Origin of the sequence: Limnobaculum eriocheiris (assembly GCF_021010575.1) — a bacterium.
Classification (GTDB): domain Bacteria; phylum Pseudomonadota; class Gammaproteobacteria; order Enterobacterales; family Enterobacteriaceae; genus Limnobaculum; species Limnobaculum eriocheiris.
The window spans coordinates 57,672-115,342 of sequence record NZ_JAJNAG010000006.1 but is presented as its reverse complement, the minus strand read 5'-3'; the positions used below and the strand labels follow the sequence as shown (position 1 = coordinate 115,342).

The 57,671-nt window shown below is 46.8% G+C and carries 49 protein-coding genes and 3 pseudogenes (2 of these 52 cut by a window edge); 35 read left to right on the top strand and 17 right to left on the bottom strand.

The features are described from left to right. The 3 genes in view from LPW36_RS05185 to LPW36_RS05175 are tightly spaced (at most 3 nt apart) and all read left to right on the top strand, a layout consistent with a single transcriptional unit that may run on beyond the window. A protein-coding gene (locus tag LPW36_RS05185) for a merozoite surface protein 3b (RefSeq protein ID WP_230608364.1) crosses the window boundary here: on the top strand, positions 1-909 show its 3' portion. 243 nt of this gene lie to the left of the window's left edge; 909 of the gene's 1,152 nt are visible here — the last part of the coding sequence; its start codon lies off the left edge, out of view; it ends in the stop codon at positions 907-909. Then, positions 906-2,288, top strand: coding sequence for a DUF6384 family protein (locus tag LPW36_RS05180; protein WP_230608363.1), 1,383 nt, complete (start codon positions 906-908; stop codon positions 2,286-2,288). The genes LPW36_RS05185 and LPW36_RS05180 overlap by 4 nt, the downstream gene beginning before the upstream one ends. A 3-nt stretch (positions 2,289-2,291) precedes the next feature. Further along, positions 2,292-3,716, top strand: coding sequence for a hypothetical protein (locus tag LPW36_RS05175; protein WP_230608362.1), 1,425 nt, complete (start codon positions 2,292-2,294; stop codon positions 3,714-3,716). 352 nt (positions 3,717-4,068) lie between these two features. Here LPW36_RS05175 and queG read toward each other — a convergent pair whose 3' ends face one another. Beyond that, on the bottom strand, positions 4,069-5,208 hold the full coding sequence (gene queG, locus LPW36_RS05170) for a tRNA epoxyqueuosine(34) reductase QueG (RefSeq protein WP_230608361.1): 1,140 nt from the start codon (positions 5,206-5,208) through the stop codon (positions 4,069-4,071). Between queG and nnr the strand changes: the two genes are divergently transcribed. From nnr to hflC, 9 genes and pseudogenes are all read left to right on the top strand, one after another. Then, complete coding sequence (nnr, locus tag LPW36_RS05165) at positions 5,207-6,709, top strand: bifunctional ADP-dependent NAD(P)H-hydrate dehydratase/NAD(P)H-hydrate epimerase (RefSeq protein ID WP_230608360.1); 1,503 nt, start codon at positions 5,207-5,209, stop codon at positions 6,707-6,709. The genes queG and nnr overlap by 2 nt on opposite strands. 25 nt (positions 6,710-6,734) lie before the next feature. After that, complete coding sequence (gene tsaE / locus LPW36_RS05160) at positions 6,735-7,223, top strand: tRNA (adenosine(37)-N6)-threonylcarbamoyltransferase complex ATPase subunit type 1 TsaE (RefSeq protein ID WP_230608359.1); 489 nt, start codon at positions 6,735-6,737, stop codon at positions 7,221-7,223. A 4-nt stretch (positions 7,224-7,227) separates the two neighbouring features. Then, positions 7,228-8,963 (top strand): annotated as a pseudogene (gene amiB, locus LPW36_RS05155) (N-acetylmuramoyl-L-alanine amidase AmiB). 27 nt (positions 8,964-8,990) lie between these two features. Next, entirely contained in the window at positions 8,991-10,991 is a 2,001-nt protein-coding gene (gene mutL / locus LPW36_RS05150) for a DNA mismatch repair endonuclease MutL (protein WP_230608358.1), read from the top strand. Between the two features lie 4 nt (positions 10,992-10,995). Further along, positions 10,996-11,922 (top strand): tRNA (adenosine(37)-N6)-dimethylallyltransferase MiaA, encoded by a 927-nt coding sequence (gene miaA / locus LPW36_RS05145; RefSeq protein WP_230608357.1) that lies wholly within the window; start codon positions 10,996-10,998, stop codon positions 11,920-11,922. 154 nt (positions 11,923-12,076) lie between these two features. After that, complete coding sequence (hfq, locus tag LPW36_RS05140) at positions 12,077-12,367, top strand: RNA chaperone Hfq (protein ID WP_130590214.1); 291 nt, start codon at positions 12,077-12,079, stop codon at positions 12,365-12,367. 35 nt (positions 12,368-12,402) lie between these two features. Next, positions 12,403-13,686, top strand: a complete 1,284-nt coding sequence (hflX, locus tag LPW36_RS05135; RefSeq protein WP_230608373.1) for a ribosome rescue GTPase HflX — start codon at positions 12,403-12,405, stop codon at positions 13,684-13,686. Between the two features lie 52 nt (positions 13,687-13,738). Then, complete coding sequence (gene hflK / locus LPW36_RS05130) at positions 13,739-15,019, top strand: FtsH protease activity modulator HflK (RefSeq protein ID WP_230608356.1); 1,281 nt, start codon at positions 13,739-13,741, stop codon at positions 15,017-15,019. Between the two features lie 6 nt (positions 15,020-15,025). Further along, complete coding sequence (hflC, locus tag LPW36_RS05125; RefSeq protein ID WP_230608355.1) at positions 15,026-16,021, top strand: protease modulator HflC; 996 nt, start codon at positions 15,026-15,028, stop codon at positions 16,019-16,021. A 711-nt stretch (positions 16,022-16,732) separates the two neighbouring features. Here the strand turns inward: hflC and fruA are convergent. From fruA to fruB, 3 genes and pseudogenes are all read right to left on the bottom strand, one after another. Then, a complete protein-coding gene (gene fruA / locus LPW36_RS05120) occupies positions 16,733-18,424 on the bottom strand; it encodes a PTS fructose transporter subunit IIBC (RefSeq protein WP_230608354.1) in 1,692 nt (563 codons plus the stop codon). A gap of 14 nt (positions 18,425-18,438) precedes the next feature. Then, positions 18,439-19,377, bottom strand: a pseudogene (gene fruK, locus LPW36_RS05115) (1-phosphofructokinase). Next, on the bottom strand, positions 19,374-20,504 hold the full coding sequence (fruB, locus tag LPW36_RS05110; RefSeq protein WP_230608353.1) for a fused PTS fructose transporter subunit IIA/HPr protein: 1,131 nt from the start codon (positions 20,502-20,504) through the stop codon (positions 19,374-19,376). The pseudogene fruK and the gene fruB overlap by 4 nt, the downstream one beginning before the upstream one ends. A gap of 454 nt (positions 20,505-20,958) precedes the next feature. On the opposite strand from fruB, the gene LPW36_RS05105 reads away from it, so the two are divergent. The 4 genes from LPW36_RS05105 to rlmB all read left to right on the top strand — a co-directional run bounded on the left by LPW36_RS05105 (position 20,959) and on the right by rlmB (position 26,265). After that, positions 20,959-22,257 (top strand): adenylosuccinate synthase, encoded by a 1,299-nt coding sequence (locus LPW36_RS05105; protein ID WP_230608352.1) that lies wholly within the window; start codon positions 20,959-20,961, stop codon positions 22,255-22,257. Between the two features lie 314 nt (positions 22,258-22,571). Continuing rightward, positions 22,572-23,021: a nitric oxide-sensing transcriptional repressor NsrR gene (gene nsrR, locus LPW36_RS05100; RefSeq protein WP_230608351.1), complete on the top strand. Its 450-nt coding sequence runs from the start codon at positions 22,572-22,574 to the stop codon at positions 23,019-23,021. Between the two features lie 12 nt (positions 23,022-23,033). Next, the gene (gene rnr / locus LPW36_RS05095; RefSeq protein WP_230608350.1) at positions 23,034-25,457 is read left to right on the top strand and encodes a ribonuclease R; all 2,424 of its coding nucleotides are present in this window, start codon (positions 23,034-23,036) and stop codon (positions 25,455-25,457) included. Positions 25,458-25,530: 73 nt separating this feature from the next. Further along, positions 25,531-26,265 (top strand): 23S rRNA (guanosine(2251)-2'-O)-methyltransferase RlmB, encoded by a 735-nt coding sequence (rlmB, locus tag LPW36_RS05090; protein ID WP_230608349.1) that lies wholly within the window; start codon positions 25,531-25,533, stop codon positions 26,263-26,265. 68 nt (positions 26,266-26,333) lie between these two features. Here the strand turns inward: rlmB and LPW36_RS05085 are convergent, their stop codons facing one another. From LPW36_RS05085 to LPW36_RS05075, 3 genes and pseudogenes are all read right to left on the bottom strand, one after another. Continuing rightward, positions 26,334-27,017 carry a glutathione S-transferase family protein gene (locus LPW36_RS05085; protein WP_230608348.1) on the bottom strand — a complete coding sequence of 228 codons (684 nt, stop codon included), beginning with the start codon at positions 27,015-27,017 and terminating at the stop codon, positions 26,334-26,336. A gap of 75 nt (positions 27,018-27,092) precedes the next feature. Beyond that, a pseudogene (locus tag LPW36_RS05080) lies at positions 27,093-27,377 on the bottom strand (AEC family transporter); the annotation flags it as partial. 98 nt (positions 27,378-27,475) lie between these two features. Continuing rightward, on the bottom strand, positions 27,476-28,135 hold the full coding sequence (locus LPW36_RS05075; protein WP_230608347.1) for a helix-turn-helix transcriptional regulator: 660 nt from the start codon (positions 28,133-28,135) through the stop codon (positions 27,476-27,478). Positions 28,136-28,258: 123 nt separating this feature from the next. Here LPW36_RS05075 and LPW36_RS05070 point away from each other — a divergent pair, with 123 nt between their 5' ends. The 4 genes from LPW36_RS05070 to LPW36_RS05055 all read left to right on the top strand — a co-directional run bounded on the left by LPW36_RS05070 (position 28,259) and on the right by LPW36_RS05055 (position 31,712). After that, positions 28,259-28,747, top strand: coding sequence for a YbaK/EbsC family protein (locus tag LPW36_RS05070; protein WP_230608346.1), 489 nt, complete (start codon positions 28,259-28,261; stop codon positions 28,745-28,747). Positions 28,748-28,836: 89 nt separating this feature from the next. Beyond that, the gene (locus LPW36_RS05065) at positions 28,837-29,277 is read left to right on the top strand and encodes a hypothetical protein (RefSeq protein ID WP_230608345.1); all 441 of its coding nucleotides are present in this window, start codon (positions 28,837-28,839) and stop codon (positions 29,275-29,277) included. A gap of 9 nt (positions 29,278-29,286) precedes the next feature. Further along, positions 29,287-31,005: a PA5441 family protein gene (locus LPW36_RS05060; protein ID WP_230608344.1), complete on the top strand. Its 1,719-nt coding sequence runs from the start codon at positions 29,287-29,289 to the stop codon at positions 31,003-31,005. Continuing rightward, positions 30,975-31,712 (top strand): DUF3142 domain-containing protein, encoded by a 738-nt coding sequence (locus LPW36_RS05055; RefSeq protein ID WP_230608343.1) that lies wholly within the window; start codon positions 30,975-30,977, stop codon positions 31,710-31,712. The genes LPW36_RS05060 and LPW36_RS05055 overlap by 31 nt, the downstream gene beginning before the upstream one ends. A gap of 58 nt (positions 31,713-31,770) precedes the next feature. Here LPW36_RS05055 and LPW36_RS05050 read toward each other — a convergent pair whose 3' ends face one another. Continuing rightward, positions 31,771-35,220 carry an autotransporter outer membrane beta-barrel domain-containing protein gene (locus tag LPW36_RS05050; RefSeq protein WP_230608342.1) on the bottom strand — a complete coding sequence of 1,150 codons (3,450 nt, stop codon included), beginning with the start codon at positions 35,218-35,220 and terminating at the stop codon, positions 31,771-31,773. A gap of 254 nt (positions 35,221-35,474) precedes the next feature. On the opposite strand from LPW36_RS05050, the gene LPW36_RS05045 reads away from it, so the two are divergent. The 7 genes from LPW36_RS05045 (at position 35,475) to LPW36_RS05015 (ending at position 39,223) form a co-directional block, all read left to right on the top strand. Next, positions 35,475-36,614, top strand: a complete 1,140-nt coding sequence (locus LPW36_RS05045) for a threonine synthase (RefSeq protein WP_230608341.1) — start codon at positions 35,475-35,477, stop codon at positions 36,612-36,614. 12 nt (positions 36,615-36,626) lie between these two features. Then, complete coding sequence (locus tag LPW36_RS05040; RefSeq protein WP_230608340.1) at positions 36,627-37,028, top strand: RidA family protein; 402 nt, start codon at positions 36,627-36,629, stop codon at positions 37,026-37,028. Positions 37,029-37,210: 182 nt separating this feature from the next. Further along, positions 37,211-37,612: a 30S ribosomal protein S6 gene (gene rpsF / locus LPW36_RS05035; RefSeq protein WP_108901257.1), complete on the top strand. Its 402-nt coding sequence runs from the start codon at positions 37,211-37,213 to the stop codon at positions 37,610-37,612. 6 nt (positions 37,613-37,618) lie between these two features. Next, positions 37,619-37,939, top strand: a complete 321-nt coding sequence (gene priB / locus LPW36_RS05030; protein WP_130590232.1) for a primosomal replication protein N — start codon at positions 37,619-37,621, stop codon at positions 37,937-37,939. A 4-nt stretch (positions 37,940-37,943) separates the two neighbouring features. Further along, positions 37,944-38,171 (top strand): 30S ribosomal protein S18, encoded by a 228-nt coding sequence (rpsR, locus tag LPW36_RS05025; protein WP_000135199.1) that lies wholly within the window; start codon positions 37,944-37,946, stop codon positions 38,169-38,171. A gap of 36 nt (positions 38,172-38,207) precedes the next feature. Beyond that, a complete protein-coding gene (gene rplI / locus LPW36_RS05020) occupies positions 38,208-38,660 on the top strand; it encodes a 50S ribosomal protein L9 (protein ID WP_230608339.1) in 453 nt (150 codons plus the stop codon). Positions 38,661-38,833: 173 nt separating this feature from the next. Further along, complete coding sequence (locus tag LPW36_RS05015; protein WP_230608338.1) at positions 38,834-39,223, top strand: DUF488 domain-containing protein; 390 nt, start codon at positions 38,834-38,836, stop codon at positions 39,221-39,223. On the opposite strand, the gene LPW36_RS05010 is transcribed toward LPW36_RS05015, so the two are convergent. Continuing rightward, positions 39,183-39,842: an OapA family protein gene (locus LPW36_RS05010; RefSeq protein WP_230608337.1), complete on the bottom strand. Its 660-nt coding sequence runs from the start codon at positions 39,840-39,842 to the stop codon at positions 39,183-39,185. The genes LPW36_RS05015 and LPW36_RS05010 overlap by 41 nt on opposite strands. A 399-nt stretch (positions 39,843-40,241) precedes the next feature. Here LPW36_RS05010 and fklB point away from each other — a divergent pair, with 399 nt between their 5' ends. Continuing rightward, entirely contained in the window at positions 40,242-40,862 is a 621-nt protein-coding gene (gene fklB / locus LPW36_RS05005; protein ID WP_230608336.1) for a BamJ family beta-barrel-assembly machinery protein, read from the top strand. Between the two features lie 71 nt (positions 40,863-40,933). Here fklB and ytfE read toward each other — a convergent pair whose 3' ends face one another. Next, the gene (gene ytfE, locus LPW36_RS05000) at positions 40,934-41,599 is read right to left on the bottom strand and encodes an iron-sulfur cluster repair protein YtfE (protein WP_230608335.1); all 666 of its coding nucleotides are present in this window, start codon (positions 41,597-41,599) and stop codon (positions 40,934-40,936) included. 204 nt (positions 41,600-41,803) lie between these two features. Between ytfE and cysQ the strand changes: the two genes are divergently transcribed. Both cysQ and LPW36_RS04990 read left to right on the top strand, forming a co-directional pair. Further along, positions 41,804-42,571: a 3'(2'),5'-bisphosphate nucleotidase CysQ gene (gene cysQ / locus LPW36_RS04995; protein WP_230608334.1), complete on the top strand. Its 768-nt coding sequence runs from the start codon at positions 41,804-41,806 to the stop codon at positions 42,569-42,571. Positions 42,572-42,818: 247 nt separating this feature from the next. Beyond that, on the top strand, positions 42,819-43,025 hold the full coding sequence (locus LPW36_RS04990) for a DUF1107 domain-containing protein (protein WP_218466976.1): 207 nt from the start codon (positions 42,819-42,821) through the stop codon (positions 43,023-43,025). Positions 43,026-43,107: 82 nt separating this feature from the next. Here the strand turns inward: LPW36_RS04990 and paeA are convergent, their stop codons facing one another. Together paeA and msrA are read right to left on the bottom strand one after the other, a co-directional pair. Further along, positions 43,108-44,445, bottom strand: coding sequence for a polyamine export protein PaeA (gene paeA / locus LPW36_RS04985; protein WP_230608333.1), 1,338 nt, complete (start codon positions 44,443-44,445; stop codon positions 43,108-43,110). A 143-nt stretch (positions 44,446-44,588) separates the two neighbouring features. Next, positions 44,589-45,227, bottom strand: coding sequence for a peptide-methionine (S)-S-oxide reductase MsrA (gene msrA, locus LPW36_RS04980; RefSeq protein ID WP_230608332.1), 639 nt, complete (start codon positions 45,225-45,227; stop codon positions 44,589-44,591). 221 nt (positions 45,228-45,448) lie between these two features. On the opposite strand from msrA, the gene tamA reads away from it, so the two are divergent. The 3 genes from tamA to LPW36_RS04965 are packed head-to-tail and all read left to right on the top strand — an operon-like array spanning position 45,449 to position 51,242. Further along, a complete protein-coding gene (gene tamA, locus LPW36_RS04975; RefSeq protein WP_230608372.1) occupies positions 45,449-47,149 on the top strand; it encodes an autotransporter assembly complex protein TamA in 1,701 nt (566 codons plus the stop codon). A 2-nt stretch (positions 47,150-47,151) separates the two neighbouring features. Next, the gene (tamB, locus tag LPW36_RS04970) at positions 47,152-50,892 is read left to right on the top strand and encodes an autotransporter assembly complex protein TamB (protein WP_230608331.1); all 3,741 of its coding nucleotides are present in this window, start codon (positions 47,152-47,154) and stop codon (positions 50,890-50,892) included. A 2-nt stretch (positions 50,893-50,894) separates the two neighbouring features. Continuing rightward, the gene (locus LPW36_RS04965; protein WP_230608330.1) at positions 50,895-51,242 is read left to right on the top strand and encodes a gamma-glutamylcyclotransferase family protein; all 348 of its coding nucleotides are present in this window, start codon (positions 50,895-50,897) and stop codon (positions 51,240-51,242) included. Positions 51,243-51,313: 71 nt separating this feature from the next. Here LPW36_RS04965 and ppa read toward each other — a convergent pair whose 3' ends face one another. The 3 genes from ppa to fbp form a co-directional block, all read right to left on the bottom strand. Further along, positions 51,314-51,841 (bottom strand): inorganic diphosphatase, encoded by a 528-nt coding sequence (ppa, locus tag LPW36_RS04960; protein WP_108901268.1) that lies wholly within the window; start codon positions 51,839-51,841, stop codon positions 51,314-51,316. A 413-nt stretch (positions 51,842-52,254) separates the two neighbouring features. Beyond that, complete coding sequence (locus LPW36_RS04955; RefSeq protein ID WP_230608329.1) at positions 52,255-53,001, bottom strand: sulfite exporter TauE/SafE family protein; 747 nt, start codon at positions 52,999-53,001, stop codon at positions 52,255-52,257. A 193-nt stretch (positions 53,002-53,194) separates the two neighbouring features. Then, entirely contained in the window at positions 53,195-54,199 is a 1,005-nt protein-coding gene (gene fbp, locus LPW36_RS04950) for a class 1 fructose-bisphosphatase (protein WP_230608328.1), read from the bottom strand. 171 nt (positions 54,200-54,370) lie between these two features. On the opposite strand from fbp, the gene mpl reads away from it, so the two are divergent. Continuing rightward, positions 54,371-55,744 (top strand): UDP-N-acetylmuramate:L-alanyl-gamma-D-glutamyl-meso-diaminopimelate ligase, encoded by a 1,374-nt coding sequence (gene mpl, locus LPW36_RS04945; protein WP_230608327.1) that lies wholly within the window; start codon positions 54,371-54,373, stop codon positions 55,742-55,744. Between the two features lie 57 nt (positions 55,745-55,801). Here the strand turns inward: mpl and argR are convergent, their stop codons facing one another. Beyond that, entirely contained in the window at positions 55,802-56,272 is a 471-nt protein-coding gene (gene argR / locus LPW36_RS04940; RefSeq protein WP_108901271.1) for a transcriptional regulator ArgR, read from the bottom strand. Positions 56,273-56,560: 288 nt separating this feature from the next. Between argR and mdh the strand changes: the two genes are divergently transcribed. After that, positions 56,561-57,499, top strand: a complete 939-nt coding sequence (mdh, locus tag LPW36_RS04935; RefSeq protein WP_230608326.1) for a malate dehydrogenase — start codon at positions 56,561-56,563, stop codon at positions 57,497-57,499. Positions 57,500-57,585: 86 nt separating this feature from the next. Here mdh and LPW36_RS04930 read toward each other — a convergent pair whose 3' ends face one another. Continuing rightward, positions 57,586-57,671, bottom strand: the final stretch of a protein-coding gene (locus LPW36_RS04930) for a helix-turn-helix domain-containing protein (RefSeq protein WP_230608325.1). It continues 172 nt past the right edge of the window; the window shows 86 of its 258 coding nt (coding positions 173-258); its start codon lies off the right edge, out of view; its stop codon occupies positions 57,586-57,588.

Here is a 57,671-nt window from a genome sequence, read left to right as displayed (position 1 = left end):
TTCGATTCTATTCGTAATGATGCACAAAATATGGTGACCTGGCTGGACGACGGTAAATTAGATTTGGCTGAAAGGGTTAAGAATGGCTGGATGGTTTTGGTCAGAGGCTCAATTCCGGATCGCTTCAACAAGATCAAAGAAACCTATATGGAGGTTGCAAAAGCCTCATCTGAACAAATCAGCCGTGAACGTACTATTTTAGATGCCTATCAGGATTTCCGTTTTGGCCTGAAACAGGCGCAAATTGATGCTCAGGAACTACTGACATTAGCGGAAAAGAATCTGGACCAGTGTAAAACCCAGCTTCAGGCTGCTCACGATGCCAGAGAGAAAGCCACTACCACAGATGCGGCTGAACTGGCGCGTTTAGAACTGAGCCGTGATGAAGCGCTACGTGTGATGCAAAAAGAAGATGAGCGCTATCAGATCGTGAAAGATCTTACTGAAAACCTGTTGGTGGCTTATAACTCGGCGGAAGCAGTATTTGCTCGTTTACAGCAAACCTCATCGGTAAAAGAGCGTGTTTATCGCCAGAGTGTGGTGTTTTTCTCCACTAATGAGATCGTATTTACGGCGCTGTCAGCCTCAATGACATCATTAAGTGGCCTGTCTGAAAGTACCAAAACGCTGGAAGCAATGAAGGAAGGCATCAATAAAGGTCTGGAAACTATTGCTGAAGCGGGTAATAAACATCTGGAAGCGGGTTTGCGTGCAGGCTATGGTTCGACCATTAAAGCAGAATCTATTCGCTCACTGGTTAATGCTATCACCAGTTATCAGGAGTCCAGCCATAAGCTGATTGAAGAGCTGCGGGTAGAGTCAACCAACAATGCGAAAGAGCTGGAAAATATCGTAGAAGACGGAAAACGTCGCTTCTCTGAAATTGTGTTGAAGGCTGCCGTTGAATGAGTGAAGTAAAGCTTAGCGATCAGTTAGGTGCAATGGCGATTATTGATGACCTCTATCAGCAGCAGATCGCGTTAGAAGAACAGCTTAATCCGGTTGGATTACGCCGTAAAATCGCCGAAAAAATCAAAGAGTATTACCAGTCGAGAGGCATGAACATTCAGGACGAACTGATAGATCAGGGCGTGAATGAATGGTTCTCCGATCGACTGCGTTTTCAGATGATTAAGCCTGCATGGCATCAGCGCCTGCTGGCTAAGCTTTACCTTAAGCGTCGAATTTTTATCTACCTGTTTATTGCGGCACTAATTGCGCTGGGCGTCTATTTCAGCGCCGGCTATATGATGACCCGAGCAGTAAAAGATTCGATAGTTAAACAGCAAGAAATTGAAGTTCAGCTTGTTAAGAAGATCGCCGGTTATCAGCGTGAATTCGATGCGTTGAGTCAGAAGCCCTTGCGCTATGCCACATCGCAAGGGCAATCTTTGAAAGATGAAGGCGCAAAACTCTTCGTCCAACTGCGTGAGAAGCAGCTTGCTTTTGATCGCACGTTAAACCTGAGCAAATCTTCTCGTCCTGCTCTGTTGGACCAGAAAGATTATCTGGTTGCTATTTACCAGATGATGGAAAAAGACGATCGCTCGCTTGGCGATATACTGACTCGCTATCAATCAGTGGTGAATAATGACAAACGTATTCAGCAGGTTGCCGATGCCAGGAGCTTCGAACTGCTGTATCAAAAATATCAGCCGGTTCGCAAAGCTTTTGATACCGCAACCTATGCCGTCACCAATAACTCGCCAACGCTCAGTGCTGATATCACTTCACTGGAAACCAGCTACAGGGATGCGCTCGATATTCATAAACTCGCGTTGCAGGCCGATAATCTGGTTAGCTCATTAAACAGTCTGGTTAAGTTGCCGCAGGATAAAGCTACGGTTAAAGGCTATGCGGATGCAATTCAGAACGATCTGAGTCTGTTTCAGGTTACGCAAGCTAAAGAGACGCTGCAACAGTTAGAGTATTTGAAGCAGTTAGCCCAGACCAGCCTGACTTTAACTATTGTTGATCGCGTTGGTGAAAAGTCTGGCGTGGAAAGAACCTATGACGACAGCGGTGGTAAAACCTGGTATGTGGTGGTTGAAGCCTTGACTCCGCAAGGGAGAGTCTTCCCGCTGTGGCTGACAGACTCTGAAACCGGCAAACTCCGGCAGGTGACTACCTTTGGATTGCAGGTACCGCAAAGTGAATATTTGAAAGTCAGAAACGATAAGATGGATGACGGTCATATTCAAAATAATCTGGCGGGTAAAAAACCGGTAGGCTCTCTGGATTTCAACTATGCTCGTTCCAGTAACGGCAAAATCATTATGGAGTGGTAAGTTATGAAAGCTTCTGAAGTATCCGCTCTTATATATGACCATGAAATTAAGCTGGAAAGACGAGCTCGTGAGCTGAATACCAATATTATGCTCAGCCGCGAAAAGATTGTGGAACTGAAAAGAGAACTAATGAGTATCTACCAGCAGATGGCTAAAGTGCTGTTGCTGGAGAGTCCTGACGTTCAGGATCTTAGTCAGATCAATCAATTGATCGATCAACTGAAGAGCCAGATAGCAGATTTAAATAATCGACTGAGCGCGTTAAAGCAGAAAGCGGAAAAAGATCGGCAGAAGTATAAAGAGCTAACAGCCGAAGCCGGAGAGTTAGAAAAACGTCGTGACGACCTGCTGTCGCAAGATCCTGCCTTTGTCTCCCTGAATAATAAATATATCCAGGCTGATAATGATGCCTTATCGATTGATGAGCAGAGCTCTCAGGTTCAGGAAGAAGCCAGTAACAAGTTAGCTGAATATGATTCAAACCCTTCGTTTCATTATTTAATCCAGCGTAAGTTTAGCCAGCCTGATTATCGGGGAAAATGGATTTTCCGTAATCTTGATAACTGGCTGGCTCGCCAGGTTGATTTCCCTCGTAATTTCCGTAATTACAATATGCTACATGCGATGAAACAGGAAATCGCTAAACGTCAACTGACGATGAATCAGCGACTTGAAGCGCTATCTGCAGAACGCGATACGATGATTGCCGGTGCTGCACAAAATGTAGGTTTGTCCGAGGTTAGTCAGCAGTTGGCCCGATTAGAGCAAGTGCTTGATGAAGGCCTCGTTAATATTAAAAAGCTGCATGACGAGTTGCGCAAAAATATCACTGGCGACGGGGTATTATTTGAATCGGTCACTGCTAAGATTGCCGAGGTTATGCAAACACTGCCGCTTGATAGATTAAATGCATTGACCTTAAAAACAGAATCTTCTTTAGATGATGAATTATTGAAAAGAGTGCTGGCAACGAAAAATAGTATTGCTTCGTTTGAAAATATTATTGCTACGCTCTACCCGGAATGGGTAAGAACAGGTACGGAATACGATCGTATTCATGCTATGGCACAGAGTTTTATTAATAGCGATCTGAATCGTAGTAAATACCAATATGATATTGGTATGAATCAAATAGAAACCATTTTAGTTTCAATTTTTAGCGGTGATTTTGGTTCCCGCCATCTGCTGGAAATATTAAAAAGCGTCAAATATGTACCCAACAATAATAGTTCCAGCTCCAGTTCAAGCTCTTCGGGTGGCTTTTGGTCTACATCCAGCTCCAGCAGTTCATCTTCGTCACGAGAAAGTTCCAGCCGTTCATCTTCTGGCAGTGGAGGATATAGTTCCTCATCTTCATCAGGTGGCGGAAGTTTTAGTACTTCTTCTTCATCCGGTGGTGGTAAATTCACTACCACCGATAGTTTTTAAATTAATGCTGAAAGAGAATCATGTTATCTTTCGGCATTAAATTATTATCAGCATTTTCTGCGAATTATTAGCTGTATTTGAAATTGCTCTGTGAGTCTTTATTTATATACCCTTCAATTATTGTCAACAGAGTTATCCACAGATTTATTCTTTCAGGGGATAAGATTATTATTTAATAATCTAAAAACGCTGTAAACTTTATGACTTGAAATTAAAAGGATTTTTAATTTTAAATTTGTTATTTTGATCGCTTGACGTTTTTTGGGCAATTGATAGATAAAGCCTTTTATTTTTTTATGCACAAACTACCGCGAATTTATATTATGCTATTTTCTTCCTCTTATGAGATAGATTATGCATCCCTGGGTAATCCTTTTTCTATGGAACGAATAAGCCTGAGCTGTTTAGGTGCCAGCACCTCTGTACCCTGCTGTTCACGCTTTTCCCACTGGCGAGCAAGAGCCCACTCTATGTGTTCGTCAACGATGGGGTAGAGGCCTTTTCTTTGTTTTAAAGCTTCAATAATTTCAGCCTGATAAGGTGCGTTTCCCAGCGCCACGCTGATATTTCTTAGCCAACGGAAGTGACCAATTCTGCGTACAGGAGAACCCTCAGTTTTAGATAGAAATGTGGCCTCATTCCAGGCATATAGTTCTAAAAGAGATGAGTGATGTAACGTGGATCTTGGAAGAAAATCGTACTCTTCGGTGATTGGTGCCACCCGATTCCATGGACATCCCATCTGGCAATCATCACAGCCATATATTCGATTACCCATCAGTGGACGTAACTCTTCGGGAATTGCGCCTTCCAGTTCTATAGTCAGATAAGAGATACAGCGCCGGGCATCAACAACATAGGGTTCAACAATGGCACCCGTTGGGCATAAGGTCATACAGGCGATACAACGCCCGCATTCTTCTTTTACCGGCTGGTCAACAGGCAAAGGAATATCTACCAGTAATTCCCCAAGAAAAAACCAGGAACCCGCTTCACGATTAATAATTAGTGAGTACTTACCTGTCCAGCCAATGCCTGCTTTGGCTGCCAATGGCCGCTCCATAATTGGGGCAGAATCCACAAAGGGGCGGAAATGTAAATTTTCGCAATGTTGCTGAATTTTCTCTCCTAACTTTTTTAATCGTTGGCGTAATACTTTATGATAATCACGGCCTAACGCGTAGCGGCTGATATAGCCAATATTGGGATCGGCAAGGGACCTGGCGAATGAAGCATGAGGGGGAAGGTAGTTCATGCGTACGCTGATAACACGTAATGTTCCCGGTTCCAGTTCATGAGGTCTGGCTCGCATCATGCCATAGCGAGCCATCCATGCCATATCACCATGGTATTGCTTATCAAGCCACGCTTGCAATCGGGGTTCTTCCAGCGTCAGGTTGGTGTCGCATATACCCACCTGCTGAAAACCTAGTGCTTGCCCCCATTGCTTGATATGTTGGGCTAATAGATTGAGATCGAGAGGATGTGACATGGCAGACCATCAGCAAAAACGGAACACCCTAAGTTTACCACATTCTGTCTTCAGCGCCGACTGGGTACGTGAAAATGAAAAACTGGCAGCCCGACACATCGGTGTTTCACTCTATAAGCTTATGGAGCGAGCGGGTGAAGCGGCGTTTCTTTTATGTCGTAAACTCTATCCGGATGCCCGACGCTGGCTGATTTTATGTGGGCACGGTAATAACGGTGGCGATGGGTATGTTATTGGTCGCTATGCCAGACAATATGGTATTGAGGTGGCTTTAGTTGGCTGTGGCGATGTACATACACTGCCGCCGGAAGCTCGTCAGGCGCGGGATAACTGGAGCAATAACTATGGTTCTGTATTGCCGGAGAATGCCGCATGGCCAGAGAATTACGATTTAATTATTGATGGTTTGTTAGGAACCGGAATTCAGTCTGAACCTCGGGAGCCTTACTCCACGTTGATTCATCGGGCCAATCAATATCCCGCCCCTATTATGGCACTGGATGTTCCTTCTGGTCTGAATGCTAACACCGGAGTGGCAAGTGGGGCGGTTATTCAGGCCAGTCAAACAGTAACCTTTGTGGCGTTAAAATCAGGGCTGTTGACCGGACAAGCCAGAAATGTAACCGGCACACTGTATTATGATGCTTTAGGATTATCTGACTGGGTCAGGGAACAAAATGCCCCGATTCAACGTCTTACCGTTACCGATCTTCAGCGGTGGATTAAACCTCGTCGCCCCTGTTGTCATAAAGGCGATCATGGCAAATTGCTGGTGATTGGTGGCGAGGTTGGAACCGGTGGCGCTATTCGAATGGCGGCAGAAGCGGGATTACGTACCGGTTCAGGATTAGTACGGGTGTTAACCCGGGCGGAGCATATTGCCCCTGTTTTAGCCGCCCGTCCTGAGCTGATGGTTCAGGAACTGACGGAAGAGAGTCTGGATGCCGGTATCGCCTGGGCAGATGTGATTGCTATCGGGCCGGGATTGGGTACTTCGGAATGGGCTAAAGCGGCCATAAAACAGGTCAGTGCCAGTGAAAAGATCATGTTGTGGGATGCAGATGCGTTGAACTTGCTGGCAATCAGCTCCGATAAACGGCAAAATCGCATCATTACGCCCCATCCCGGGGAGGCCGCCCGACTGTTGCAGTGCGATATTCAACAAATTGAAAGCGACCGCTTACTTTCAGCACAGAAACTGGCTGAACGTTATGGTGGCGTGGTGGTACTGAAAGGCGCAGGAACGGTTATTGCTGATGAGCATCTTCATTTGGCAATTGCTGATGTAGGCAATGCAGGGATGGCATCCGGCGGCATGGGCGATCTGTTGTCTGGTATTATTGCCAGCCTGTCCGGACAAGGCCTTTCGCCGTTTGATGCTGCTTGTGCTGGCTGTGTTATTCACGGTGGTGCAGCAGATATTGTCGCATGGCGACAGGGGGAAAGAGGTATGATAGCCACGGATTTACTGCGGGAAATACCAAAGCTGGTGAACCCTTGATTAATTGAATGATATTCAGGAATACATGAAAGAATTGGTTTTAACATTAGCCGACGAAGCTGCTACGGTTGCTTTAGGTGCCGCACTGGCGGGTACTTGTGATAAATCAGGTGTGATTTTTTTGCAGGGCGACCTTGGTGCGGGAAAAACCACCTTTAGCCGAGGTTTCCTACAGGCTTTAGGTCATCAGGGGAACGTCAAAAGCCCCACTTATACGTTGGTAGAACCTTATAATCTGGGCCATTTCAACGTTTATCACTTTGATTTATATCGCCTGGCCGATCCGGAAGAGCTCGAATTTATGGGGATTCGTGACTATTTTCAATCAGACAGCCTGTGTCTGGTTGAGTGGCCACAGCGTGGGAGTGGTATGTTTCCTCAGCCCGATCTGGAGTTACATTTTAGCTATCATGATGAGGGGCGGCAGGTTGTGCTGTCAGCGGGAACCGCACAGGGTGAGCTGATGTTGGCACGTCTTAATGATATTTCCCCGTCCGGGCTACAGGAAAAGTAAAACGATGAAGAAAATCTGGATTGGGTTACTCTCTCTGGTGTGGTTAGCATTTGCCGGGCCTGCCGGAGCGGCATCTTTGATTGATGTACAGGTTAATAACAGTGCTTCACAGGCTAAAGTAACGCTGGCGTTTGACAGTCAGCCTATCTATGCCTATTCCAGCGAAAAGAATCCGGCCCGGGTTCTGATTGATTTTCGCCAAAGTGGGCGTGCCGTTCAGGGGTTGCCGCTGAAGTTTAGCGGTCAAAATATTGTCAATCGTATTAGCTCCGGTACTCCAAAAGATAACAACAGTATTCAACTGGTCTTTGAGTTAAAACAAAATGCCACGGTAAAAGCCAGCTCCAGTAAGCAGGGCGCGCAATATTGGGTGGTATTTACGATTCAGTCCGAAAAACAGGCTGTACCGAAAACAGCGGCGACCAATAAGGCTACAGCCAAAGCACCTGCTACTAAAGCCAGCCAGTCTCAAACTTCGGGTAGTACCACAGAGCGTAACCCTTTCTCTGGTGATACAACCGCACCGCAAGACGATGTTATTGTTAAAACCGAGAGCCGCCCGGCGCGAGTTAGAAATAGTAGCAGTGAAAAGATTGTGATTGCTATTGATGCCGGCCACGGTGGAAAAGATTCCGGAGCGGTTGGTTTGAATGGATTGCAGGAAAAAACCGTTACCCTTTCCGTTGCCCGTAAACTAAAGGCGCTGTTGGATAACGATCCTGACTATAAAGCGGTATTAACCCGTGATGGTGACTATTTTATTTCTGTTATGGGGCGTTCAGACGTTGCCCGTAATAAAAATGCCCATTTGCTGGTTTCCATTCATGCGGATGCCGCACCCAACCGTAATGCGACGGGCGCCTCCGTTTGGGTGCTGTCTAACCGCCGGGCCAATACGGAGCTTGGGCGCTGGCTGGAACAACATGAGAAGCAGTCCGAATTACTGGGTGGCGCAGGGGATGTGTTAGCAAACAGCGAAGATAACCCTTATTTAAGCCAGGCGGTGTTGGATTTGCAATTTGGTCATTCACAGCGCGTGGGCTATGACGTGGCGGTAAAAGTACTGTCTGAAATGCGGCGTATTGGGTCGTTGCATAAGCGCAGCCCTGAACACGCCAGCTTAGGGGTGCTACGTTCGCCGGACATTCCTTCTCTGCTGGTAGAAACGGGGTTTATCTCAAATACCGGTGAAGAGAGTCTGTTAGGTAGTGCTGATTTCCAGAATAAGCTGGCGCAGGCTATCTATAAAGGTATTCGCAGCTATTTTCAGGCCCATCCGTTAGATTCGGCCACGCCATCGAAAAAGGCCAGTGCGGTTCAAACCGGCAAAGCGCCAGAAAGTGCTGACAAGCAGTGGAAATAGGAATAAAACATCCGTTCATGTGGTGAAACGCGGTGAAACCTTATCACAAATAGCGGTAAGCTACGGTTCAAGCATGAAAACGCTGACAGCGCTAAATGCATTGAAAAAAGAGCATGTTTTGGTTGGTCAGCGCTTGAAAGTACCAGCAACGACCCCCATAACTAATCAGGTAACCGCTTCGACAGGTAAAAAAGAGACCAAATTGGTTAAAAAGATAGCCGATAGCCGATAGCCGCAAGCATAAGGTGGTTCAGGGTGATACTCTGTCAGGGATCAGTAGTCGGTACGGTGTTAGCATCGCAGAATTGAAGCAGAATAATAGAATGACGTCAGATGAGGTTCGCTTAGGGCAGGTTCTGACTATATCAAGTTCATAAATATCGGGTTTATTATCAGGAGTTGTCATGCCGATTCAGGTTTTGCCACCACAGTTAGCAAACCAAATTGCCGCAGGTGAAGTTGTTGAGCGGCCGGCATCCGTGGTGAAGGAGCTGGTGGAAAACAGCCTGGATGCCGGGGCAACTCGTATTGATATTGATATTGAGAAAGGTGGCGCTAAACTCATTCGCATCCGTGATAACGGTTGTGGAATCAAGAAAGACGAGCTGGGTTTAGCGCTGGCTCGCCATGCAACCAGCAAAATTGCCACTCTTGACGATCTGGAAGCGATTATCAGCCTTGGATTTCGTGGCGAAGCGCTGGCCAGTATTAGTTCGGTTTCCCGTTTAACCCTGACTTCCCGCACCGCAGAGCAAAATGAAGCCTGGCAAGCCTATGCGGAAGGTCGGGATATGGAAGTGACGCTTAAGCCCGCAGCCCATCCCGTAGGGACCACGCTGGAGGTCCTCGATCTGTTTTATAATACGCCCGCACGCCGTAAATTTTTACGTACTGAAAAAACAGAATTTGGCCATATTGACGAGGTGATCCGTCGTATTGCACTGGCGCGTTTTGATGTCAGTATTAACCTGCAACATAATGGCAAAATGGTCCGTCAGTATCGGGCAATAAAAGAGAACGAACCTCGTGAACGCCGTTTAGGCAGTATCTGTGGCACTCAGTTTTTGCAACATGCACTGGCCATCTCATGGCAGCATGGCGATCTGAAAATTGACGGCTGGGTTGTTGACCCGGTTGGCGCTCGAACCCTGACCGATATGCAGTATTGTTATGTTAATGGCCGTATGATGCGCGATCGTTTATTAAATCATGCGATACGTCAGGCATATCAGACTCAACTGGCAGAAGATCAGGCTCCGGCCTACGTCTTATATCTGGAAGTTGACCCGCATCAGGTGGATGTTAATGTGCATCCGGCTAAACATGAGGTCAGGTTCCATCAATCCCGTCTGGTGCATGATTTTATCTATCAGGCGGTAGTCACGGTTTTACAACAATCTGGTGCTCCGGTATTACCACTTGGTGATAATTCAGCCGAAGGCGGCAGTGAAAACAGCTGGCAACCAGAAAACCGTTCTTCTGCCGGAGAGAATCGTTTTAATCGTCCGGCAGGCGCCAGTACGGCATCGAATGAATCTAAACAACCATCGGTAAATAAACCTTCTGGTTCTCATGGTGGTGGCAGTAGTGCGGCCTCTTATACGCCGGGAGCGACGCGTTCGCCTACGTTGGTGGCGCGTGAAAATGATCTTTATCGTCGCCTGCTGCAAACGGATGTTACCGCAGATAATAACACGTCGGATTCAGTTTCTGGTTCGACTAAGCCGGCGTTGTTCCCTGAAAAAAGTGCGCCATTGCCGGATGTGGCAACCACGCTGAAAACACCACAGTTTTCCTCACGTACCCAATCAACGTCGCCAATTCCGGCCTCTATGCTGGATAAAGGAGCGGCTCATAGCTTTGGGCGAGTACTATCAGTATGGCAACCTTGCCATGCCATTGTAGAGCGAGGAACGGTACTGGCTTTATTATCACTGCCGGTGGCGGAACACTATTTACGACAGACTCAGCTGTTACCGTCGTCTGAGCCGCTTAAGCCACAACCTCTGTTGATTCCACTGGCGTTAACCTTGGGTGATAAAGAGAAGCAGGGAGTTACCAATCACAAAGCGCTACTGATCCACTTTGGTATTGACCTTTCCCTGGAGCGTAATCGCCTTCAGGTTCAGGGGGTACCTTTACCGTTGCGCCAACAGAATTTACAGCAGTTGTTGCCGGCAATGCTGTGTTATCTGGGCGATAACGAAACGGTAGATAAGCAAATGTTAACACACTGGCTGGCGGACAAATTGACCAGTGAAAATACCCAATGGACTCAGGCCCATGCAATACAACTATTGGCAGATTTGGAGCGATTATGCCCTGAGCTGATTGCTAACCCACCGGCCAATATGTTGCAGCCGATTAACCTGCAACCAGCCCTGGAGGCCTTACAGGGTGAGTAGCAATATGAATACATTACCTGCTGCTATCTTTCTTATGGGGCCAACAGCCTCTGGAAAAACGGCTTTAGCGGCAGAGCTTTACAAACATTTACCTGTTGAAGTAGTGAGTGTTGACTCCGCTTTGATATATCGTGGTATGGATATTGGTACTGCCAAACCAACCCGACAAGAGCTGGATGAGACGCCACACCGGCTGATTGATATTCGTGACCCGTCGGAGGCGTATTCTGCGGCAGATTTTCGTGCAGATGCGTTAAACGAGATGACCGATATCGTGAGCCGAGGGCATATTCCCCTGTTGGTAGGGGGAACCATGCTGTACTTTAGGGCACTGCTGGAGGGTTTATCACCTTTGCCTTCTGCCGATTCTAAAGTGCGGGAACAAATAGAAAATGAGGCAGCGCAGTTGGGGTGGGCGGCTTTGCATCAACGTTTGCAACAGATTGACCCAATAGCGGCAGCCAGAATTCATCAAAATGATCCACAACGATTAAGCAGAGCACTGGAAGTTTTTTACATTTCAGGTAAAACTTTAACAGAGTTAACTCAAATTGCTGGTGAAACGTTACCATATCGTGTACACCAATTTGCTATAGCGCCATCTTCCCGTGAGTTATTGCATCAGAGAATTGAAGCACGTTTTCATCAGATGATTGCGATGGGTTTTGAGGATGAAGTTCGGAAATTGATGGCTCGCGGTGACTTACACACTGACCTTCCCTCCATGCGTTGCGTGGGCTACCGGCAGATGTGGATGTACCTGAACGGAGAGATTGACCACGAAGAGATGGTTTATCGGGGAATTTGTGCGACTCGGCAGCTTTCTAAACGGCAAATGACATGGTTGCGAGGTTGGGAAGGTGTTGATTGGTTAGATAGTGAGCAATTGCAGAATGCCATGGAAAGAGTTACACGTGCTATTAGTGTATAGGCTTATGATTGTGTACAATTAATAGGTTATATACTTTAATGTACTCAATGGCTTTGTTTTGTACGAAATGTATCATTTTTACGCAGTTTATTTTAGGGCCTCTGGCTCTTGGTAACAAACAACAAATATATACAAAGAGATAAGGAAAAGAAAAATGGCTAAGGGGCAATCTTTACAAGACCCGTTTTTAAACGCACTGCGGCGTGAACGTGTTCCAGTTTCTATTTATCTGGTAAACGGTATTAAGTTACAAGGCCAAATCGAATCTTTCGATCAATTCGTTATCCTGTTGAAAAATACTGTTAGTCAAATGGTTTATAAGCACGCTATCTCTACAGTAGTGCCCTCCCGTCCTGTTTCGCATCATAGCAATGCGCCAACTGGAAGTGTGGGTAACTACCAGGGTGGTATGCAGTCACAACAGGAAGATGATGTATCTGAATAAGTTACTCAGTTATTTCTCTTTGAGGAGTTATGCACTTGTTTGACCGATATGATGCTGGAGAGCAGGCGGTACTGGTGCATGTTTATTTCTCCCAAGAAAAAGATACGGAAGATCTCAGCGAATTTGAATCTCTGGTTTCTTCCGCGGGAGTGGAGGCGTTGCAGGTAGTTACCGGCAGCCGTAAAGCCCCGTATGCCAAATACTTTGTTGGTGAAGGTAAAGCTCAGGAAATTGCTGATGCTGTACAAGCCACAGGGGCTTCGGTAGTGCTGTTTAACCACTCCCTCTCACCCGCTCAGGAACGTAACCTTGAGCGGCTTTGTGAGTGTCGGGTAATTGACCGAACCGGGTTGATTCTTGATATTTTTGCCCAGCGGGCAAGAACTCACGAAGGTAAATTGCAGGTTGAGCTGGCTCAGTTACGCCATTTGGCAACCCGCTTAGTTCGTGGCTGGACTCACCTTGAACGTCAAAAAGGTGGGATAGGTTTACGCGGCCCGGGGGAAACGCAGTTAGAAACTGACCGTCGTTTGCTTCGGGATCGTATACGCCAGATCCTTGCCCGACTTGAAAAAGTTGAAAAGCAGCGTGAGCAAGGAAGACGAGCTCGTATGCGAGCCGATATTCCAACCGTATCGCTGGTGGGCTATACCAACGCAGGGAAATCTACCCTTTTTAATCGTATTACGACTGCCGGTGTTTATGCAGCCGATCAGCTATTTGCGACACTGGATCCAACCTTACGCCGTATTGAGGTGGAGGATGTGGGTGCAACTGTCTTAGCGGATACCGTTGGTTTTATTCGCCATTTGCCCCACGATCTGGTGGCAGCGTTTAAAGCGACTTTGCAGGAAACACGTCAGGCTTCTTTATTGTTGCATGTGATTGATGCAGCAGATAGTCGGGTCGATGAGAATATTGAAGCGGTCAATGAAGTTTTAACTGAAATTGAAGCCCATGAAATACCGGTTCTGCTGGTAATGAATAAGATTGATATGCTGGAGGATTTCGCCCCGCGTATTGATAGAGATGAAAGCAATTTACCCGTCAGAGTCTGGCTTTCAGCCGAGTCTGGTGATGGTATTGAATTATTGTTCCGTGCATTGACGGAACGTCTTTCCGGTGAGATTGCGCAATACGAACTGAAATTGCCTGTAGAACAGGGTCGGTTACGCAGTCGTTTTTATCAACTTCAGGCCATTATTAAAGAGTGGATTGAAGAGGATGGAAGCATCGGTTTGGTTATTAGGATGCCAATCGTTGACTGGCGTCGCCTTTGTAAACAAGAGCAGGCTCTGGAAAACTTTATTGTTGAATGAGACCTGTTAGATTGTGCCCGATAAAACGATCGTAAATGAGTGGAGCAAAAACATGGCGTGGAATCAGCCCGGTAATAATGGCCAGGACCGCGATCCGTGGGGAAGTGGTAACAATAACAACCCCGGGGGGAACAACAGTGGTGGACCGAATAAAGGTCGTGGCCAGCAGTCGCTGAATCTGGACAATATTTTTAGTAAGTTAGGTGGGTTGCTGGGTAAGTCCGGTAGCGGTGGTGGTAACAGCGGCAATTCTGGCGCACCGGTTTTGGGTGGCCGCCTGTTAAGCATTCTTGCTGTGGTTGTGGTTGTTATCTGGGCCGCCAGTGGTTTCTATACCATTAAAGAAGGTGAACTGGGTGTAATCACCCGTTTTGGTCAGGTACAACCCGCTATGGTTGGGCCGGGTCTGAACTGGAAACCAACGTTTATCGACTCAGTAAAACCTGTCAATACTAAAGCGGTTCGTGGGTTAGCAGCATCAGGCATTATGCTGACTTCTGATGAAAACGTGGTACGTGCAGAAATGAACGTACAGTATCAGGTTTCCGATCCTATTAAATATCTGTACCGCGTGACCAATGCTGATGACAGTTTGAGTCAGGCGACCGACAGTGCATTACGCTCTGTTATTGGTAAGTACACCATGGATCGTATCCTGACTCAGGGTCGTACCATTGTTCGTGATGACACCAAACAAGAGCTGGAAAAAACCATTCAGATTTATGATATGGGTCTGAAGGTATTAGACGTCAACTTTCAGGCAGCTCGTCCGCCGGAAGAAGTAAAAGCAGCGTTCGATGATGTGATTAACGCGCGTGAAGATGAACAGCGTTATATCCGTGAAGCGGAGGCCTATGCTAACGCCGCACAGCCAATCGCTAATGGTAAAGCTCAACGTCTGATTGAAGATGCAAAAGCTTATGAGGCTCGTACCGTTCTGGAAGCAGAAGGTGAAGTTTCTCGTTTTGCCAAGTTACTACCTGAATATAAGGCCGCGCCGGATATCACCCGCGAGCGTCTGTATATTGAAACCATGGAAAAAGTGTTGGGTAAAACCAACAAAGTATTGGTGGATGATAAGAGTAATAACCTGATGGTTCTGCCACTGGACCAGTTGATGCGTGGTAAAGGCGGCGGCGCAGTCACTCAGCCTGTAGCTCCACAGGCAAGTACTGAAACGCCAACTGAAGCACCTCAGGCTGCCACGGTGACCAGCAGTAAGCCAGAAACGACTAAGCGTTCAACGGCATCACAGAGCACCAATAAAGTTACGCAAGAGCGTAACGATGCTTACAACGAGCGTCTTAATTCATTTGGCTTAGGAAGAGGATAATCACCGATGCGTAAATTACTTATTCCTATTATCGTTATTGTTGTGGTCGGTATCTTTACTTCTCTGTTTGTGGTGGAAGAAGGAAGCCGTGGTATCGTTCTGCGTTTCGGTAAAGTGTTACGTGATTCTCAGGATAATCCAAAGGTTTACCAGCCGGGGCTGCATTTTAAAATGCCTTTGATTGATTCGGTAAAACTGCTGGATGCGCGTATTCAAACCATGAACAATCAGGCAGACCGCTTTGTAACTAAAGAGACTAAAGACCTGATTGTTGACTCTTATGTTAAGTGGAAAATTATTGATTTCAGCCGCTACTATCTGGCAACTGGTGATGGTAACCGCGCCAACGCAGAGCGTATTCTGAACAGTAAACTAAGTGACCGCTTACGTTCTGAGATTGGTCAACGTGATATTAAAGATCTGGTAACTGACTCCCGTGGTCAATTAATGCAGGACGTTCGTAATGCATTGAACAATGGCTATGAAGATAAGTCAACTGAGGCACCAACTGTTGTAGATAGCACTGCTGCTCCGGCAGATACGCTGCCAGTAGATAATAAGCTGCCTTTAGTTAACGCTAACAGTATGGCTGAACTGGGTATTCAGGTTATCGACGTGCGGATTAAACAAATCAACCTGCCAACGGAAGTATCGGATGCGATTTATCAGCGTATGCGTGCAGAGCGTGAAGCGGTTGCCCGTCGTCACCGTTCACAAGGTCAGGAAGAAGCCGAAAAAATTCGCGCTCTGGCTGACTATCGTGTAACCAAGACTATTGCGGAAGCAGAACGTGAAGCGCGTATGACTCGTGGTTCTGGTGATGCCACCGCGGCAAAACTGTTTGCTGATGCCTTTAGTCAAAATCCTGACTTCTATGCTTTCATTCGTAGTTTACGTGCGTATGAAACCAGCTTTAATAGCGGAAGTGATGTGATGGTACTTCGTCCGGATAGCGAGTTCTTCCGGTATATGAAGTCGCCGTCGGTTGGACTGAAGCAGTAGTAGTTTGTGTTTTTAGTTGAGAAGGGCTCAGGGGAAACCCCGGGCCCTTTTTGGTTTTTTGTGTTTTGTGACAGTTTCGCCGCCTTAAGTGTTGTGTTTATTTCGGCAGTGGAGTTTGCGTCGAGCAGAGGGGCGTTGGGGCGAACGCCCCTCTGCACACCCCGCGCCTGCGCAGCCGACTGTTGACCGCCGCGTTGCGGCGGCAACCTCAGTCAGCAAAAAAATGACGCACCGGCGCAGCGCCGCTCCCGACGTCGCTGCGCCTCGACCCGCATCCTTGCGGGTCGTGCTATTTTTTTGCTTCCTTCGGCAACATTCGGATGCTTTAACTTAAAAGACAAAAGACAAAAGACAAAAGACAAAAGACAAAAGACAAAAGACAAAAGACAAAAGACAAAAGACAAAGGTCTTACTCAATGCTTCTCAGAAAAACAAACCAAAGCACAAGTCGCAACCTCGAATCACCGAGGCCCATATAAGCAGTGACTAATGTACAGACACAGAACCAGTCTGCGAATGCAGCGGCGATTAAAAAGGGCGGGGGTTGTCAGGGGTGTTCGCTCCTCAACACCCCTGACTCGACGCGTGCAGCGGAGCTGAGTCAGGTTCAGAACCTGAGGCGGCGAAATGTACGCTGTACTAAAAACATCTATTGGGGTTTCAGGGGCAATGCCCCTGATCCAACACCAGGCCAGCTCAAAACTAAATCCTCTACGCCGCCTGCATCACCCCTTCCGACACCACGATCTCCGGTCTTTTGATCACCGCATAAGTGACTCCTGTTACCACCGCCCCGGCGATAATTGCTATCAGATAACCTATTACGGGCTCAACCGCTCCGGGAATCAACAGTACAAACAGACCACCATGTGGTGCAGTTAGCTCTGCTCCAAACATCATCGATAATGCGCCGGTCAGGGCTCCTCCTGCCATACAGCAAGGAATTACCCGCATGGGGTCTTTGGCTGCAAAAGGAATTGCCCCTTCAGTAATAAAGCTTAATCCCAGTACCAGAGCGGCTTTACCACCATCCTGCTCGTTTTTAGTAAATTTGCGGGCTGCCAATAGGGTTGCTAACCCCATAGCGAGTGGTGGCACCATACCGGCAGCCATAATCGCCGCCATAGGTGCATAAATTTTGGTGCTTAATAAAGTAACACCAAAAGCATAAGAGGCTTTATTGATTGGACCGCCCATGTCGGTACACATCATGGCCCCCAGAATAGCGCCCAGCATAACCGCATCAGCGGTTCCTAAATCTTTCAACCATTGTGTTAGGGCCGCCAGAACTTTTGCTACCGGCGTACCAACCACATAAATCATGACCAGACCCGTCACCAGACTGGCGACCAGTGGAATAATCAGAATCGGTTTCAGCGCTGACAGGCTCTTGGGTAGATATAGCTTATTGCTGATAAATAGCGCGACATAGCCAGCCAGAAAGCCAGCGATAATGCCACCAAGAAAACCTGCGCCAGTACTGACGGCTAACATCCCCCCAATCAAACCCGGCGTTAGCCCGGGGCGATCGGCAATAGAGAAGGCGATGTAACCGGCTAATATCGGGACCATCAGGGCAAAAGCCGATTTACCACCGATATCCATCAGCGCCGCAGCCAGCGTACCTTGTTGTTCAAAGGCAGTGATGCCAAAAACGAACGAGAGAGCAATACACAACCCCCCGGCTACTACCATTGGCAGCATATAGGAAACGCCCGTCAGCAGGTGGCGATAGGGACCGGTGGACTCTTTTTTATTACCGGTTATATTATTACTTTGCTGTTGTGGCGTGAATATTTGCGCCTGTTGAACCGCTTTATCCAGCTCCTGCGCGGTTTTCTTGAGGGCTAATCCGGTTGATGTGCGATACATGGGTTTACCGGCAAACTTACTTAAGTCCACTTCAATATCAGCCGCAACGATGACCAGATCGGCCTGCGCCACCTCTTCCGGAGTAATGGCATTACCGGCACCTACGGAACCGCGAGTTTCGACTTTTACTTCCCAGCCGCGTTTTTTAGCTTCGGTTTCAATGGCCTCAGCGGCCATAAACGTATGGGCAACGCCGGTAGGGCAGGCGGTGACTGCCACTATTCGTTTAGCCTGGCTTGAGATGTTATTGTTTGTTTGGCTACTATGATAGAAATCCGCGTTGGCTATTGCCTGATAAAGAAACTCCTCAGGATGACTGATAGCGGCCTGAGCGTTTCCCTGCCAGACTTTTTTATTTTCCAGCGAACAGGGCTCAGGAATGGAATCGCCAACAACAATCACCAGTTCGGCTTGATCCAGCGCTTCTGCCTGAGTTAATCCGGCCTTTTCCATACTGGCAGTCAGAGCAAATTTAGCCAGATGGCTGACGGCCTGACCCAATGAATTATCTGAAAGAATTAAGGTTTTCATGATGCATCCTGCCTTTAATTAAAGGGTATCAAATTAACGCGCGACATCATGGCGGCTAATTCAAGGCGGTTTCCGATGCCAACGCTGGTTTGGCTAACCGCCAGAGCTGCAACCGCAGTCGCTAAACGTAAGGTATGTTCACTGGATTCACGCATCAGCAAACCATAAATTAAACCGGCAACCATTGAATCACCGGCGCCAACCGTGCTGACGACTTCGCAGATTGGTGGTTTAGCCAGCTAGGCTCCGGAGTTGTTGACCCATAGCGCACCTTCCGCACCAAGGGAGATCACCACATGAGCAATCCCCTGTGCCCGAAGTTCATGGGCGGCGTTAACGATATCGCTCATCGCGGGTAATGGACGGTTTGCCCACATTTCCAGTTCGCGGCGATTAGGTTTAACCAGCCAAGGTGAGGCTTTAAGGCCAGCAACCAGCGCCTCACGGCTGCTGTCAAAAATAATGCAGGAACAGAGGCTGCGTAATCGCAACATCCACTCGGTAAAGGCATCCGGAGATACGCCCGCAGGCAAGCTTCCGCTGACGGTTATCATGTCAAATTGCCCCAGCCAGGAGAGTGAATCAGTGACGAAGCGATCCCAGTCTTGTGGAGGAACATCGAAACCAGAGAAATTCAGGTCGGTCACTTCACTCGATTTTTCCGTCAGTTTGACGTTGATCCGGGTGCGGCCGGGGACCACCATAAAGCGGTTGGCAATTCCTGATTCACTGAATAATTGCTGGAAACCATCCTGATTGTCTCGCCCGATAAAGCCACCAACGGTGACATCGATACCCAGGTTCTTCAGCACTTTAGCAACGTTCACCCCTTTTCCTGCGGCGTGTAGCCCGGTGGTTTGAATATGATTCACTTCACCAAGTTCTAATTCAGAACAGCTTCCCACTAAGTCGTAGGCCGGGTTGAGGGTAATGGTGGCGACTTTTCTGCTCATACGCCTTCCCCTAAGCCAGCGGAGATCGCATTACCAATAGCGGATAGCGCCATTTGTGCATCTTTACCGGTGGCGGTAAAACGTAAGCGGTGGCCTTTTTGCACCCCAAGAGAAACCAATTTCATCATGCTGCGTCCATTCACTGGTTTACCGCTACCGTTAAGGTTGGTGACGGTGACTTCAGTATTAAATTGTTTGATGGTATTGAGCAGTACCGTACTCGGGCGCGCATGCAATCCATGTTCATTATGGATGACAAATTCAGTGCTGAGTGCCTGCTCATCAGGTATGGTATCGCTGGTTAGCAACGCTAATAGCGTTGCAGTGTCTGCGGTTAACAGGCGTTCTGCCTGTTGTGCAATCAGCAGGCTGCCCAGACGGTTTAGTAGCGGATTGGGTTGTCGGTCGGCAACGGAGATGGTGAGCAATAATCCAACCGGTTCTCCATTAATGTTAAAAATTCGAGCTGGGCGACTGACCGTCGCTGCACTGAGCAAATTGCCTTTAAGGCTGTCGCATAACCAGATGCCTTGTCCTAAATTGACCGGGGGATGGCTAAGAACATCGGCGATAAATTGATGGTTAACGGCATTTATTTGCTGTAACCGCCCGGCATTCAGAGCCTGTAGAGTAACGATATTATCTACATCAAGATCCAGTACGATCATTGAGGCATCAAAGTGAAATTCAGCGGGTTGCTTCTCTCCCATTAACAGGCTGCGAAGTTGTTCTGCTGAATCCGTGTTGGCCAGCTGTTGCGCCAGACTTTCATCACTCAGCACATGAGCTAACTGACGCAACAGGGACAGATGTTCATCCGAACAGGCCGCAATACCAATGACAATATAAGCTATTTGGCCTTCACCCCATTCTATTCCCTGAGGAAACTGAAAAACCTGCACGCCAGTATTTAACACCAGATGACGGGTATCCGTTGTGCCATGGGGAATAGCAATACCATTACCCAGATAGGTCGATGTTTGCTGTTCTCGCTGTAACATGCCGTCAAGATAGCCAGAAGTTACATAGCCTGATTGAATCAGTGCTGATGCAACCTGTTCAATTGCCTGATGTTTATTAGTTGCTGCAGTATTCAAATGGATGTTCTGAATAGTTAATTGATACATATTTCCCTCCTAAATAACTGAATCGTTTCAGCTTTTGACAGAAAAATAAGCACAGATTTACCTTAACTTGTTGGTTTATCTATGCTGAATCGTTTCGTGAAATATGTTCATTGTCTGCAATTTATGCAAGTTTTCTTTATAATCTGATTTCATTTTTTTGACATTACGCACGTTTTTTAACTTATTTCTAACGAAATGGAGGGGGAGAAATGAGGTTTGCTGACATAAAGCATGTCTTATTCATTTTTCTTATTAAAAGGGAGTTCGGATAAAAATCCTTCATGGAAGATGGCCTTCAGGCAATCGATTACTTGCGCCAGAACAAAGAAATGGCGATCTTTTAAGCGACTCAGGTTTTTATCTGGTCCGAGTTCAACCAAGTGTGTTAAAAAATACTGAAAGCAACGAAATGTAATGGTAGAATTCTTTTTTAACTGACTTGGTGAATAGTGAGATGGGCAAAAACGTCGTCGTACTGGGCACTCAATGGGGTGACGAAGGTAAAGGTAAGGTCGTTGACCTGCTGACTGAACGGGCTAAGTATGTTGTACGCTATCAGGGCGGACACAACGCGGGCCATACTCTGGTTATTAACGGTGAAAAAACCGTTCTTCATTTGATTCCTTCCGGTATTCTTCGCGAAAACGTTATCAGCGTAATTGGTAACGGTGTGGTGTTATCTCCAGAAGCTTTAATGAAAGAGATGCGTGAATTAGAAGATCGCGGTATTCCTGTACGTGAGCGTCTGCTCCTGTCAGGTGCCTGTCCGCTGATCCTTCCTTATCACGTGGCTCTTGATGTGGCTCGTGAGAAAGCGCGCGGTTCAAAAGCGATTGGCACCACAGGACGTGGTATTGGACCTGCTTATGAAGATAAAGCTGCTCGTCGTGCGCTGCGCGTCAGCGACTTATTTAATAAAGAGACGTTCGCCGCTAAACTGAAAGAAGTGGTGGAATACCATAACTTCCAGTTAGTGAACTACTACAAAGTTGACGCTGTTGATTATCAAACCGTTCTGAATGATGTCATGGCGATTGCTGATATCTTAACCTCAATGGTGGTTGATGTATCCGATCTGCTGGACAACGCGCGCAAGAAAGGCGAGTTGATGATGTTTGAAGGGGCGCAGGGCACACTGCTGGATATTGACCACGGTTCATTCCCGTATGTGACTTCTTCAAATACTACCGCAGGTGGTGTTGCTACCGGTTCTGGCTTAGGCCCTCGTTATGTCGACTATGTATTAGGTATTGTAAAAGCCTACTCGACTCGCGTTGGTGCTGGTCCATTCCCGACAGAACTGTTTGATGATGTGGGTGAATTCCTTTGTCAGAAAGGTAATGAATTTGGCGCAACTACGGGTCGTCGTCGTCGTACTGGCTGGTTAGACGCTATCGCCGTGCGTCGTGCGGTACTGCTTAACTCTCTTTCCGGTTTCTGTATGACCAAGCTGGACGTGCTGGACGGCCTGAAAGAAGTGAAGATCTGTGTTGGCTATCGTATGCCAGATGGTCGGGTTGTTGAAACTACGCCACTGGATGCTGATGCCTGGGGAGGTATTGAACCAGTCTATGAGAGCATGCCTGGCTGGTCTGAAACGACCTTTGGCGTTAAAGAGTTTGATAAACTGCCTCAGGCCGCGCGTAACTATATTAAGCGCGTAGAGGAGTTAACCGGTGTACCTGTAGATATCGTTTCTACTGGTCCTGACCGTACTGAAACCATGATTCTGCGCGATCCATTCGACGCATAAGTTTCATGATGGATGTACAGGTAAAAACCGGGCTTTCAGCCCGGTTTTTTTATCAGGAAAGTTATCCGCTTTGCCTGCTATCGTTTACTATATGCCTATAATGGTCAGCGACATTGGTATACATAATATGCAAACCGGATGATTTTCAAGCGCATAATCAACATGTTTGCTATTCTAAAAAGAGAAATGTGAGTTCTTTATTCGGCGCAAGGAGAAAAGCGCGCCGAAAATGCGGGTGAATCGTTAAGCTCGCGATATACAGCCGACAGGATGGTAATGGCTGTCTGGAACATAATTATAGTTATGAGGTGTTTGTGCAATTAACCAGTTTTACCGATTATGGTCTGCGGGCCTTAATTTATATGGCGTCGTTACCAGAGGGCGAGTTGACCAATATTACAGAGGTCACCGAAGTCTATGGTGTTTCACGTAACCATATGGTGAAGATTATTAATCAGTTGAGTCGGGTCGGCCTGGTGGATGCCGTGCGCGGAAAAAATGGTGGTATTCGTTTAGGTAAGGCCGCAGAAGATATCCGAATTGGTGATGTGGTTCGAGCCATGGAGCCGTTGGCTCTGGTGAACTGCAGTCCGCAGTTCTGTCATATCACCCCTTCCTGCCGTTTAAAAATAGCACTGGATAATGCGGTAAAGGCATTTTTACACGAACTCGATAACCATACTCTTGCTGATATGGTGGTTGATAACACAGGACTTCAAACATTACTGTTTATGGAGCATCCCGCCATATCGGTCAATAAATAATAAGGATAAATAATGACAAAAGATCCTTTCTTAGCCCGTGAAACTGAAAAGTACGGGGATCCCATTCCCAGCCGCGAATATATTCTCGATTTATTATCAAAGCGCCAGACGCCGGCCAGTCGTGATGAACTGGTTGAAGCACTGGGACTGGAAAGCGAAGAACAACAAGAGGCGCTGCGTCGCCGTTTAAGGGCGATGGAGCGTGATGGCCAACTGGTTTTCACCCGTCGCCAATGTTATGCACTGCCGGAACGCCTGGATATGGTGAAGGGCACGGTAATAGGCCATCGTGATGGCTATGGATTTTTGCGGGTTGAAGGCAGTAAAGATGATTTATACCTTTCACCTGAGCAGATGAAATTGACCATCCACGGGGATGTTATTTTAGCCCAACCGATGGAATTGGATCGTAAAGGCCGCCGCGAAGCGCGCGTTGTGCGAGTTTTAGTACCAAAAACCAGCCATATTGTCGGACGTTATTTCACGGATGCCGGAATTGGCTTTGTGGTACCGGATGACAGTCGTTTGAACTTTGATATTTTGATTCCGCCGGAAAGCATTATGGGTGCCCGTATGGGCTATGTGGTGGTGGTTGAGCTGACTCAGCGCCCGACCCGTCGCACCAAAGCTATCGGTAATATTATTGAAGTGTTGGGCGATAATATGGGCACCTCAATGGCGGTAGATATTGCCCTGCGTACCCATGAAATTCCTTACGTCTGGCCTGAAGCGGTGCTGAGTGAAGTTGAGGGCCTGAAAGAGCAGGTACCGGAGAAAGCCAAAAAAGGACGGGTTGATCTGCGTGATTTACCGCTGGTCACTATTGATGGTGAAGATGCCCGCGATTTTGATGACGCAGTATGCTGCGAGAAGAAAAGTGGCGGAGGCTGGCGCCTGTGGGTTGCCATTGCCGATGTTAGCTACTATGTCCGGCCGGGTACATCTCTGGATGCGGAAGCGCGTAATCGCGGTAACTCCGTCTATTTCCCGTCACAGGTTATTCCCATGCTGCCGGAAGTGTTATCTAACGGTCTCTGTTCGCTAAACCCTCAGGTCGACCGCCTGTGTATGGTGTGCGAAATGACGGTATCCAAAACCGGCAAACTGACGTCATTTGAATTTTATGAAGCGGTGATGAACTCCCATGCTCGTCTGACCTATACCAAGGTAGCGCATATTCTGGAAGGTGATGCCGAGCTTCGCCAGCACTATCAACCGCTGGTTCCTATGCTGGAAGAGCTGCATGCGCTGTATAAAGTGCTGGATAAGTCTCGCGAACAGCGCGGTGGAATTTCGTTTGAAACCGAAGAGCCGAAGTTTATCTTTAATGCTGAACGCCGTATTGAGCGTATTGAACCGCTGGTACGTAATGACGCGCATAAGATCATTGAAGAGTGCATGATTCTGGCGAATATTTCCGCCGCCCGTTTTGTTGAACGAGCAGAGGAGCCTGCGGTATTCCGTATTCACGATCGCCCTAAAGGTGACAATCTGGCTTCATTGCGCAGCGTACTGTCAGAACTGGGGTTAACCTTAGGTGGCGGTCTGGAACCGGCACCAAAAGATTATGCCAAGCTGATGGATGCAGTCGCCGATCGTCCGGACCGCGAAATGTTGCAAACCATGCTGCTGCGCTCAATGAAGCAAGCGGTTTACGATCCGGAGAATCGCGGTCACTTTGGTTTAGCATTAGATGCTTACGCCCACTTTACTTCACCGATTCGTCGTTATCCTGATCTCTCTTTACATCGGGCCATTAAGTTCGTACTGTCCGGTAAGAAAGGCGGTTCCACTTCCAGCGGTGGCTGGCACTATTCTATGGAAGAGATGTTGCAGCTAGGTGAACACTGCTCAATGACGGAACGCCGTGCTGATGAAGCAACCCGCGATGTAGCCGATTGGCTGAAGTGTGATTTTATGCAGGATCACGTGGGTGAAGTATTTAAAGGGACTATCTCCAGCGTCACCGGTTTTGGTTTCTTTGTTCGTCTGGACGATTTGTATATTGATGGTCTGGTGCATGTTTCAACACTGGAAAATGATTACTACCGGTTTGATAATGTTGGCCAGCGCTTAATTGGTGAGTCTTCCGGTCAGGCTTTCCGTCTCGGTGATAAAGTTGAGATTAAAGTTGAAGCGGTTCATCTGGATGAGCGTAAAATCGATTTTTCACTGGTTTCCAGTGAACGCCGTCCGCGCGGTGAAGGTAAAACTGAAAAAGAGCGGGGCAAAAAGGGTGCCCGTTCTAAAGCAGACAGCTTTGTTGCTGACAGTAATGTGCGGGTAAAAGCGCCAGGAAGAAGCAAACCTAAGCAGGAAGAGGCGGGAAGCAAGGCTAAATCTAAAACCAAAGCGAAGGCTAAACCCTCTGCAAAAACTAAAAAAATAACTGCAGCATTAAAGAGTAAACGGGCTAAGAAAGCCGCCGATCTTTAATCTGTCCGGTCATTATCGCAGGGCGGCCAGGGTGTCGCCCTGCTTTTATATTGTATTAAAGAAGAACTGAGACATGAGTGAAATTATTTACGGGATCCACGCTGTTCAATCACTGTTAGAGCGCGATCCTCAGCGTTTTATTGAAGTGTTTATCCTTAAAGGCCGTGAAGATCGTCGTCTACAGCCGCTGATTCAGGAAATTGAACAAAACGGCATTTCGGTTCAGGTGGCTAATCGCCAGTGGCTGGATAATAAGGCTGAAGGCGCGGTGCATCAGGGGATTATTGCCAGAGTGGAAGAAGGTCGTCAGTATCAGGAAAACGATCTGCCGGGCCTGATTGAAGGGCTGGAAAAACCCTTCCTGTTAGTGCTGGATGGTGTAACGGACCCGCATAATCTGGGGGCCTGTTTGCGTAGTGCCGATGCTGCCGGCGTTCATGCGGTCATTGTACCTCGCGATCGTTCAGCCCAGTTGAATGCAACGGCGAAGAAAGTGGCCAGCGGTGCGGCAGAAACCGTTCCTCTGATTCGTGTGACTAATCTGGCCCGAACACTGCGTTATCTGCAAGAGCAGAACGTCTGGATTGTGGGAACGGCGGGAGAAGCTGACCATACGTTATATCAAACTAAATTTACCGGTCCGGTAGCTTTAGTGATGGGGGCAGAAGGGGAAGGCATGCGCCGCCTGACGCGTGAACACTGTGATGAGCTGATTAGTATTCCCATGGTCGGGAGTGTGTCATCGCTAAACGTATCGGTAGCCACCGGTATATGCCTGTTTGAGATTGTGCGCCAGCGCGGAGAGTAAGGCTTAATCACGCGGCAATGCATTTGTGACTACGACCAGCAATTGTGCTGGTCGTACTGTTTTTGTCGCTATTCGGCTCTTAAATCGCTTAATAACATACCAACCGCCAGCGTGTCCTGCTCATGCCCCTCTTCCCTCCATACCTCTTTTAATGCCTCTTCTTCCCACTCCATCATTGACTGAAGGTTTAGCAAGCGCTCTGCATAAGCTTTAGCAACCGAAGAAACCGGTAAATCATAGCTTTGAATTCTGAACGCAACGGGAGCAAAAAAGGCATCTACGGCGGTAAATTTTTTACCCGCCAGAAATGGGCCACCAAACAGATTTAACCCTTGTTCCCACAGCTCACTCAATCGTGCCAGTTCGGTGATTAATGGCTCTGACAACTGATGTGGGCGGACCCGCACTCCAACGCTCATTGGGCAACTGTTGCGTAATACATTGAACCCGGAATGCATTTCTGCGCTGGCGCAGCGGGCCCAGGCGCGCGCTTCCCGGGAGTCCGGCCAGACTTCAGGATAGGATTCCGCCAGATATTCTGTAATGGCCAGCGAATCCCAGATCACCGTTTCATCATCAACCAGACAGGGAACTTTGCCGGATGGTGAGAAGCTGCGAAACTGCTCCCAATTGGAACCCGTGTTGAATGGAACAATATGCTCCTCAAAAGAAATACCTAACTGGCTGAGTAAAACCCAGGGGCGAAGTGACCATGATGAGTAATTTTTATTAGCAATATACAGCTGGTACATGGTGAGCTTCTCCTTATTATCAATGGGTAACTAAATGATTCAGTATGTTATTGTAGACCAAAATTTTTTAGCGGGTTAAACCCGAACGCTAATGAGTGTCAGAATCAGCGGTGTAGTTATTGCTGACAGAATCGTTGATATCACCATACTGGATGCCGCCGGACCAACGATAACGTTAAACTGCCGCGCCATCAGATAAACATTAACGCCAACCGCCATTGACCCCAGTAGAACCACAACCTGTGTCTTCATCGGAGGGAGATTGAGCGCAACGGCTAACAGCCAGACAATAAACGGCTGCACGATAAGTTTCAGAGTACAAATAACTGAGCTAATTTGCCAGCCATCGCGAATACGGTACCGGGTCGGTAGGGTTTAAGGTCAGATTTTAATTTGACTGAGTGTTATGAGAAACGGCGGCCAAAGGCCGCCGTTTGTTTATGTCTGAGCAATATCACTCACTGCCCTTTCAGCGCGTTGTAAATTGAAACTCTGGAGATGCCTAGGGTATCGGCAGCGGCTGCTGCTGCTCCGCGTAGTTGTAACATTCCCTGATCGGATAAGTGGCGGATGAGCTTTTGCCGCTGTTGAGAGGAGAGGGCGCGCGGCTGGGTGTTCAGCGTGGCGGCGTAGCGGTTAATCTCTGCTCTGATGTCGTCCAGCTTCCAGGATCTTAATGATTCATTCAGGGGGGCTTCATGGTTATTCACGGCGGTTAGCTGGTTAAGTACCTGCTGCATAGTATTAAACAGTGAAATATCCAAATTCAGGCACAGGGCGGCGACGTATTCACCCTGACTGTTTCTTAGCCCTATCGAGGTGCTTTTAGCCGGTCTGCCATCGGGAAAATGATTTTCATAGTTTTGTACCACGTCGGGGAATTGACCGTCCTGAATTCTTGCCAGCCCCATCTCTGTTGCAGGGTCGCCAATTTGTCTTCCCGAAAGCGAGTTTTCCAGAGCGATAATGGCATGTTCCGGATGTGTTAAATCGTGTAATACCACCTCACAGCTGGGAGCAAACATTTTGCCCAGCGCCTCCGCTATTTTTTTCGCCTCACGCAGCAATAGTTGGTTTTCATTTTTAATGGATAAAGAGGATTGTTTATTTGATGGCATCAGTCAGGTGTCCGGTTTTACTTTCTGTTGACTCTTATACAATATGATAAGAAGTTTATAGCATATCTGACGGAGGAACGAGTATGCTTTCCGACATCTTGCAGCTTACACAGGGGAAATATTGTGTCATCAGCTATCTTTAACCAGCTTATTACCTTATTGGATGGTGGGCAGGCGCGCTATCGGGTTATTGAACATGCCCGCGCGGGTCGTTCTGAAGAGGCGGTCAAAGCCAGAGGAACGCAGATTGAGCAGGGTGCCAAGGCGCTGGTTTGTCATGTAAAAGGCAACGGTATTAAGCAACATGTTCTGGCAGTACTTCCCGCCCATCGTAAGGCCAACTTGCTGATGCTGGCTCAGAAACTGGGTGGAACGCGGGCATCGCTGGCCAGCCCACAAGAGGTCATGATGCTGACTCAGTGTGTATTTGGTGCGATACCGCCTTTTAGCTTTCACCCTGACCTTAAGCTGGTGGTTGATCCTTTGTTATTTCAACAATTGGATGAGATGGTATTTAATGCCGGATCGTTAGAAAAATCGCTGCTGCTTAATGTGGAAGATTACCAACGTATTGTTAAACCTGAGCAAGTCGAATTTTCAGAATTAGCCTGATATTGGGCCATCAATCATATGGTGATAACCCATAAATATTATGATAAAAAGCGGCAAATGAATTCAATTATGACAGGGAGTTTATGCGAGTGAAAAAGCTTTTTTTAGCGGCATGCCTTACCGGATTATTGTGTCAACCGGCACAGGCTTCTTTTGATGGTGATGGTTGTGATTTTTGGCTTGCACCTTGCTCTCTTCCTTTGGTTAGCTATCCGTTTTTGTGGATAAATAACGATACCCGTGCCAATTTATTGCTGCTGGAATCGGACAAGCATCAGTTTGCTTCCCTGTATGCGCCTGTTGCGACCGAACCGGGCCGCAGCCGTGAATTACCTTTTAGCATTCTTCGTATCGCTCCCCCTTCCGGTGTTAATGAATATGGTTTTGCTATCACCCGCGTTGATATACCCGCACTGAAAAAGCTGGCGGACCAGCTAGGTGTTGATATCAGCGCTCTGGATCTGTCAGATAAGATGCTGCTGGGTGGTCGTGGGCGAATGGTTTCTAACACTCCGACAGCGTTAGGGTAGTTTTTCCAGTTGCTGATTGATGATAAAGATCTTACGCCGGAGCAGCGTAAAGATTTAGCCCATCAGCGTATGAATATTTTGGTTGACCCTGCACTGGCAGATGTTTCAACCGTTGCTTTTGCTGAAAAATCCCACGCCGCCGATCTGCATAATTACTTACTCAGCGCCGCTTATTTTTACAATGGGAACTTTAGCGAGGCCACGATGGGCTTTCAGAACCTGCTGAAGGCCAGCCAACCTTGGGTGGCGGAAACGGCCACTTATATGCTGTTTCGCGTTGCGTTAAATCAGGCCGTTGAACATGCATTAGATGAGTATGGCATGTTTGACGTTACCAAAAGCGATAAAACCCTGACCGCATTGGCAGGCCAAAAGGCGAAGGAGTACCTTGCCGCTTATCCTGATGGACAATATGCATCATCAACCCAGGACCTGTATCGTCGTATTTACTGGTTTGCTTCTGACTGGGATGCTCTGGCTAAAAGCTCCGAGCAGGCGCTGAGGCGGGTGGCCAATATGGAGGCGCTACAGTCTTTGGTGAATGAAGTGGATACCAAACTACTGAGCAGTGCGGCATGGGAATCCGTGGATAATCAGTTTGTTTCAGCACCGGATACGCCAATGTTAACTCTGACTCAAATGCTGCGCCGTTTGCGGGAAGGGTATCAGTCCCGCCCTAAGGCCATTTTGGTAACCGAAGCTGAAATTGACGGCTATAAGCCCATGTTTGAAAAGGCTGGCATGACCTCAGCCTGGAACTATTTACATAATGCATGGCTGTTCTATCTGCCAAAAGAGTACGCCAAAGTAGAGTCTGCTATTCCTGCGGCAACCACACAAGCGTTGACGGATACCATTGATTTCAGTCTTCAGGTTCTTTTAGGGCAGGCATTACAGGCCCAGAAAAAATGGCCTCAGGCCGAAGCGCACTGGCGTCATTTATTAACCTTAAAAACCACTGCAATTCAGCAACAGTTTCTACAGTTGATGCTGACTAATTCACTGGCCTATCAGGGCAAACCTGAGCAGGTGTTTGCTGCTAATAGTCCGGTGACTTCACTTCGTTTCCGCTCCTTAGTGTTAAAGGATATCGCTGATGCCGCATTGCTACGTCAGCAGGTAACGACCGGTGTAAGTAATGAAGAGCGTGTTATTGCGCTGCATACGCTGCTTACCCGCGATTTAATTACCGGAAACTATCCGGATTACCTGAAAGATCGTGCTACGGGTAAAGAGGCGGTATCGCTGAAGTTTGATAAAGAGAAGCTGGGTGATGTAAATATCACCGTATTTGACTGGGATGGCAGCAATACCGAGAAAGGGTATCACTGCGCATCGCTGGATAAGACGGCTGAAGTACTGGCACAGCAGCCTAAAGATGGACATGCCCTTAACTGTATAGGGGAATTTTTCCGCCTGACGGAAACCCGGGTTGATACCGGTATGGAATATGGTTTGCAATGGGAATTAAACGATGCACCAGCTATGTTTAAAGGCAAAGTGCAGAGCCGTTTGACTCGTTATCAACAAGTGATGGCTAACCCTAATGCCGAGCCGGAAGATAAAAGCTATGCCCTGTATCGCGCGATAATGTGTTACGCCCCTTCAGGTTATAACAGCTGTGATAGACAGGAAATAGATAGCAACGTGCGTAAATCCTGGTTCCAGCAGTTAAAACGTGATTACAAAGGATCGGTGTGGGCAGAGAAACTGCGTTACTACTGGTGATTAAACGTGTTTTACTGGCACTAAGCCTGTTATTGAGCCCGGTGGTTTGCCCGGCTCAAAGCGGGGTTGATGCCAGCCAGTATCAAATGTTTTGGCTGTGGGCTGGGGTTCGTCCTCAGCCCGTGCTGCACCAGATGTCGGCGCTTTATCTCTATCAGGGGGAAATCGTTCGCCAACAGGGAAAAGCCCGGCTGTGGAGTAAAGGTATTCCGGTCAGTCGGCTGAAAGCACCTAAACTTTGGTTATCAATCCGGGTTACTACACTGGATATCCCGGAGCCAATGTTGGATGGCATACTGGTGCTGCGGGAAAAATGGATTGCCGCGGGCAATCAGCGCGTTGGTATCCAAATTGATTTTGATGCAGCCAGTTACCAGCTTGATAAGTACGCAGAATTCTTAAGCCGATTACGGAACAAACTGCCAAAAGGTTGCCCCTTAAGCGTTACTGGACTGTTGGACTGGGCAAAAACCGGGAATGTGAACCAGCTTAATCAACTGCCGGTAGATGAACTGGTGGTGCAAACCTATCAGGGGCGTAAGACAGTAACCAACTACGATGCCTATTTGCCCGCATTGCTTGGTTTAACTATTCCTTTTCGCATTGGTCTGGTTCAGTACGGGGAGTGGGATAAGCAGTGGCAGCAGCGACTCTCTCAGTCGCCTTATTATGGTGGTGAAGTGGTTTTTTTGTTGAATTCAGGCTGATTGCCCGGTTATTGATATGCCCTGTTTAAAAAAACAGGGCATATGTTTAAATCATGGCTTAAAAACGCCAGTTTACCGAAGCATTCCCTGACACAGAGTTATAACCAGAGCGGAACAGATCGCTGGATACACCAACGCTAACCGTCACGTCTTTATTAATCTGATAGCTCAAATTGCCCTGTACGCCAGCAGAATCACGGCCGGTGATCCGGTTTTTGCTACTAAATGAAACGTTATCATAGCCGCTGAAACTGGCGTTTTGTACCAAATCAGTATCCAGATATTCATGATTCCAGGTCAGTTGCAGGTTGGCTTTGATTCCCTTACCTGTTGCCTTCGACAGATCCAACGTGCTGCCAATACCGATACTGGAGCGCAGAGAATTATAGGTTTTAGCATCCAGTTTCAAACAGGCGCTGCCGCAGCCATTTTCACTAATGTCCGGGTGCGATAACACCGTATAGTTCAGTGCGGCAACCGGTCCGGCACTCAGTTCAGGGGTTAGGGCCCAGTTGTAGCCGCCGCCAGCCATCAGGGAGCCGCTCAGGCCTGTCCAGTCTGACTGATTATTGGTACGGTAGTTACCAATTCTGACGCTGTGATCCATGGAACCATCTTCAATACCAATACGTCCATTACCAAACAGATACAGACCTGCCATTGGGTCCTGGGCATATCGGGTATGCAAACCTAAATTAAACGCGGTAGTTTTTCCGGTACCGTTTTCTGGTGATTTAACTTTAACCGTTTGACCGCTGACCGCACCGTGGAAACCTAATGTCCAGTTAGGATCTGCTTCATTTGGCTTTTCGGCACCAAAGATAATGCCATAGCTGGAGGCGTTATATCCTACGCTGTTCCCCTGACGGTCCTGCCAGAAGCCTCCGCCAAACGGAATCGCAAACGCACGTGGACCGGCTTCAGATGAATCAGCGGTTGGGGTATTTTGGGCACTGATAATATCTGCAATCTGCTGCTCACGGTTTAATGAGCTGGCAAACATGGCGCTGTAATTAGCCGGAGAAAGCTGGTTTAGCGCATTGGCAATGGTGGCGCTATTGGTAAAGTCCAGAGCGCTAAACAGCGATTGCAAATCAGATTGTGCATTGATTACGATCTGGTCTAACGCACGACCCACTCGCCGGGCGTTGTCATCTAAAGCATATTGGCTATAGGCGTTGTTATCCCGCAGCATGGATAACTGATACAGGCCATTACTCTGAGGAGTAATCTGTAATTTCAGGGTTGATGATTCTAACTGGCTGTTGGCCTCGCTAAATTCTCCAACGGTTGAACCAAAGCTCAACATATTGTGGGTATTCTGTGTCCAGCCACTTGGGTACCAGCCAGCCTGAGGTACAAAGGTTAACTGACCATTTAAATCAGCCGTACCGCTAACGGTAAAGATATCGCTGGAACCATCGCTGGCAATTTCCAGCAATAGTTGCCCATTCTGGCCCTGTTGGTAATTGCCCTGAATATCGATTCTGCCCATTGAGTTACCCGGAGCGACAACGCCGTGGTTGCTGAATAATCCATCGTTGTTGAGGGTATACTTGCTGTTCCCACCCAGTATGGCACCCGGTTCCACATTAACGCTATAAACCTGATGAGTACCATTGAGGGATGTTTTGCCCCCCAACAGATTCAGTGCCAGATTATTGATACCGCTAATATTGTTGTCATAACGCAAATTAAAGTTGGCATCTGCTTCATCGGTTGAACGGCCACTATCATCAGCTAATTTACCAAAGGTCAGTTGGGTCAGACGCTGTTGTCCACTGTCGTCTTTTTGGTTGTAATCAGAATAGATACCCCCTTCCAGACGAGCGCCACTTAATATATTAATATTGTTAACCAGTGCATTGGGTGAAATATAAATGGCGGCGTCTTTTCCTGCCAGACGACCACTGATATCAACGTTATCTACCAGTGCACCATCCAATTCCGGTAGTAAATCAGCGGCTTCAGAATTGACATAGTGAATAAAAGATCCGCGGTATTCGGTAGTATTACCCAACAGGTTATTACCAAAATCAAAGAGGGCAGCGATCCCCATATCTCCATTAGCCTGAATATCACCCCGATGAATAAAGTTGTGCTCTTTACCATAGGTGAACATAACACCGCGACCATTGAGCCCATCGGCATAAACGCGAGTTTCAGGTTCGATTATCAGGGTATTGTTTTCGCCATCAACGCGGATACCGGCTGAACCCGCACCAGAAGTCAGAATGTCAGCGGCCTGATGCAGTTGGTTATTACTGCCATAAATATGCAGCCCTAATCCAAGAGTAGAAGTATTGTATTGATCCGGAACGTAAGTTTGTCCATCCGCATCCCATAGTGAGTATCCGTGCTGATTGATAATGGTTTGGTTATCGCCATAAACGGAGAAACCAAAGAAATTACGACGCTCAATCTGGTATCCCATATCCTGTAATACAGCCAGTTCAGCCTCCATAAAGGTGGTGTAATTGCGGTAATTTTGATGGCTCATCAGACTGTTTTTTAGTTCGATATGACTCATGTAATCAGTATCAATCTTGCCATCGTTCCCCAGCATTTTTACCGGTACACCCGGCATAGCGCCGGCCAGTACTTCACTGACATATTGGCCGGTAAAGTAGCCTTTATCCTGGCGTACATCGAAAGCATCATCAGAATACGGGTTTTCGCAGGCTGAACACAGAATGGCCTGGTTAGGTTGCATTGGACGACCATTATCATCACGTAGATGGGTAACCCAGCTACCATAGGTAGATGAAGAGTAAGGCTTGCTATCTTCAGTACCGGAATCAGGAGCTATGGGCGTATTTGCCGTGTCTGAATTTGGTGTAGAAGGCGTATCAGATGCTGGTGTGTCGGTATCGGTGGCTGGCGTATCTGCGGTAGTTTCTCCGTCCTCTTCGCTTTCGTCGTCCTGTTCTTCGTCAAACTGGTTAGTTTGCCCGCTGATGTTGCTATTAATACCCAGACTATGGGCTAACTCATGGAGTGCAATACTAAAAGTATCCGCCTGAGTAGTGGAGCGGGGTAATAACGAAGGAACATAGTCAAGCGTATCGTAATCCATCTTTCCCAGAACCATTTGCGCGTGAGAGCCTAATGGTGATGTACCGGGATCCTGACCAAGCAATGCGGCCTGCAATGCGGTGAGGCTGTACTGATCTTCATAAACAAATTCACTACCGGCAGCGGCATTTTCTTCATTAATTGTGGTGATGTCGATCAATACAGGTAGCTGCCCCGGACGAGGGTTAATCACTTCGGCCCAGTAATTGATACCGTAGAGAACTTTTGTTTTTAGTTGATCGTTCAGGGTCCAGGTCGAGGCGGGAATAGGTTCAGCATCCGGATGTACTTCAGGCGCTTCATCTTGATCAAAAAATGTAACTTGAAATACCGATGTACCTTTTAGATTAGAAACCAAATAGTTATCGGTAGCCTCAGCCGAGGGCCCAAGCAGTAATATAGGCAGTGATAGGGGAATTATCAGCTTTTTCATATACATTCCTTTGCATTTATTGGTAAACAATATGAATAGTTATTCAGTGAAACTAAGTGTACTTAATAGACCTGAAAAAAATTTAAAGTTCAAAAAAAAGTTTATGAATGTAATTATTTTTTACAAAATAGTTTCAAATGTGTTTCATTTAAGGGTTTTTCTTAACTATTTGTATAGTTTTTTATTGTTTGTATATTGAAGTGACGGTATAACAGAGTATTCTTTAAGCTAATTTGCCTGATTCCCGGAGAGTGATGATGAAAAAAGTGATACCTGAATATATTGATCGACGTAACGGACTGAATTATCAAATTGATGAACTGCGCTGGTGTTCAGATAAAAGGGCATCATTGATGATTACCGCGTTACCTGGAATTACCCGCGATGAAATTGACAGCCATCATCGTTCACTCTGGCGCTATCAGGCGGCATTACCCGTTGCTATCAAACATCCTGTCTCTTTGGGAGAAGGCTGCACACCACTGGTTGGTAAACGCTGGAATAATGCTGATATCCTGTTCAAATTAGAGTGGTTTAATCCAACCAGCAGTTTTAAAGATCGCGGTGCGGCGGTGATGGTCTCTTTTCTGGCTCAGTTGGGTGTGAAAGAACTGATTGAAGACAGTTCTGGTAATGGCGGTGCGGCAATTGCCGCCTCATGCGCCGCCGCAGGTATAAAAGCACGCATACTGGCTCCGGAATCAACCTCACCGGCCAAGTTATTACAAAGTCGGGCTTTTGGCGCAGCGGTTCAGCTAGTTCCCGGCTCCCGTCAGGATACGGAAAATGAAGCGCTGCGACAGTCAGAGTCAACGTTTTACGCCAGTCATAACTGGCATCCTTTCTTTTTGCAGGGAACCAAATCACTGGCCTATGAATTATGGGAAGATTTAGGTTTTAAAGCCCCTGACAACATTATTATTCCTACCGGTGCCGGTAGTAACGTTTTAGGCTGTGATATTGGCTTCAGTGAACTGTTAGCCGCCGGTCAAATTAAAAAATTACCTAAACTACTGATTGCGCAACCGGCAAACTGTGCGCCGATAGATGCTACCTTTCAGGCTGGGGCTACAGAGTTAGTGCCAACAAAATATGCAGCAACCATTGCCGAAGGTACTGCTATTCGCAGTCCGGTGCGCCTGACCGAGCTGTTAGAGGCGATTCGCCGTTCTGGCGGTAATACCGCTGCGATAACAGAACAACAAATAGCTCAGGCGGTGATAAAGCTCACATCAATGGGACTGTATGCCGAACCAACCAGCGCGACGGCCGCTGCGGCTATTGATGAGTTTATGTGTCGTGGTGTTATCAAGCCAGGTGAAACGACAGTAGTGATTTTGACCGGTTCGGGCCTGAAGGCTTCCGGCGGTATGAGTGATATTTTTGCCGGGTAAGGGGAAAAGCATATGAATCTCGCTGATACAGAAAACCGTATTGCGCATGTTAACAGCCCGGAATTATCGAAACCCGGTGGACACTACTCTCATGCCTGTATCTGTAATGGCATGGTTTATCTTTCAGGGCAATTGCCGGTGGATGCACAGGGGCAGGCGCTGGCAAATCGGCCCTTTGAACAACAGGTCAGGCAGGTGCTGTTCAATATTGAGGCCAGCCTCAATGCATCCGGCAGTAGTAAAAGTAAGTTGGTTCAGGTGCGTATTTTTATTGTCGATATGGAAATGTGGCCGGAGTTTAACCGCATCTATGCTGAGTGGATTGGTGGCCACCGCCCCGCCAGAATTGTTGCGGGTGTCTCCTGTTTGCATTTTGGTTCGGCCCTTGAAATTGAAGCCATTGCACAGGCTTAAACCAGTTTAACTTCAGGAGATTCAGTTTATTACTAAACCAATGCTGAATCTCCTTGAAGTTCCCCCGCCATAAACGTACAATTTAGCGTCATTTTTTCAGCCGTACACATAAACACGTTCCTTGCTTCCATGGGCCACGGCTGACCCTGACAGGAGGCTGAATAATCCGTAAGGAGCAATTGATGCGTCATTACGAAATCGTCTTTATGGTCCATCCCGACCAAAGCGAACAAGTTCCAGGTATGATCGAACGTTACACCGGTGCGATCAAAACTGCAGGTGGTGAAATTCACCGTTTAGAAGATTGGGGTCGTCGTCAACTGGCTTACCCAATTAACAAACTGCATAAAGCTCACTACGTTCTGCTGAACGTTGAAGCACCGCAGGAAGCGATCGATGAGCTGGAAACTAACTTCCGCTTCAACGATGCCGTTATCCGTAGCATGGTAATGCGTACTAAGCATGCCGTAACTGAAGCCTCTCCAATGGTTAAAGCAAAAGACGAGCGTCGCGAGCGTCGTGAAGATTTTGCTGAAGAGCTAATGGATGATGACTCAGATGATGCTGAGGATTCTGAAGAGTAATTGCCGGTGCAGACTGCAAATCGGTTGGTGTTGTCTGGTATAGTAACCAAGACCCCCATCCGTAAAGTAAGTCCATCCGGGGTTCCGCATTGTCAGTTTGTGCTAGAGCACCGCTCACAACAGCAGGAAGCCGGGTTTAACCGACAAGCATGGTGCAGAATGCCCGTGGTTGTCAGTGGACAGCAGTCTCAAGCGTTAACTCACAGTATAACGGTCGGCAGTAACCTGAGAGTATCCGGTTTTGTCAGCAGCCATCAAGGCCGCAACGGGCTCAATAAATTAGTGTTACATGCCGAGCAGATTGAATTGATAGATTCTGGAGACTAGCCATATGGCACGTTATTTCCGTCGTCGCAAGTTCTGCCGTTTCACCGCGGAAGGCGTTCAAGAGATCGACTATAAAGATATCGCAACGCTGAAAAATTATATCACCGAGAGCGGGAAGATTGTCCCGAGCCGTATCACCGGTACCCGTGCTAAGTACCAGCGTCAGCTGGCACGTGCTATTAAGCGCGCACGTTACCTGTCTTTGTTACCGTATACTGATCGTCATCAGTAATCGGCAACGATCCACGAACTTAAAGAGGATACGGTAATGCAAGTTATTCTGCTTGATAAAGTAGCTAACCTGGGCAGCCTGGGTGATCAAGTTAATGTTAAATCGGGCTATGCTCGTAACTATCTGGTACCGCAAGGTAAAGCGGTTCCGGCAACCAAGAAAAACGTTGAGTTTTTCGAAGCTCGTCGTGCTGAGTTAGAAGCCAAACTGGCTGAAACTCTGGCAGCTGCAGAAGCTCGCGCCGCTAAGATCACTGGTCTGGGCAGCGTGACTATCGCTTCTAAAGCGGGTGACGAAGGTAAACTGTTCGGTTCTATCGGTACTCGCGACATCGCTGATGCAGTAACTGCAGCTGGCGTTGAAGTGGCCAAGAGAGAAGTTCGTCTGCCAGAAGGCGTTTTACGCAATCTGGGTGAGTTCGAAGTTAGCTTCCAGGTTCACAGCGAAGTATTTGCTAAACTGAACGTTATCGTGGTTGCTGAAGACTAATTTTAGTTTTCTTACCATGTTTAAAACGCCGGCTTATGTCGGCGTTTTGCTTTTCTGCTTTTGGATAGTCTCTTTCTTTTTTGTTTTATCGGTGTGATATTAGTTTTCGGTTCAACGGCGTTTGTCCGATAACGTTTTTAAGTTGGCGACGCTATATTGATACGGAGAATGTGATGGCCCATATTCATCTGGCGAGGGTATATGAGATTACCTCTCCAATTGCAGAAAACAGTTTTCTTATCGATCGCCTCTGGCCCAGAGGCGTAAGCAAAGCGCGCTTGCCCGGTGTTATCTGGCTAAAAGATGTCGCTCCGAGTACTGAATTGCGCCAACGGTTTCATGCCGATCCAACCCGTTGGGATGATTTTTGTCATGACTATCAGGCAGAACTCAATCATGGGCAGGGCTGGAAGCCGCTGTTGCAGTTACTGCAACAGAATAAAAGTATTACTTTACTCTTTGGCAGTAAGGATACGGAACATAATCAGGGCGTTGTGCTGCGGGATTTTCTGTTGCAGCAGCTTAACGCTCCCGACGAAAACGCCCATCGCTCTGGCGAGTAAACAGGGCTGATTTATTGGCAGAAAGTTCAACCTCCAGCGCCATAACTTGCTTATTCTGAGTTAACTGAACCCGAATTTTTTGCCCAATTTTTAAGGCATTAAGCGGTTTTCCCGGTCCTTCAACCTGTGCCAGTAAAAATGCATCATTGACGATAAAGCGATTCTCCCGGAAAAGCTGGGTCAGCGTATGTCCTTTTTGTATAGTAAACTCTTTCCATTCAGGGTTAGCAGGTTGCTCAGGTATTACAGGAGGTTGGGGAAGCTGGGGGGAGGCTGGCGTTTCGGTAGTTTGCTGACTGGAGGTCAGAGACGGTGGCTGAATTGGTGTTGGGGTATTTAGGGCCTGAGATAGCTCAGGCGGGGGCGCATTTGGCTGCGTAGTGATCGCCTCCGGCGCCGATAGTTCCACGGGAGTATTGTTGGTGGTGGTTCCCCCTTTATCACTGGGCCACAAGAATGCACAAAGAATCAATAAGGTGGCGAGTATTACACCACGGCGATGGGCATAGGGAAGAGGTTCCATCCAGCTGAAACTATCAGGTAAGTGCCATAATTTAGATAATAGGACCTTCAGCGGATTGCCGCCTTCCGATCGCTGTTTAACTTTATGTACCTGCATCACGACACCTCATCTGGGACTCAGTCAGACATGAACTATCTGTCTGGTAGTTGTGTGATTTTAACCATAATAGATCGAATAAAATAGATTAGGTAAATAATATAAATAGATATATCTGCCGCGAGATTATTTATCATTATCTATCTGCCATGGCTTATCAATACGCTCAATGGCGAGGTGTTTGTGTGACTGGAGCGGTATTAAGTCTGATGGGAATTGTTATCTGGTGACTGACCAAGGGAAAAATAGCGCAAGAAGCGGCACGACAGGAATAAGTTCAGGCATAATTCCGGCGATGCTTTGTCGTTGTCATTTATTCTGCCAGATTTCCTGTGGTATGCTTCGCCTCTGTTTATCTTTCCAGATCTATTTTCTAAGGCTATTTTCTGAGGAAACATAATGACAAAGCCATCTTTTGACAGCGTAGAATCACAGGCCAGCTACGGTATCGGTTTGCAGGTCGGGCAACAGCTCCAGGAGTCCGGTTTAGAAGGGCTGGTACCAGAAGCGCTGTTAGCCGGTTTAACGGATGCTTTGCATGGCAACCATCCTTCTGTGCCGGTAGACGTTGTTCATCGCGCACTGCGTGAAATTCATGAGCGTGCCGATCAGGTTCGCCGTGAGAAGCAGGAAAAAATGGCCGAAGAGGGCGTTCGTTACTTAGAAGAGAACGCCAAACGTAGCGAAGTGAACAGCACCGAGTCTGGATTGCAGTTTGAAGTTCTGAATCAGGGTGAAGGTACTATCCCTTCCCGCCAGGATCGCGTTCGCGTTCATTATACCGGTAGCCTGATTGACGGTACCGTATTTGATAGCTCGGTTAAACGTGGTGAACCAGCTGAGTTCCCGGTCAGCGGTGTTATTCCTGGTTGGATTGAGGCATTAACGTTGATGCCTGTGGGTTCCAGATGGAAGCTAACTATACCTCAGCATCTGGCCTACGGTGAACGTGGTGCCGGCGCTTCAATTCCACCATTCAGCACACTGGTGTTTGAAGTGGAATTACTGGATATTCTCTGATTTCTGAGAAGCCGCGTTAAGAAAGTGAATCAGCCAGAGTCTATGTCGCTCTGGCTGATTGATTTACAGGGCTATTTGTTGGCTAAAGCCCGTGGGAAAAGAATGTTATTTTCCAGATGAATATGCTCCATCAGGTCAGTGATAAACTCTTCTGTTGAACTATACAGCGCTCTCCAGGTGTTACAAGCCTCGGCTGGAGGGGTTAAGTTGTTCGTTAACTGTTTAACCTTTTCAACATCCTGACCCGCACGATCGTGTTCCATCTCCATGACATTGATAGGGCCACCCGCCTGAGTTCCCATTCCCTGTTGGATCATCGGAAACAGAATTCTCTCTTCTTTCATCATATGCTGTTCTAAATCCTGATAAATAGCGGTTAGCGTTTCAGCCAGACCCTGGGGACAGGTGAGTTTAGCGGCATGGACGCGTTCAACTTTTTGCGCCAGTAAAATCAATTCTGGTAGTTGCTCTCTGTGACGCTGATGATAGCGCTGTAGAATATGTGAAATAATTTCTGAGTAAGGCGATTGTGACCAGTTTTTAGCTTCGGAAGGCTTACTGGCGAGCTGTTCAAGTTGTTGAGATATCTCCGCTATATTCAGCATTTTCTTGTCTGCGGCACGTTGTAGCGTCTGTTTTCCGCCGCAGCAAAAGTCGAGATCGTATTGACGAAATAATTTTGTTGCGCCGGGAATTGCAACGGCTAAAGCCCCTAATGATTGGCTGGCGTATTCCATAATAGCTCCCCATATATTCAGATGTCAGATTGGATTATTAAGGTGTATTTTAAATGCATCTTTAAAAAATGCAATGTGAGTTTCTGTTTCAGTTGATTGAGAAGGGAGTCCCGCAAGATTAATGACCTGAAAAACTGGTTATTATGTACAGAATTGCTAATCTGAATAATTCTGATGGTGGTGAAAAGGGGATTTATGTTGCAGGTGTCAGATAGGTTAGAAGCGATTTGCCTCCTGTCTCGTCAGGCTGGCGAGGCTATTTTGCAGGTTTACCAGGGGTATCAGCCGCTGGAAGCCCATTTTAAAGCCGACAGTTCACCGGTAACTGCCGCCGATCTGGCTGCTCATCGTATCATTGTTGATGGCTTAACCTTACTCACCCCGGATATCCCGGTGCTTTCCGAAGAATCTCCTCAGGAATGGGAAGAGCGTCGCCACTGGCAGCGATACTGGCTGGTTGACCCACTGGACGGTACCAAAGAGTTTTTAAACCGTAATGGTGAATTTACTGTCAATATTGCGTTAATTGAACAGGGTGTTCCGGTGATGGGCGTGGTGTATGCTCCGGTGCCGGATGTGCTTTATGCTGCAGAAGAAGAGTGCGCCTGGAAAGAGATTGAGGGAAGCCGACAGATCATCAATCCTGAGTTAGCTTATCCGCCAAAAGTAGTTTGTAGCCGCTCACACCGTGATGAACAACTAGAGCAATTTTTGGCGTCACTGGGTGATTATGAAACCACAGCGGTAGGCTCTTCACTGAAGTTCTGTCTGGTCGCAGAAGGAAACGCACAAATCTATCCTCGTTTCGGACCAACCTGTATTTGGGACACGGCGGCGGGCCATGCCATTGTTCGAGCCGTGGGGTTACAAGTGAATAATTGGGATGATATTCCGCTTAACTATGCGCCAGCTCACACATTTCTTAATCCGGGGTTTTATGTCTCCGCTAACCCCCAGAATAAATTAAGTTAGTAAGTGTTAAATTTTATATACCTCAAATTATATAGTTTTTAATTCGTGAAAAATTGGTCTTTGTCCTATAGTTATTGGTACTCATCGCTTTCCTGACACTTCAGCATGTTATGTAAATAACGTTAAAGAGGCTATGAGTATAAAAAATAGTAGTGTTAACTAAGAGACATAGCTAGCGTCACTAACGAGTGTTCGGGTGACCGGGCTATAGTGGCGTTAAGTCTTAATAATAAATGGAGGACATGAAATGAAAATCTTCCCTAGCTACAATCCACAACGGATTGCGCTCTATGTGAAGACTCTCTTCCGTGGCAGGCTCTACATCAAGGGTATTGGTGCATTTGAGTTTGATATGGGGAAAATTCTGCTTCCAAAAGTATGTGATAAAATTCACTTCAATGTCATGGCAGAAGTAAACCGGGAAGTGCAGGAGTTACGCGCTGAATTTGCCTGATATTGAATGATTATTCACATCTTAAGTTAACTTTAATGGCCATCCTTAACGATGGCCATCTTGTTTTCTGGGTAATGAATTTTTATTCAGTCTCTTTTGGTGGTTTCTCTTTGTTCTCCTCCGGTTGTACAACCGGATTATCCTGCAAACGAGTGACTAACAGCTGATCGATTTTATAGCTGTCGATATCAACCACTTCGAACTTATAGCCGGCGAATTTGACTGAGTCAGTGCGCTTTGGAATCTTACGCAGCATATACATCATAAAACCACCGATGGTTTCATAGTTTTCTGACTGCGGAAATTCGTCAATCGACAGGGCACGCATAACGTCGTCAATAGGCGTTACACCATCAATCAACCATGAGCTTTCGTCACGCGCTACTATCTGCTCTTCCTGTCCGGGACCAATCAGATCGCCCATTAGTGTGGTCATCACATCTTTAAGCGTGATGATACCAACGACCAGCGCATATTCGTTAAGGATAACTGCAAAGTCTTCACCGGCAACCTTAAAGCTTTCCAGTGTTTCCGACAGGGTTAAAGTATCCGGCACAATCAGAGGCGTATGAATTTGAACTCCGCCTTTTAATGTCAGGCTCTGATTACTCAGTACCCGGATCAGTAAATCTTTGGAGTCAACATAACCAATGATTTGGTCGATGGAGCCATTACACACTAAGAACTTTGAGTGAGGATAATTGGCTATTTTGTCTTTAATTTCTGACTCTTGCTCATCCAGTTCGAAATAGACCACGTGTTCACGGGCGGTCATGGATGAGGGGACCGTTCTGGATTCCAGTTCGAACACGTTCTCAATCAGCTCATGTTCTTGTTTACGCAATACGCCTGCCAGTGCACCCGCTTCAAATACCGCATACACATCGTCGGAGGTAATATTATCGTTACGGATCATCGGAACTTTAAGCAGGCGACAAATTAGAGTCGCCATACCATTAAAGAACCAAACTAACGGACGAAACAGGGCAATGCAGAAGCGCATTGGATTGATAATCCGGATTGCGACTACCTCCGGTGATGTCATGCCAATGCGTTTTGGGGTCAGGTCAGCAAACAGAATGAACAGGCTGGTAACAATAGAGAATGAAACGATAAATCCAAGTTGTTCGGAAAGTTCGGGTTCCATAAAACGGCTGAGAAAAGCGGCAACGTAAGGTGAGAAAATAGAATCACCAACAATACCGCCGAGAATGGCGACAGCATTAATGCCAATTTGCACTACGGTAAAGAAAATCCCAGGGGTTGCCTGTAGTTCCAGTACGCGAGCGGCGTTAACGTTGCCTTCATCCACCATCATTTTCAGCCTCATTTTTCGTGAGGCGGCGAGAGAGATCTCGGCAAAAGAGAAGAACGCACTTATCGCGATCAACAAAATAATCAGTAATAGACTGTTTAACATAATTTATCCGCAGTTATATCGGAAATAGACTTTAACGTTGAGTACTCTGAATGAGCAAAAGGGTAACAAACTATGAGGACCGACGGGCTTTAGTCCGTTATCGTCAATTAGTATAACAGTTGGTTAACGCTTGTCATATGCCTTTAGATTTCCGGCGGCAGGCAAACGCCAATTCCTCCCAGATTACAATAACCGTTAGGGTGTTTCGCCAGATACTGCTGATGCTCATCTTCCGCGAAATAGAAAGGCTTAGCCATGGTAATTTCAGTGGTGATCTGGCGTGTATCTTTGACAGCGCTCATGGCTTGAGTAAAGGCTTTTTCACTATCAAGGGCCTGTTGCAATTGTTCAGGAGTGGCTGCATAGATAGCCGAACGGTATTGGGTACCGATATCATTTCCCTGCCGCATTCCCTGAGCCGGGTCATGATTTTCCCAAAATAGTTTGAGTAAATCGATATAGCTGATAATCGATGGATCAAAGACAACTTTTACCACTTCGGCATGGCCTGTTTGCCCACTGCAAACTTCGCGATAGGTTGGATTCGGGGTCAGGCCTCCGCTATATCCTGCGGCGGTGCTGTACACGCCAACCTGTTGCCAAAACAGGCGTTCCACCCCCCAAAAACAACCCATTGCGAAAATTGCTTCTGACATATTTTTAGGCGTCCCGGTCATTGATGTGTGTAAAATTAAATGCTCTGGGGCAACTTTCATTGGTGTATCCCGACCGGGAAGGGCATTTTCCGACGAAGTGAATTCCAATATATTAACGGGTAACATAAATTTTCTCCGGATGTTTTTGTCAAGAATAGGGTGAAGCCGGTTGTATCTGAATCAATCTTTACCGACAATATACAAGTAATTAACAGGGTATGAGATAAAGCATACCTGATTCTAAACTTTTACTACGTTGTTAATCATTGTAGTCAATCAGATAGATTATTTTAGGAGTTGTAGTGCCTCAATCACGATACAAAGTATTTTACCTGTTGCTACCCTTTATGCTGGTTGTCTCATCGGCAAAAACGGCGGGGTTGAGTCTGGAGGTAAAAGGATTAAGTGATGATCTGGAGGCAAACGTTGAAGCATTACTTTCAACCATTCCTGAAGAAGAGATATCTGATAACCCTCGTTTTACCCGTCAGGTAGAAGAGAGTATTCGTAAAGGGCTACGGGCTAAAGGTTACTACGATCCTGAAATTAAGTTTGATGTTGTTCAGTCTGGTCTGGCACTAAAACCCGTACTGACCGCCACCGTAACGCCGGGTGAACCGGTACGTATCGAACAAACTAATGTGCTGATTACCGGTCAGGCTAAAGATGATGAGTTCTATACCGATCTGTTGAAAAAGGATATTCCGGCAAAAGGTACTATTCTCGATCACGGAACTTATGATGGTTTCAAAGATTCACTAACCGGTTTAGCTATTCGCCGTGGTTTTTTTGATGCCAGCATTGAGCGAAGTCAACTGGGGGTGTCAGCCGATCTTCATCAGGCTTTCTGGGATATCGATTTTAACAGCGGCGACCGTTACCGTTTTGGTAAGGTAACCTTTATTGATTCGCAGATTCGTGATGACTATTTGCAGAATCTGATCCCGTTTAAAGAGGGTGAATACTATACCTCCGCCCAGCTTTCCGAACTGAACCGCCGTCTCTCATCAACCAACTGGTTTAACAGTGTGGTGGTTTCACCTAATTTCGACGGCGTGTATGGCGATAAACTATTGCCGTTGGAAGGCGTTCTTTCGCCAAGAACCCAAAATATTATCGAGCTTGGTGGTGGTTACTCCACGGATATTGGCCCACGGGTTAAAGCCAACTGGAAAAAACCGTGGTTCAACGATCGCGGCCACAGTCTGGAGACCGGCATTAGCCTGTCTGCGCCAGAGCAAAGTCTTGATTTTAACTATAAGATTCCATTGCAGAAAAGCCCATTAGAACAATATTACCTGCTGCAATCGGGCTACAAACATGAAGATCAAAACGATACCAAATCCAGCTCCGGAATGTTTAACGTCGCCCGATATTGGGACAGCAGCAGCGGCTGGCAGCGTGCAGTGAATTTGCGCTGGAGCCTGGATAACTTTACCCAGGGTTCCGTGACCAATACTACGATGTTGATCTATCCCGGGGTTAGTATTAACCGAACTCGCCAACGCGGTGGCCTGATGCCTATGTGGGGCGATAGTCAACGTTACTCATTAGACGTATCGGAAACCAGCTGGGGTTCGGATGTGGATTTTGCTGTTGTTCAGGCTCAAAACGTCTGGATCCGTTCTTTGGGGGATAAACATCGCTTTATTGCCCGGGGTAATCTGGGGTGGATAGAGACCGGTGATTTCAGTAAGGTTCCCCCTTCATTACGTTTCTTCGCCGGTGGCGATCGCAGTATCCGGGGTTATAAATATAAATCCCTCTCCCCAAAAGATGATGATGGCAAATTAACCGGGGCTTCCAAACTGGCGACCGGATCGTTGGAGTATCAATATAACGTCGCGGGTAACTGGTGGGGCGCGGCCTTCGTTGATGGTGGTGATGCAGTTAATAAACTGGACGATTACACCTTTAAAAAAGGAGCCGGTGTTGGTGTTCGTTGGGCTTCACCAATCGGGCCGATTAAGTTGGATATCGCTGCCCCTATTGGGGATAGCGATAAGCACGGTATGCAGATTTACATCGGTTTGGGGCCAGAACTATGAGGATGAAGTGGGTTAAACGAGTTCTGATTGCTCTGTTACTGTTAATAGTGCTGCTGTGTGGTGCACTGGCATGGCTACTGGGAACACAAAGCGGATTACATTTTGTACTTAATCAGGTTCCTCGTCTGGTATCAGGGGTACAAATTGGTAAAGTTGAAGGTGGGTGGCGCGATTTAACGCTGTCAAAAGTTAGCTATGCTATGCCTGGTATTGATGTTGGCGTGGGTGAATTTCATCTGTCGCTGAATCTGGGCTGCATTACCAATAAGAAGATTTGTGTTAATGCCATTACTGCCACAGACGTTGATGTTAAGGTTAATACCAGCCAGATTCCATCATCCGCTGTTGTTGATGAACCGAAAAGTCAGCCGGTTACGGATATTAAAACGCCTTATCCCATTGCACTTAACCTGCTTCGTCTAAATAATGTCAATGTTACCGTTGATGATATTGCTATTAGCCTGAATGAGTTCCGAACCGCAGCTAACTGGCAGCAGCGTGAAATATCCATCCAGCCGACCAGGATTCGTCAACTATTGGTAGTGCTACCCGAATCATCAGAACCAGCGCCAACGGGCCCACAGCAAACCACCGGCGAAATGCTGAAGCAGCTGTTCGCCGAGCCGTTACTGGCGTCATTGCCGGAAGTGCCGCTGCCGATGGATTTCAACTTGCCAGATTTAATTGGCGAAGATTTACGTTTGGCAGGAAGCACACCGATCCAAATAGACCGTCTGGAGTTACAGGCCGTTAGCAAAGCGTCTCATATTCAGATTCAGTCATTAAAAGTGAATGCGCCAGAGGGGATTGCGGCGCTGACCGGTGAGGTCACCATGCAGGATAACTGGCCGGTGAACCTTACGCTCAATGCGACGGTTAATGACCCTGCACTGAAAGGCGAGAAAGTTAAGTTAATTGCTGGCGGTGAAATTACCGGCCAGCTAACCCTCGGTCTTAATGCCTCTGGCCCGGTTGGTGCTCAGTTAAAAGCAGAAACTGAACTGGCGACGGCAGGTTTACCTCTTGCACTGACTCTGGAAAGTAAACAGGTACGTTGGCCGTTAACCGGGAAAGTGGATTATAAAGTTAATGATACTCGCCTGCGCCTGACCGGAAAGGCTACCGATTATGCGCTGTCTTTACGTTCAGCCGTTGAGGGAACGGATATTCCTCCCGCCAACGTACAGGTTGATGGTAAAGGCAATATTCAACAGTTTAATTTATCTCGTTTACGTTTAAATGCCCTACAGGGCAAGGCTGAGATGAAGGGCGTGGTTGACTGGAGTAATGCCATCAGTTGGCGCTCACTGTTAACCATTGAAGGCATCAATACCGCAAAACAATGGCCGGAATGGCCAGTAAGCCTCAACGGCAAAGTCAGCACTAAAGGCAGCCTGAATGGTGGAAGCTGGCAGGTTGATGTGCCGGAACTTAATCTGAATGGTCAGGTGAAACAGAATCGCCTGAGCGCGACCGGATCGTTAAAAGGCAATGATGTCGGTCAGTGGGTTATCCCCGGTATTAATCTGGCATTGGGCCCCAATACGGTTGATATAAAAGGCGATTTGGCGAATAAATGGGTGTTAGATGCCGATATTAATGCCCCTAAACTGACGGGAATGTTACCAGGGTTAAGCGGTGTTGCTAAAGGTACAGTGAAACTCAGGGGAAATGCAAAAAAACCTCAGCTATTGGCGGACGTAACGGCAAATGGCTTAGGCTGGCAGGGTATGCAGATTGCTAAAGTGAACCTGAACAGCGATATCACTTCAGAATCACAGGTTAAAGGCGTTTTGACGCTGGCAATCAGCGGTTTAAAACAGGGCGACCTGAATATCAGTCAGTTAAATCTTGATGCCGAAGGCAATGAAAGCAAGCATCAGCTAAAGTTAAATATTAACGGTAAACCGGTTTCCGGTCAGTTGGTATTATCCGGCAGTTTCGATCGAGCCAGCGAGCGTTGGAAAGGTGCACTGAATAATACCCGATTTGATACGCCTGTTGGTGAATGGAAGACATCACAAGATGTTGCACTGGACTATCGTAACGCACAACAAACCATCAGCATCGGTTCTCACTGCTGGCGTAACCCGAATGCTGAACTCTGTGTGCCGAAAACCATAGACGCAGGTCCGAATGGTCAGGCCTCCATTGTACTGAGCCGTTTTGATTTAGCTATGCTGGCACCATTACTGGGCAGAGATACCAAAGCTAAAGGAGTATTTAACGGTAATGCGGATATCAGCTGGAAAGCTAACGGCGGATTACCTCAGGCAAAAGTGCTACTGAAAGGGAATGGTGTTGCCGTAACCCAAATGGTTAATGGTCGTCCATTGCCTGTGGTGCTGAATGATATGAAACTGGATGCTAATCTGGCGGGTAATCGCGCCCAGCTTAACTGGCTGATGAAAATAGCGAATAACGGTAGCTTTAGTGGCAATCTTCAGGTCAATGATCCACAAAATAACCGCAGCCTGTCCGGTAATGTGAAAATTGACGCATTATCTCTCGCATTGCTGAAGCCGGTTTTGTTAAATAGTGAAAAAGCTGACGGGGTGCTGAACGCTAATTTAAACCTGTCCGGCAATGCTCAAAGCCCAAAAATTTCCGGACCTCTGGTACTTGATCAACTGAAGTTGAATACCCAGATGATTCCTCTGACGGTTAAAGATGGCCGGATTGCACTAAACTTCAATGGTACCAGTTCTGAACTTACCGGCCTTATTCAGACAGAAAAGGGTTCGCTAAACCTTGGGGGTAATGCAGACTGGCGTCAAATTGAGGCATGGAGAGCCTCGATTACGGCAAAAGGCGACCGGATTCGTATTTCTATGCCACCAACAGTGATGTTGGATGTTTCTCCTGATATTGTTTTTGAGGCAACGCCCCAGTTGTTGACGTTAAATGGTTCTGTTGGTGTACCCTGGGCCAGAATTACCGTAGAGGAGATCCCTGAAAGTGCCACAGGTATCTCTTCTGATGAAGTGATGCTGGATAAACAGCTAAAACCGATTGAAATCAAAACGGCCTCGATACCGATTAACAGCAATTTAGTTATTCATATCGGTAATAGCGTCTCGATTAATGCATTTGGTTTAAAAGCTCGTCTGGAGGGCGATTTGAAAGTCGCTCAGGATAAAAAAGGCTTAGGCTTAAACGGTCAGGTTAATATTCCGGATGGTTCTTTCCGTGCTTACGGGCAGGATTTGGTGATCCGTAAAGGCCAAATTTTGTTTGCCGGAGCAGCCGATCAGCCAATGTTGAATCTGGAAGCCATACGAAATCCTGATGCAACCGAAAATGATGTTACTGCCGGGGTTCGCGTCACTGGTCTTGCCAGTGAACCGAAAGTGGAGATTTTCTCCGATCCGGCAATGTCACAGAAGCAAGCGCTATCTTATCTGTTGAGAGGGCAGGGGCTGGACAGCGGTGGTGGTGACAGTGATATGATGACCTCAATGCTGATTGGAATAGGCGTTGCCAAGAGCGGTAAGCTGGTTGGACAGATTGGTGAAGCTTTTGGCGTTAAAAATTTATCACTGGATACGCAAGGCGTTGGCGATAGTTCTTCTGTTGTCGTGAGCGGCTATATTATGCCGGGCTTACAGGTAAAATATGGTGTAGGGATCTTTGATTCACTGGCAACATTAACTTTACGCTATCGGCTAATGCCAAAATTGTATCTTGAAGCGGTGTCTGGTATCGATCAGGCGTTGGATTTGCTCTATCAGTTTGAGTTTTGATTATGCGAATTATTGTTTATGGTAGTTTACGACGGGGTCAGGGTAATAGTCACTGGATGACAAACGCCCAGTGGCTTGGTGAATATCGCATTGCTGGCTATGAGCTGTATGATTTAGGGCATTACCCTGCTGTGATTAAAGGTGACGGAGAGATCGACTGTGAGGTTTATCGCATCGATTCCTCTATTTTGGCTGAACTTGATGAGTTGAAAAATGATACGCGGGATTACAAGCGAGAGCTGGTACAAACGCCTTACGGTAGTGCATGGATGTATTTGTATCTGCACTCTGTCGATGGGCTAAAGCGTATTGATAGCGGTGACTGGGTTCACCGTCAGCATAATGAATAATCAGGTACGACTAATCATGTACATGTAAAAAGAGCGCTAATTAGCGCTCTTTTTATTTATCAAAAGCGGGATTACTTCTTCGCGCGTTCGAAAGAGGCCATAATTTCAGCTTTAGCAGCGGCAGCGTTATCCCAACCGTCAACTTTCACCCATTTGCCTTTTTCTAAATCTTTATAGTGTTCAAAGAAGTGGGTGATTTGTGCGCGCAGCAGTTCAGGCAAATCATTCACATCTTTGATGTGATCGTATTCTTTGCTCAGTTTGGTGTGAGGAACGGCAACTAATTTCGCATCTTCACCTGATTCGTCAGTCATCTTCAGTACGCCAACCGGACGGCAGCGAATAACAGAGCCTGGCAGCAGCGGATAAGGCGTTGGGACTAAAACGTCAACCGGATCCCCATCCAGAGATAATGTATGGTTAATGTAACCATAGTTGCACGGATAGAACATGGCGGTTGACATAAAACGGTCAACGAAAATGGCACCAGTCTCTTTGTCTACTTCGTATTTGATTGGATCGGCATTGGCCGGAATTTCAATAACAACGTAGATATCTTCCGGAAGGTCTTTTCCCGCCGGGACTAAATTAAGGCTCATCTCTATTTCCTTCTACTCAAATAAAGTTGGGTTACAGTTGGCGCCTATTATAGCCGACTCTGAAACGGAATCTTCAATTTTTGACAATATTGCTTTTAATTAAATATTAATCAGGCAGATAAGCAGAAATATTGTGGTTGGAGGATTTACGGGAATGTATAAGCAACTGGAATACGGTAGCTATCAGATGTCAGAAATGAAGTTGTGCTATCAGGACACAGAATGGGTATAGATGATTAAACCTGCAAGCGCAACGCCACCGATACCGGATAATGCACAGATAGAAATCAGCGCAACAATACTTTTATTGATGATGTTATTCATTGCCCGGCCTCAGGAGGTTGTAAACGTGAATCATTATAAATGTTTTATAAATGTAAACAATAATAACCAGCCAATTTTTATACAGCTTATTAAAGAACCGCACGAATCAACAAACTGATGCCTGAAACCAGTATGACCAGATTAATGATACGTAAGAAGTTTTCTCTGGAAAGCGCCAGTGTGATGCGGCGTCCAATAAATACACCGATAATCATCGCCGGGAACAGGGCTAATGCCATAGAAAGGAATGACCAGTCGGTATAGACGCCTGCAACCAGAAAAATCACTATGCGAGTAAACGTACTTAAACCAATTAAAGTGCTTTGAGTGACCCGAATATCATTTTTATCAGGGATTCTGCCTGACAAATAGATAGCATAAATAAATCCACCGCTGCCAAACAGGGCGCTGAAAATACCACCAATAAAACCAAAGGGTATAGAAGCCTTTGGGGTAAATTGGGTATTGGGCTTAAAGCCGCTCAGGGAGTAAAGCGCGTAAGCAATAACAAATACTGCCAGGTAGATGAGTAAATTGTCCGGATTGGTATAGAGCAGAACTGCTGCCCCCAGCAGGCTACCAAGAATCATCAAAGGAACCAGGCGCTTAATTTCACCGATTACTGCATTTTTTCTGTCCCGCATGACATTAGTAATAGCAGCGGAGCAATCCAGCAGGGCTAACAGAGGAACGATTTTATCCACCGGAATAAAGAAGGCCAGTAAGGGGCTGGCAATCAGGGCAGTGCCAAAACCGGTAATACCGAAAATCACATAAGCTACAGTTAATCCAATGCCAATGACGATCAGATCGATCCACTGAAGATGTTCCAGCATGTCATCCTCTTTAATGATTATCAGATTGATACTGATATCTTAACCGTTAAATAGCGATGGTTTTCGATAATGTAAATAAAGATGATTAAAAATGTTAAATTTGTTGTCTGGATCAACTTTCAGGAGAGTAATAATCAAAAAAGGCAGAATCATCTGCCCTTGCTAACATTATTCTACTTAGCGATGAGAAATCTTACTCATCCGGATAGTTATGCATGAAGCGCTCGGCATCTTTTACCATTGAGTCAGTACCGATAAACAGCGGCATACGCTGATGGAGCTCTTCCGGTACAATATCCAGAATACGTCTGAAGCCATCGCTGGCACGACCACCCGCTTGTTCAGCCAGGAAAGCCATTGGGTTGCATTCATACAGTAAACGCAGTTTGCCTTTCGGGTGTGAAGCCGTACTTGGGTAGAGGTAAATTCCCCCTTTCAGCAAGTTGCGATGGAAGTCTGCTACCAGAGAACCAATATACCTGGAGGTATAAGGACGACCGGTGGATTCGTCCTGCTCCTGACAGAATTTAAGGTATTTTTTAACCCCTAAAGGAAACTTAATGTAGTTACCTTCGTTAATGGAATACATATTTCCCTTGGTCGGGAAGCGGACTTTTTCATGGGACAGGCAAAACACCCCAATGGAAGAGTCGTAGGTAAAGGCGTGTACGCCAACGCCGGTGGTGTACACCAACATCGTCGACGAACCATAAACTACATAGCCAGCTGCAACCTGACGATTGCCTGGCTGCAAGAAGTCGGCCTCCGTGATTGGTTGACCGATTGGCGTAATGCGGCGGTAGATAGAGAAGATGGTACCGACAGAGACGTTTACATCGATATTTGAAGAACCATCCAATGGATCCATTAAGACAACATATTTTGCGTGAGTGGCGCGTTCGCCTTCAAAAACAACAATGTCATCTTCTTCTTCGGAGGCAATTCCTGCCACTTCGCCACGGGCTATTAGTGCTGCCTTAAGCTTTTCGTTGGCGTAGAGATCAAGCTTCATCTGAGCTTCACCCTGCACGTTCGAAACGCCGTTGGTTCCCAGAATATCAACCAGGCCCGCTTTGTTAATATCACGGTGAATGATTTTGGCACCTAGTTTAATTGCTGAAAGTAGTGAAGTAAGTTCGCCTGTAGCGTGAGGGAAATCTTGCTGCTTCTCGACGATAAATTCGCCTAACGTTTTCATGAACGATTCCTGAGTCAACCGAAGGTATAATGGCGATGGTATGCCATCCGTGTTATGTGTGCGGAAATTTTAACTAAAGGTTAAAGAAATTGATAGGTTATTCCCCTTCTTATAACCTATCTGAGGCGTTAGAATGAGAGCTAACTCGATACACCAAAAACTGGAAATATAATGCATATTCATATTCTTGGTATTTGTGGCACTTTCATGGGCGGTATTGCCATGTTGGCCCGTGCCCTCGGACATCAGGTCACAGGTTCTGATGCTAACGTTTATCCACCAATGAGTACGCTGTTAGAAAAACAGGGTATCAACCTGATTCAGGGATACTCTCCATCACAGCTTAATCCTCGTCCCGATCTGGTCATTATTGGTAACGCGATGGGGCGCGGTAACCCTTGTGTTGAAACGGTGTTGGAAGAAGGTATTCCCTACATTTCCGGGCCTCAGTGGTTACATGACAACGTACTGCGCGATCGTTGGGTGGTAGCCATTGCGGGTACGCATGGTAAAACCACGACCGCAGGTATGGCAACCTGGATTCTGGAGCGCTGTGGTTATAAGCCGGGTTTTGTTATTGGTGGCGTACCGGGAAATTTTGATGTCTCGGCCCGTTTAGGTGACAGTCCGTTTTTTGTCATTGAAGCCGATGAGTATGACAGTGCCTTTTTTGATAAACGTTCTAAGTTTGTTCACTATTGTCCGCGCACGCTGGTGTTGAACAATCTTGAATTCGATCATGCTGATATCTTTGAAGATTTGCGGGCAATTCAGAAACAGTTCCACCATCTGGTGCGTTTAGTTCCGGGACAAGGCAAGATTTTACTGCCAGAAAACGATTTGAATTTAAAGCACGTAATTAATATGGGATGCTGGAGTGAATCAGAAACTACCGGCGAGGGGCAAACATGGGCGGCTAATAAGCTCACGGCCGAAGCCAGTCATTATCAGGTGCTGTTAAATGGTGAAGTGGTTGGTGAAGTGAACTGGTCGCTGGTGGGGGAACACAATATGCAAAATGGTCTGATGGCCATTGCAGCAGCTCGTCATGTTGGTGTTCAACCTCAGGATGCCTGCCGTGCATTAGATGACTTCATTAATGCACGCCGTCGTCTGGAGCTACGCGGTGAAGTGAATGGCGTTACCGTTTATGATGATTTTGCCCATCATCCAACCGCTATTTTAGCAACCCTGACGGCGTTACGTAGTAAAGTTGGCGGGACCGAGCGTATTCTGGCGGTGCTGGAACCACGTTCAAACACAATGAAGATGGGCGTGAGTAAAGATGAACTGGCTCCGGCATTTGGTCGGGCGGATGAAGTGTTTTTACTGCAACCGGCAAATCTCCCATGGCAGGTCTCTGATATAACCGATGCCTGCATTCAACCAGCTCACTGGTCTGGCGATTTGGATGCGTTGGTGGATATGATCGTTCGTAGCGCTCAACCGGGAGATAATATTCTGGTCATGAGTAACGGCGGTTTTGGTGGTATTCATGATAAGCTGCTGGCTGGCTTAAAACAAAAGCAGAAAGATACCCAATAGCTTAAGCCAGGATACAAAAAAGGCCTTCTTCGGAAGGCCTTAGTTCTTTTAGCGGAATCAGAGTTCCTGCTCAAATAAATCAAGAATAGCTTCGTAAAGCTGCTCTACGCTAAACCCCCTAGCTGGAGTAGTAAAAATTGTGTCATCTCCGGCGATAGTACCGAGAATACCCTCTGATTTACCAATTGAGTCGAGTAATCGGGCCAGAAGCTGTGCAGCACCCGGACTGGTACGGATTACTACCAGAGCATCATTGTAATCAATATCCAGAATCAAATTTTTTAATGGGCTGGTTGCCGTTGGCACACCCAGCTCAGTTGGCAGGCAGTACACCATTTCCATTTTAGCGTTACGAATTCGCACTGCGCCAAACTTAGTGAGCATACGGGAGACTTTAGACTGATTAATGTTCTCAAAACCTTCGTCCTGTAAGGCCTGAACTATCTCTCCCTGAGAACTGAGTTTTTCTTCTTTTAACAGCGCTTTAAACGCCTTCACCAAATCATCTTGTTTTGTTGGGCTTCGCATCTTGCACCGTCGATAGTTGGATAACAATACCAGTATTATGAATAAAAATGGCTAAGTACTCAAAAGTCTTTACTCATTGTTGTGATTAAAATGCATTTAATTCCCGATTCTCACGACCATAATGTTTTTAATTACCTATTTATGTGACCAAAATGTTTTTAATTAATTATTCTTTGCAGCATATCTCAATCTTAAACCTAAGGATTGGTGATTATACTCACTATCCTCTAAGCTTGATGTTGCATTTTAGTTACACATCAAAATAAGCAAAAACAAAAGGAGTAATGAATGAAAATTGCAGTTCTTGGCGCTGCCGGTGGTATTGGTCAGGCTTTAGCCCTGTTACTGAAAACGCAACTTCCTGCGAATTCTGAGCTATCACTCTATGATATCGCGCCGGTTACTCCGGGAGTTGCCGTTGATTTAAGTCATATTCCTACAGCAGTTAAAGTCACCGGTTTTAGCGGTGAAGATGCAAAACCAGCTCTGCAAGGCGCTGATATTGTTTTAATTTCTGCAGGTGTTGCCCGTAAGCCAGGTATGGACCGTTCCGATTTATTTAATATTAATGCGGGTATTGTTCGTAATCTGATCGAGCAGGTAGCTCAGGTATGTCCGAAAGCCTGTATTGGTATTATTACCAATCCAGTGAATACCACTGTTGCTATTGCCGCTGAAGTATTGAAGAAAGCGGGTGTTTATGACAAAAATAAACTGTTTGGTATTACTACTCTGGATATTATCCGTTCTAATACTTTCGTTGCAGAACTGAAAGGCAAATTACCTGGTGATGTGGAAGTTGCCGTGATTGGCGGCCACTCAGGGGTAACTATTCTGCCTCTGTTATCACAAATTCCTGGCGTAAGCTTTACCGATGCTGAGATAGAGTCGCTGACTAAGCGTATTCAAAATGCAGGTACAGAAGTGGTTGAAGCTAAAGCCGGCGGCGGGTCCGCAACGTTGTCAATGGGGCAAGCCGCAGCTCGTTTTGGTCTGTCATTACTGCGCGGATTGCAGGGTGAAAAAGGTGTTGTTGAATGTGCCTATGTTGAAGGTGACGGTAAATATGCCCGCTTCTTTGCGCAGCCGTTAGTATTAGGTAAAAATGGTATCGAGAGCAGAAAAGAGATCGGCACATTAAGCGCATTTGAACAAAAAGCGCTCGATTCAATGCTGGACGTACTGCACAAAGATATTGAGTTAGGTGAAAAATTCATTCAGGGATAATTTTCTCTTAGGATGAGCTGTATCAGACCGCTACCGAAACTATTTCGCTAGCGGTTTTTTTTGACCTGCTGCTGCCTCTATCACTATCAAGTATGTTCGTGTTTATCAGAATATAATTGATTGATTTTTGTTTTTAAATATCGGCTGGGCCAAATTTCAGAAGGGTGTTTTT

Bases quoted from the DNA above. Each gene is read 5' to 3' on its own strand.
- LPW36_RS05180 (WP_230608363.1), top strand. From the start codon at position 906: ATGAGTGAAGTAAAGCTTAGCGATCAGTTAGGTGCAATGGCGATTATT.
- LPW36_RS05175 (WP_230608362.1), top strand. From the start codon at position 2,292: ATGAAAGCTTCTGAAGTATCCGCTCTTATATATGACCATGAAATTAAG.
- nnr (WP_230608360.1), top strand. From the start codon at position 5,207: ATGGCAGACCATCAGCAAAAACGGAACACCCTAAGTTTACCACATTCT.
- queG (WP_230608361.1), bottom strand. From the start codon at position 5,208: ATGTCACATCCTCTCGATCTCAATCTATTAGCCCAACATATCAAGCAA.
- tsaE (WP_230608359.1), top strand. From the start codon at position 6,735: ATGAAAGAATTGGTTTTAACATTAGCCGACGAAGCTGCTACGGTTGCT.
- mutL (WP_230608358.1), top strand. From the start codon at position 8,991: ATGCCGATTCAGGTTTTGCCACCACAGTTAGCAAACCAAATTGCCGCA.
- miaA (WP_230608357.1), top strand. From the start codon at position 10,996: ATGAATACATTACCTGCTGCTATCTTTCTTATGGGGCCAACAGCCTCT.
- hfq (WP_130590214.1), top strand. From the start codon at position 12,077: ATGGCTAAGGGGCAATCTTTACAAGACCCGTTTTTAAACGCACTGCGG.
- hflK (WP_230608356.1), top strand. From the start codon at position 13,739: ATGGCGTGGAATCAGCCCGGTAATAATGGCCAGGACCGCGATCCGTGG.
- hflC (WP_230608355.1), top strand. From the start codon at position 15,026: ATGCGTAAATTACTTATTCCTATTATCGTTATTGTTGTGGTCGGTATC.
- fruA (WP_230608354.1), bottom strand. From the start codon at position 18,424: ATGAAAACCTTAATTCTTTCAGATAATTCATTGGGTCAGGCCGTCAGC.
- fruB (WP_230608353.1), bottom strand. From the start codon at position 20,504: ATGTATCAATTAACTATTCAGAACATCCATTTGAATACTGCAGCAACT.
- LPW36_RS05105 (WP_230608352.1), top strand. From the start codon at position 20,959: ATGGGCAAAAACGTCGTCGTACTGGGCACTCAATGGGGTGACGAAGGT.
- rnr (WP_230608350.1), top strand. From the start codon at position 23,034: ATGACAAAAGATCCTTTCTTAGCCCGTGAAACTGAAAAGTACGGGGAT.
- rlmB (WP_230608349.1), top strand. From the start codon at position 25,531: ATGAGTGAAATTATTTACGGGATCCACGCTGTTCAATCACTGTTAGAG.
- LPW36_RS05085 (WP_230608348.1), bottom strand. From the start codon at position 27,017: ATGTACCAGCTGTATATTGCTAATAAAAATTACTCATCATGGTCACTT.
- LPW36_RS05075 (WP_230608347.1), bottom strand. From the start codon at position 28,135: ATGCCATCAAATAAACAATCCTCTTTATCCATTAAAAATGAAAACCAA.
- LPW36_RS05050 (WP_230608342.1), bottom strand. From the start codon at position 35,220: ATGAAAAAGCTGATAATTCCCCTATCACTGCCTATATTACTGCTTGGG.
- LPW36_RS05045 (WP_230608341.1), top strand. From the start codon at position 35,475: ATGATGAAAAAAGTGATACCTGAATATATTGATCGACGTAACGGACTG.
- LPW36_RS05040 (WP_230608340.1), top strand. From the start codon at position 36,627: ATGAATCTCGCTGATACAGAAAACCGTATTGCGCATGTTAACAGCCCG.
- rpsF (WP_108901257.1), top strand. From the start codon at position 37,211: ATGCGTCATTACGAAATCGTCTTTATGGTCCATCCCGACCAAAGCGAA.
- rpsR (WP_000135199.1), top strand. From the start codon at position 37,944: ATGGCACGTTATTTCCGTCGTCGCAAGTTCTGCCGTTTCACCGCGGAA.
- rplI (WP_230608339.1), top strand. From the start codon at position 38,208: ATGCAAGTTATTCTGCTTGATAAAGTAGCTAACCTGGGCAGCCTGGGT.
- LPW36_RS05015 (WP_230608338.1), top strand. From the start codon at position 38,834: ATGGCCCATATTCATCTGGCGAGGGTATATGAGATTACCTCTCCAATT.
- LPW36_RS05010 (WP_230608337.1), bottom strand. From the start codon at position 39,842: ATGCAGGTACATAAAGTTAAACAGCGATCGGAAGGCGGCAATCCGCTG.
- fklB (WP_230608336.1), top strand. From the start codon at position 40,242: ATGACAAAGCCATCTTTTGACAGCGTAGAATCACAGGCCAGCTACGGT.
- ytfE (WP_230608335.1), bottom strand. From the start codon at position 41,599: ATGGAATACGCCAGCCAATCATTAGGGGCTTTAGCCGTTGCAATTCCC.
- LPW36_RS04990 (WP_218466976.1), top strand. From the start codon at position 42,819: ATGAAAATCTTCCCTAGCTACAATCCACAACGGATTGCGCTCTATGTG.
- paeA (WP_230608333.1), bottom strand. From the start codon at position 44,445: ATGTTAAACAGTCTATTACTGATTATTTTGTTGATCGCGATAAGTGCG.
- msrA (WP_230608332.1), bottom strand. From the start codon at position 45,227: ATGTTACCCGTTAATATATTGGAATTCACTTCGTCGGAAAATGCCCTT.
- tamA (WP_230608372.1), top strand. From the start codon at position 45,449: ATGCTGGTTGTCTCATCGGCAAAAACGGCGGGGTTGAGTCTGGAGGTA.
- tamB (WP_230608331.1), top strand. From the start codon at position 47,152: ATGAAGTGGGTTAAACGAGTTCTGATTGCTCTGTTACTGTTAATAGTG.
- LPW36_RS04965 (WP_230608330.1), top strand. From the start codon at position 50,895: ATGCGAATTATTGTTTATGGTAGTTTACGACGGGGTCAGGGTAATAGT.
- ppa (WP_108901268.1), bottom strand. From the start codon at position 51,841: ATGAGCCTTAATTTAGTCCCGGCGGGAAAAGACCTTCCGGAAGATATC.
- LPW36_RS04955 (WP_230608329.1), bottom strand. From the start codon at position 53,001: ATGCTGGAACATCTTCAGTGGATCGATCTGATCGTCATTGGCATTGGA.
- fbp (WP_230608328.1), bottom strand. From the start codon at position 54,199: ATGAAAACGTTAGGCGAATTTATCGTCGAGAAGCAGCAAGATTTCCCT.
- mpl (WP_230608327.1), top strand. From the start codon at position 54,371: ATGCATATTCATATTCTTGGTATTTGTGGCACTTTCATGGGCGGTATT.
- argR (WP_108901271.1), bottom strand. From the start codon at position 56,272: ATGCGAAGCCCAACAAAACAAGATGATTTGGTGAAGGCGTTTAAAGCG.
- mdh (WP_230608326.1), top strand. From the start codon at position 56,561: ATGAAAATTGCAGTTCTTGGCGCTGCCGGTGGTATTGGTCAGGCTTTA.